Source organism: Stenotrophomonas sp. 10L48, from assembly GCF_056395105.1.
On the sequence record NZ_JBFTIX010000001.1, the window covers coordinates 615,732 to 671,487 of the forward strand.

Sequence of the window (55,756 nt, forward strand, 5' to 3'; positions counted from 1 at the left end):
CACCCAACTGGGCGCGCGTTCGCCGGTGGCAATCAGGCGGGCTTTCATCAACATTCCTCCAAAACGTCGACGGCGCCATCGGCGCCGTCGAAAACTGCATCAACGAATGGCTCAGGCCACTTCGTCGTCGTCGTAGGACGGCGGCTGGTCGCCAACGGTCCACAGGCGCTCGAGCGCGTAGAACTCGCGCACGCGCGGCAGCATCACGTGCACGATGACGTCGCCCAGGTCGACCAGCACCCATTCGGCTTCACGCTCGCCTTCAACACCCAGCGGCATGACGTCGATGTTCTTGGCGAAGCGCACGACTTCGTCGGCGATGGACTTCACATGGCGGGTCGAAGTACCCGATACGACCACCATGTAGTCGGCGACGCTGGACTTGCCGCGTACGTCGATCTCGACCGGGTCCTTGGCCTTCAGGTCTTCGGTGGCTTGACGGACGCTGGCCAGCAGTTCCGGCACGGAGGGCGGCGGGCTGGGCAGATCGACCTTGATGGTCTGGGGCTGGGTCTGGTTGCTCAAAGCGGGTCGACTCGATAAACGTGGGGGCGATTATACGGGCACAGCGCGGCAACCGTATTCACGAGGCGGCGGGGCGGTACAGGCCGTGGCCAGAAACGTAGTCGGCCACCGCCGGTGCCAGCATGGCCCGCCAGGGGCCGCCCGCGGCGATCTGGGCGCGCACGGCACTGGCCGATTCCACCCGCAGCGGGTGGTGCAGGCGCAGGATGCGGCCGGCCGGGCTGGTGAACAGGGCCTGCTCGTTGTCGGCCCAGCGCCCCTCGGTGGCCTGGCCCAGCGCGCCGTCGACACTGGCCCGCAGCGGGCTGCCGGGCCGCTCGGCAACGATGAAATGGGCCAGACCGAACAGCGCCTGCCACTCGTGCCAGCTGGGCAGGCCCAGCAGGCTGTCGGCCCCCACCAGCCACGCCAGCGGGCGGCTGGGGCCAAGTTCGGCCCGCAGTTCGCGCAGGGTATCGACGGTATAGGAAGGTCGGCCAGGGAAGCGCTCGGCCCGATCCAGCTCATGCCGGTCCAGCAGCAGGCCCGGCTCATCGCCGATGGCCAGGCCGAGCATGGTGCAGCGTTGCTCGGCGGTCGCGCCCGGTGCCGCGCGATGCGGCGGGTCGGCGGCAGGCAGCATGCGCACCGCCACCTGCAGTTCATCGCGCGCGGCGCGCGCGATCGCCAGATGGCCCAGATGCACCGGGTCGAAGGTGCCCCCGTAATAGATCCGCAGGCTCATGGATCAGGCCCGGGCGAGCAGCCGCACCGCACGCGCTTCGGCCACCGCCACCAGCAGGCGCTCAAGTGCAAGCCAGGCATCGCCGTCTGCGCGGCCCTTGGCGATGCGGTCAACCAGCCCTGCTTCGGCCACGAAACGCTCCCAGCGCTTGCCTTCCGGGTGCCGCTGCAGCGCGCGCTTGTAGGGCGCCTGCCGCGATTCCCAGATACCGCGGGATTTCATCTCCGCCGCCAGATTGCCGCCACGTGCCTGTACCCGTGCCAGGCCGGCACCGGCCAACAGCTCGCGGATCACGATCGGCATCAGCGCGGCCACGGCCTCGCCTTCGCCGCGCAACCCGGCCAGCATCCTCAGTACCGCCTGGGGCTGGCCGGAGAAGGTGGCTTCCACCAGCCGGAACACGTCGTAGCGGGCAGCATCGGCCACCAGCGATTCCATCCGTTCCACGTCCAGGGTCTGGCCGTCGGCCAGCAATACGAGCTTGTCGATCTCCTGCGCAGCCGCCAGCAGGTTGCCTTCAACGCGTTCGGCCAAGCGCTGCACGGCCGCCGGTTCGGCGCGCAGGCCCCTGCTGCGCAGGCGCCGTTCGATCCAGTCCGACAGCTCATGCGGCTTGATGGCCCAGGCCACCGACAGCACGCCGACGCGGTTCACCGCCTCGGCCCATTTGCCCTGGTGGGCCTTGCTCCATTCGTTGGCGGTGATCATCAGGATCACGTCCGGCGCCGGGTTGGCGCAGAACCGGCTGATCACCTCACCGCCGTCCTTGCCCGGCTTGCCGCTGGGCAGGCGCACTTCCACCAGGCGGCGGGCACTGAACAGGCTGGGGGCATTGAAGCTGGCGTCGAGCTGGTTCCAGTCGAAATCACGGCCATCGGCATCGAACACTTCGCGCTCGTCGATGCCGGCCGCACGTGCACGGGCACGCACGGCATCAGCTGCCTCCAGCACACGCAGCGTTTCCGGACCGGCGATCAGGTAGACCGGCGCCAGCGCCGTGTCAGCGCCCTGCCCGGCCAGCTGTTCCGGTCGCAGTTCCATCAGGCGCCCGGCTCAGTGCTGGACGGCGGGTGCGGGCTCGACCGGATCGTGCTCGACCGGCTTCGGCGCCGACAGGCTGCCGCCCTTTTCCAGTTCGGCGCGGACCACGCTGTCGATGCGGCGGATGATCGAGGCCGACATTTCCCGGCGCAGTTCATCGGCCAGGATCTCGCGTTCGGTGGTGGTACCGGTGGCGTCGGTCGGCGGCGACACGTAGTCGCGCGACAGTTCGATCACCTGCTGCGGCACCAGCTCGCTGCCGTCTTCGCGGCGGAAGATGAAGATCACCGCATAGCGCAGGCTGTATTCCTGCGCGCGGCCCTGCGAGTCGATCGCGATGGGCAGGTCGCCCCAGCGTTCGGACAGCACCTGCAGCTGGGCATTGGGGCCCTCGCTGTCCTCATCGGCCAAGCGCGCACCGGATGCCAGCAGGCTGCGGTTCAACAGCTTGACCAACTCGCTGTAGGGCGCGGTGGAGACCACCTTCACCGGCGCCGTGTCGGTCGGCAGCATCAGCTTGTTGCGCAGGTGGAAACCGCAGCCGGCGAGGCCGAGGACGAGAACGAGGGCAAGCAGGATTCGGGTCATGGAGACAGTCTGGCGGAGCCGGGCGATCACGGCAACAGACAGGGTGCCCGAGGCCGCGTGAACGCAGGGCCATCGGCCGGGCGTGCCCGGCGTGGCGACAACGCACCGACCGCCACGATGGCGGCCGGTGCCAGGTACATCAGGCAGCGACGATGTTCACGATCTTGCCGGGGACGATGATGATCTTGCGCACCGTCAGGCCTTCCAGGAACTTGGCCGCGTTCGGCTCGGCCAGCGCCAGCGCTTCAACCTGTTCGCGCGCGGCATCGGCGGCGACCTCGATCGTGCCGCGCAGCTTGCCATTGACCTGTACGGCCAGGGTCAGCGCGTCGCGAACCAGCGCACTGCTGTCGGCCTGCGGGAACGGCTGGTCTTCCAGCAGCGTTTCGCCATGGCCCAGCACCTGCCACAGGGCATGGCTGGCGTGCGGGGTGATCGGGTTGAGCAGCAGCACGATGGCCTGCAGCGCTTCCTGGCGCACGGCGCGCCCCTGCTCGCTGCCGTCCTCGAACTTGGCCAGCGCGTTCATCAGCTCCATCACCGCGGCAATGGCGGTGTTGAAGCTGTGACGACGGCCGTAGTCGTCACCGACCTTGCCGATGGTCTCGTGGGTCTTGCGGCGCAGGGCCTTCTGGCTGGCATCCAGTGCAGCCGCGTCGAGCGCCGGTGCGGCACCGTCGGCAGCGTGCTTCTGCACCTGTGCCCACAGGCGGCGCAGGAAACGGGCCATGCCGTCCACGCCGGCTTCGTTCCATTCCAGCGACTGTTCCGGCGGTGCCGCGAACATCGAGAACAGACGCACGGTGTCGGCACCGTACTTGCCGACCATCGCCTGCGGGTCCACGCCGTTGTTCTTCGACTTGGACATCTTCTCGGTACCACCGACCACCACCGGCTGACCGTCGGCGATCAGGGTGGCGCCGGTGATGCGGCCGCGCTCGTCGCGCTGCACTTCCACATCGGCCGGGTTGATCCAGTCCTTCGAGCCGTCCGGGTTCGGGCGATAGTAGGTCTCGGCGATCACCATGCCCTGGCACAGCAGGTTCCGCGCCGGCTCGTTGCTGTCCACCATCCGCGCGTCGCGCAGCAGCTTGTGGTAGAAGCGGAAATACATCAGGTGCAGGATCGCGTGCTCGATGCCACCGATGTACTGGTCCACCGGCAGCCAGTAGTTGCCACGCTTGTCGACCGCATCGCGGGCGCCCGGCGAGGTGTAGCGGGCGTAGTACCAGCTCGACTCCATGAAGGTGTCGAAGGTGTCGGTCTCACGCTCGGCCGCGCCGCCGCAGTCCGGGCAGGTGGTCTTGCGCCATTCCGGATCGGCCTTGATCGGCGAACCGGTGCCGACGAAGTTGACGTCTTCAGGCAGCACCACCGGCAGCTGGTCTTCCGGCACCGGCACCGCGCCACACTTGTCGCAGTAGATCACCGGGATCGGGCAACCCCAGTAGCGCTGGCGGCTCACGCCCCAGTCGCGCAGACGGTAGTTCACCCGGCGCTGGCCCTGGGCCTTGCGCTCGAAACGCTCGGCCAGCGCTTCGAAGGCGCCCTGGAAGTCCAGGCCGTCGAACTCGTCGGAGTTGACCAGTTCGGTCTCGCGGGTCTTGTCGCCGTACCAGTCCTGCCAGCGCGTCGCGTCGTAGGCGCTCTCGTCCTTGCGCAGCGACTTCAGCGCGATGACCTGGCGGATCGGCAGGTTGTACTTGTTGGCGAATTCATTGTCGCGCTGGTCGTGGCCCGGTACGGCCATCACCGCGCCGGTGCCATAGCCCATCAGCACGAAGTTGGCGACCCACACCGGCACCTGGGCACCAGTAACCGGATGCACGGCGCGCAGGCCGGTATCCATGCCGCGCTTTTCCTGGGTCTCCAGCTCGGCCTCGGACACGCCGCCCTGCTTCATCTCCGACAGCAGCGCAGCCAGTTCCGGATTGTTCTTCGCGGCATGCAGCGCCAGCGGGTGTTCGCCGGCGATCGACACGAAGGTCACGCCCATCACGGTATCCGGGCGGGTGGTGAACACGCGCAGCGGATCCAGTGCGGCGCCATCGACGTCGCGCACATCGAACTGGATTTCCAGGCCTTCGGAACGACCGATCCAGTTGCGCTGCATGGTCTTGACCGAGTCCGGCCAGCCGTCCAGTTCATCCAGGCCGTCCAGCAGTTCCTGGGCGTAGTCGGTGATGCGCAGGAACCACTGCGGGATCTCACGCTTTTCCACCAACGCGCCGGAGCGCCAGCCACGGCCGTCGATGACCTGTTCGTTGGCCAGCACGGTCTGGTCGACCGGGTCCCAGTTCACCACCGCGTTGCGGCGGTAGGCCAGGCCCTTGCGCATCAGGCGGGTGAACATGCGCTGCTCGTGGACGTAATAGTCCGGGCGGCAGGTGGCGAACTCGCGCGACCAGTCGATGGCATAGCCCAGCGACTTCAGCTGGCTGCGCATGTGGTCGATGTTCTTGTAAGTCCAGGCGGCCGGCGCGGTCTTGTTCTTGATCGCGGCGTTTTCCGCTGGCAGGCCGAACGCGTCCCAGCCCATCGGCTGCAGGACGTTGTGGCCGGTCATGCGCTTGTAGCGGCTGATCACGTCGCCGATCGTGTAGTTGCGCACGTGGCCCATGTGCAGCGCACCGGACGGATACGGAAGCATCGACAGGCAGTAGTACTTCGGCTTGTCCGAGGCTTCATCGACCTCGAAGGCACGGGTAGCATCCCAGTACTGCTGGGCGGCGGATTCAACCTGCTGCGGATCGTAAACGTTGGGTTCGACGCTGGTCATGTAACACGCGGTTGCGGCGGCAAAGCGGTACAGCGTACCGCAGTGCGGCAAATGGCTCCAATCCTGCCTGCCGCACCGGCGCGCGGCGTGGCTGCGGGAAGCGTCTCAGCGCCCGCGCGACAGAGGCAGGGCCAGGGCCAGCCAGAGCGCCCAGCAGGCAAAGGCCAACCGCTGCGCCAGCGCCGCCGGCAGTACCCCCGGCAGGCCGAACGCCAGCAGACCGGCACCGATTCCGCAGGCCAGCGTCAGCAGTCCCAGCCTGCGCCCGCCGGAATGCCGCAGCCGCGCCGCGCCCAGCATCACGCTGCCGGCGACAAAGGCCAGTGCCCAGACCATCCACACGCTGGCGTGCAGCTTGCTGGCAGGGCCCTGCATGCCCATCTGGTCTTCGAAATCCAGCGGCAGCAGGCCCATCGCGATGAAGGCGAGACCGGCCAGTAGCAGCATCTGGCTGCCCACGCGTGCCGTCCAGGCGGCGTCCACCGACAGCTGCCGGCGCAGGCGCTCGGCCACGACCACCGCCAGTGCACCCGGCAGCACCAGGCCCAGCAGGTTGAAGCCCAGCGCATGGGGGATGCCGTGCGCGCCCAGCCAGGTCACCGGATGCATCGCCTGCGAATAGTCCGGCAGGGCCGCACCGAAGCCGGCCACCGACAGCACGAACAGGGCTGCGGCGAGCATGCCTACCCAACGATCCAGCCGAACCACGGACATTGCAGCCACTCTTCAGGAGAACATCAGGCCATTGTCACGGCAGCCGGCACCTGCGCCAAGCCGTCCGCGATTTCATGGGGGGCGTGACCGCAGGGTTGAGACCGGCAAGGTTCGTCACCATAGAATCGGTCTCCAGATGCCGAACGATGCCCCATGACCGAGACGACCTACGTATTCGATGCCACCACTGCCACCTTCGAGGCGGAAGTGCTGCAGAAGTCGCTGCAGACGCCGGTCCTGGTGGATTTCTGGGCGACCTGGTGCGAGCCGTGCAAGACCCTCGGCCCGATGCTGGAGAAGCTGGCCGGCGAATACAACGGCGCGTTCGAGCTGGCCAAGGTCGACGTGGACAAGGAACAGCAGATCGCGGCGGCCTTTCAGATCCGTTCGGTGCCCACCGTGTTCCTGGTCAAGGGTGGACAGCTGGTGGACGGCTTCCCCGGCGCCCTGCCGGAAGGCCAGCTGCGTGAATTCCTGGCCCAGCACGGCGTTGTGCCGGCTGACGTCGGCGACACCATCGCCGAAGACGAAGCGCCGCTGGACCCGCAGGCGCAGGTCGACGTGCTGCGCGCGCAGATCGCCGCCGAGCCGGACAAGGATGAGCTGAAGCTCGACCTGGCCCTGGCGCTGCTGCAGGTCGGCGGCGTGGACGAGGCCGCTACCCTGATCGATGCACTGCCCGCCAACCTGGCCACCGACGACCGCGCCGTGCGTGGCCGCGCCCGGCTCTCCTTCGCCGCCGCGCTGAAGGATGCCCCGCCCGCCGAGGAGCTGGATGCGCGCATCGCCGCCGACGGCAAGGATCTGCAGGCACGCCACCTGCGGGGTGTGCAGCAGCTGCTGGCCGGCGAGGACGAAGCTGCGCTGGAACAGTTCCTGGAGATGCTGCGGATCGACCGCAGTTTCCAGGAAGGACTGCCGCGCAAGGCCCTGATCGATGCGTTCAACGTCATCGCCGATGAAGACCTGGTCGGCCGTTCGCGGCGCCGGATGGCCTCCCTGCTGTTCTGAACGGCACCGGCATCGTTCAGAATCCCTGCACTGAACGCGGGCAATAATGCCCGCGATGGTGGCCCCCAGGGTCGCCACGATCCGTTCGGGGGGATGAGGTCGGGGCCATGGGGTCTTGCTGCTGCGCCCCCGCTTTGCCGGGACAGCTATCCGTGACCGTTGGCCGCTCGTCGTCTTTCATCAAGTATTTCCTGCGCACACTGCTGTGCGCCCTCTGCCTGTGGCCGGCGCTTGCCGGCGCGCAGGACTGGAACTACCGGGTCCGCCCCGGCGATACCCTGTGGGATCTCGGCGCGGCCTACCTCAAGCCCAGCATCGGCTGGCAGCAGCTGCAGCAGCACAACCGCATCGACAACCCGTACCGGCTGCCGCCGGGTGAACTGCTGCGCTTCCCGATCGGCTGGCTGCGCGTTGAGCCCGCCCCGGCGCGGGTACTGGCCGTGCGTGGGCAGGTTGAACTGAGCGCGGCCGATGGCAGCAGCAGCCGCGCCGTGCGCGCAGGCGAACAGCTGCACATCGGTGACGCGATCCAGACCAAGGCCGATTCCAGCATCACCCTTGAGTTCGCCGATGCGTCGCGCTTGCAGCTGCGCGAATACTCACGCCTGCGCCTGGACCAGCTCAGCCGCTATGGCCGCACCGGCATGGTCGATACCCGCCTGCGCCTGCAGCAGGGGCGCGCCAGCAACCGGGTAACCCCTGCGCGCGGGCCGGCCTCGCGCTACATCATCGATGCCCCCACGGCCACCAGCAGCGTGCGCGGCACCGTGTTCCGGGTCAGCGCCGGCGATGATGCCCATGCCGGTGCCACCGAAGTACTGGAAGGCAAAGTGCAGGTCGGCAACCCGCATGGCCAGCATCTGGTGCACCCCGGCCAGGCCAGCCGCAGCGCGGGCAGCGGAACGGCGCCCGAAACGGTTTCCGGTTTGCTGCCGGCACCGCGCCTGCGTGCCGATGCGACCCGCCTGGGAGCCCTGCCGGCCCAGCTCGCGTGGGAGCCGGTGACCGGCGCCGGTCACTACCGGGTCGAAGTGGTGCAGGCCGCCACCCCGGAAATCCTGTTGTTTGCCGCCGACACCGCCGACACCCGGCTGCTGATCGGCGAGCTGCCGCCAGGAACGCTGCGCCTGCTGCTGCGCGCAGTGGATGCACAGGGTGTGGAAGGCCTGGATGCCAGCGAGGATTTCGTCCTCGACGACCAGCCGCCACCGCCGCTGACCATTTCTCCGCTGCAGGGACAGTCGGTCAACAGCGACCGTCCCCGCTTCCACTGGAGCCAGGCGCCCGGTGCCAGCAGCAGCGTGCTGCAGGTGGCTGACGAGCCGCAGTTCCTGCAGCCGCTGCGCGAGCAGAGCACCGGCGGCACCGACCTGCGCCTGGGCCAGCCGCTGCCTCCCGGCCAGTACTACTGGCGAGTCGCTTCGCGTGATGACCAGGGCCACCAGGGTCGCTACGGCCAGGCACTGACGCTGCAACTGACCGATGAACCGGTGAACCCGGCACTACAACCGCCTGAAGCCACCGATGGCGAGCTGACCCTGCGCTGGCAGGCGGGAAGCGACGGGCAGCGCTACCGCGTGCAGGTCGATCGCCGCGGCGACTTCAGCGCGCCGCTGCTCGATACCACCGTCGACCAACCGCAGGTCAGTTTCAAGCGCCCGTGGCGCGGCACGCTGCACATCCGCGTGCAGTACATCGATGACGACGGCCATGCTGGCCCGTTCTCGCCCGCCCAGCAGGTCAAGCTGCCGTGTCGCCTGTGCTACGGCGCCAGCGGTGGTGCCCTGCTGCTGTGGCTGTTGCTGTGAGGCGCTCGCCGCTGCCGTGGTCGCGACGGATCCTGCTGGCCCTGCTGGCGGGTGTAGCGACGGCGGTGGTCAGCCATGGCCAGTGGCTGTGGCGGCAGGACGAAAGCGCGTACGACCTGATGGTCGGCAGCTGGGATTACCGCCCCGACCCCAGCGTGCTGATCGTGGCCATCGACGAAGGCAGCCTGCAGCAGCTGGGCCAGTGGCCGTGGCCGCGCTCGATGCATGCCCGCCTGCTGGACCGCTTGACCGACGCCGGTGCCGAGCGCGTCGCGCTGGACCTCATGCTGTCCGAGCCCGATCGTCGCGATGCGCGCCAGGATGCCGAGCTGGCAGCGGCGATCCGTCGCAACGGCCACGTGGTGCTGCCGGTGCTGGCCGCGCCTGCCGCTGGCGACCGCATGGCCGAGGAAATGCTGCCGATCCCGCTGATTGCCGCCAGCGCCGCCGCCCTCGGCCACAGTGACGTTGAAGTCGACGGCGATGGTGTCGCCCGTGGGGCCTACCTGCACGCCGGCATCGGCCAGGCGCACTGGCCGGCACTCGGCCTGGCGTTGACCGGCCTGCCGCCGCAACGCGCACAGGGCCTGCCCGACCCCGACCCGGCGCTGGACTCGCCCTATCAATGGCGCCGCAATGATTACGTGCGCGTGCGTTATGCCGGGCCACCGGAACGCTTGCCGCAGGTGTCCTACGCCGATGTGCTGGAAGGGCGCGTGGATGCCTCGATGCTGCGTGGCAGGCGCATCGTGGTGGGCATGACGGCCAGCGGCATCGCCCTCCGCCTGTTGACACCCACCACCCGCGAATACTGGATGAGCGGCAGCGAGTACCAGGCCAACATCGCCTCGATGCTGCTGCAGGACAAGCAGATCAACGTGCTGCCCCGCGCCTGGCAGGACGCCCTGGCCGGCCTGCTGGTGGCCATGTGCGTGCTGCTGCTCGGGCTGCGCCTGCCCTGGGTGGTTGCGCTGTGCTCGCTGCCGGCCGCGCCGCTGCTGAGCTGGCTGCTGCTGCGCACCGGCAGCCTCTGGTGGGCGCCGGCCAGCGCCCTGCTCGGCGTCGTGCTGGTGCTGACGGCGTGGGCGACCTGGCGCATCGCCTCCTGGCACCGCCAGGCCAACCGTGATGCGCTGACCGGACTGGGCAACCGCCTGCGCTTCGAACAGTCGCTGCAACAGGAATGCGATGCGGCACGCCGCAGTGGCAAGCCACTGACCCTGGCCCTGATCGACGTCGACCACTTCAAGCACCACAACGATCGTCATGGCCACCAGGTCGGCGATCGCGTGCTGTGCGAAGTGGCCCGCCTGATCCAGGCGCATGCCCGGCGCCCCCGTGACATGGCTGCCCGCTACGGCGGCGACGAGTTCGCACTGGTGTTGCCCGACACCCCGGTTGAAGGCGCGCGGCAGGTGATCGAAGACCTGATCTCCTGCATCCGCGCCCTGCCGCCGCCCGGCGATGGCAGCGACACAGGCGTCACCCTGACCATCGGCGTCTACACCCGTGTGCCTGACGGCGACCTGCAACCGCATCATTTCGTCGAAGGCGCCGACAACGCGCTGTACCGGGCCAAGGACAATGGCCGCGACGGCTACGTGATCGACGGCGGCACGCCCGAGCCATAGCGCCGGGCAGGCCTGTCGGGGCGCTGCGGGCTACAACATACGCATGCGAATGGTTAGACTGGGCGCCCCGTCCCCTGCCCGGTTCCCGCATGAAAGCCAGCACGTTCCGCTTCGGCATCAACCTGTGGCCACCGTTCCTGTTCACCGGCATCCATGTCACCCGGATCACCCCGGACTACCGGCAGATCGACGTGGAACTGCGCCTGCGCCCCTGGAACCGCAACTACGTCGGCACCCACTTCGGTGGCAGCCTGTTTGCGATGACCGATCCGTTCTGGATGCTGGGCCTGATGCACACCCTTGGCCGCGACTATTACGTCTGGGATCGCGCCGGTGCGATCGATTTCCTCAAGCCCGGTCGTGGAACGGTGCGCACGTCTTTCCGCATCGACGATGCACTGCTGGATGAACTGCGCACGGCGGCGGCTGGTGGCGAAAAAGTGCTGCGCTGGTTCAGCAACGACGTGGTCGACGAAGCTGGCGAGGTGGTCGCGCAGGTACGCAAGCAGGTCTATGTGCGCCTGAAGCCACACGCACGGTAAAGCGGGCCGGCGCACGCCCGGCTATCCTCTGCAGCCCTGCCATGGAGGCTGCAATGCGCCTTTTCTTCCTTGCTGCGGCACTGACCGCCCTGCCCTTCGCCGCCACTGCACTGGACGTGCCGCCGGTGCGCTATCCCGCCGTGCCCGCGCACGCCGCCACGGCCGAGGGTTTCGTACCTGCCGGCTGGACGCTGGAATACAGGATCGAAGGCGACCTCGACCAGGACGGGCGCGCAGACCTCGCGCTGGTGCTGCGCCAGCAGGACCCGCGCAACATCATCGAACACGATGGGTTTGGCCCTTCGCCGTATGACAGCAACCCGCGCATCCTCGCCATCGCCTTCGCGCGACCGTCCGGTTACGTGCTGGCCGCGCAGAACCACACGCTCATTCCACGGCCGGACTCGCCCGTGCTCAGCGATGCGCTGGCCGAAGGCACCGGCGTGTCGATCCAGCGCGGCGCCCTGCGGGTTGGGTTGTACTCGTTCTCCAGCGCGGGCAGCTGGTCGATGGGCACCACCACGTTCACGTTCCGCTGGCAGGAAGGCAACTTCGCGCTGATCGGCTACGACCGCGACACGATGATGCGCAATTCCGGGCAGACCGAGGGCCTCAGCGTGAACTACTCCACCGGCAAGGTGAAGCTGACCGAAGGCAGCATGCAGGACGACAAGGAACAGGTGCACTGGCAGACCCTGCGTGACCGCAAGCACTGGACGCTGGACAGCGTCGGTGATGGCTGGGCGTTCAATCCGCTCGGCGACGGCAGCTGAGTGCGGGTCAATCCACCCGCAACGGCATCGACAGATGCGGGCCTTCCCCTTCGCGCGCAGGTCCGCGCCGCAGCAGCTGCAGGTAGCGGCCATCGGCAGACACCTCGGGCGTGCGGGCGTCCGAACGCCATTGCGCCGGCAACCGCGCCAGCGACTCGTCGGCGGGCCCGGGCTGCAGCCGCAGCCAGCGCTGCGCGCCGAGCAGGCGGATCATCGCCGCCGTATCCTGGCTGCGCGCCGCGTACGGCGCATAGGACGGCCCGGCGATGGCACTCAATGTGCATCCCAGCGGATTGGCCATGCAGCGCACATCCCATCCCAGCGGTGGCGACACAGGGAGCGGGACGTCGGCCGCCAGCGCCGTGGCTACAGCAGGCCGGCATGCCCAGCCGAAATTGCCGGCGATCCGGGCCAGGGTGTGGTCGCGATCCAGCAGCAGACGGCTGCCTGCTGTCTGCGTGGACGCTTCCACCGCCGCCTTGTTCATCGCAAATTCGCCCTGCATTGCCTGGCACAGGCTCTGTTCGTTCGCGTCCAGTGGCTGCAGCGCCGCCTCGCAGGGGACGGGCAGCGCGTAATCCGGCGATTGCTCGACCAGCATCTCGCCAAGCAGTGCGGCATGGGTCCGCACCACGGCGGCGCCCATCATGCTGTCCACCAGCGTGCTGCCGGTCCGCATCATCCGCCGACCAAACCGCACCGCGCTGCAGCTGCCCTCGATGGCACCGGCAACATCGCCCTGCAGATAGGCCAATGCCTGTGCACTTGCCCCATCCAGCAGCGGCGCGTAGGCCGGCAGAGGCAGCAGCTCGCTTCCGCTGGGCCTGAACGGGGAATCGAAACGATCATAGTCCGCCATCCGGGCCAGTCGCTCATGCAGGCCGGCATGCCCCGCGTGGGCGTCAGCGAAGCGCTGCGGATCAGCGCGTACCTGTGCCAGGCAGCCGACCGGCCCGACTGCACAACGACCTGAGCGGCCCGGATTCAATGGTGCGTGCCTGGCGGCCAGCACCGACGCTTGCGACGCCTGCGCGGGCGCCGTCTGCCAGCGCTGCAGATCTTCGGCCAATGCCGCCTCACGCTGGGCCAGGTCCAGCCCATCGAAGGGCAGCGTCCACAGTAGGGCGAAGCCGTTCCTGCCCTCGCTGCGATGCGCGGCTTCAAGCAGGCGGACATCCTCCCGCTGGGCGGCCGACAACGGCCAGAACCTCGACAGCAGCCATGCCGCGATGGCGATCACCAGCAGACCCAGCATTGCCCAACCCAACCACCGCAGCATCCTCAACACAGCATCCCTTCCCTGCATGGCCAGCGCCGCCAACGGGCAGCGTAAACGAGCGGCCGCGACCGCTACAATGCGCGCATGTCGCTCGATGCCCCCGCCCTGGTTCCCCGTCCCTCCCTGCAGCGCCTGTTCCTGACCGGCCTGCTGACCCTGTTGCCGATCTGGCTGACCTGGGTGGTGGTCAAATTCGTGTTCGTGCTGCTGTCGGGCATCTCCAGCCCGCTGGTGGTGCCGCTGTCCGAACAGATCGCTACCAGCTTCCCGCATTACCTCGGCTGGGTCCGCGCCGAATGGATCCAGAACACCATTGCCCTGCTGGCCACCCTGCTGGTGATCCTGGCGGTGGGCGTGGCCAGCCGCCGCGTGGTCGGCCAGCGCCTGCTGCGCTGGGTCGGCGCGGTCATCAAGCGCATTCCGCTGGCCAGCATCATCTATGACAGCGCCAAGAAGCTGCTGGACATGCTGCAGACCGAACCGGGCAGTACCCAGCGCGTGGTGTTGATCGACTTCCCGCACCGCGACATGAAGTCGGTGGGCCTGGTCACCCGGGTCATCAAGGAACAGGGCACCGACCGCGAACTGGCGGCCGTCTATGTGCCGACCACGCCGAACCCGACCTCCGGCTATCTGGAGATCGTGCCTGTCGAACTGCTCACCCCGACCGACTGGACGGTGGACCAGGCGATGAGCTTCATCATTTCCGGCGGTGCAGTGGCACCAGCCAGCGTTCCGTTCACCCGCGCCGGCGATCGTTCCGAATGAGCGAGGCGTCGCACGCGCGCCCGCTGCAGGACCGCGCGGTCCTGCTGTTCATCGTGCTGGCTGCGTTCTTCTGCGGCAACGCGGTGCTGGCCGAACTGATCGGGGTGAAGATCTTCGCCCTGGAAGACACCCTCGGCATCGACCCGCTGAACTGGAACCTGTTCGGCCAGACCGGCTCGTTGAGCTTCACCGCCGGCACGCTGCTGTGGCCGGTGGTGTTCATCATGACCGACACCATCAACGAATTCTTCGGCAAGCGCGGGGTGCGTTTCATCTCGTGGCTGGCGGTGGTGCTGATCGCCTACGGTTTCCTGTTCGCCTTCGCGGCGATCTCGCTGGCACCGGCCAGCTGGTGGGTAACCTCGATGGATGCCCACGGCGTGCCCGATTACCAGGCCGCGTTCGCGGCGGTGTTCGGACAGGGCATGTGGACCATCGCCGGTTCGCTGGTGGCGTTCCTGTTCGGCCAGTTGATCGACGTGGCGGTGTTCCACCGCATCCGCCAGGCAACCGGCGAGCGCCATGTATGGCTGCGTGCCACGGGTTCCACTGCGGTCTCGCAGCTGGTGGACAGCTTCGTGGTGATCTGGATCGCCTTCGTGCTCGGCCCGCAGCACTGGCCGACATCGCTGTTCCTGGCAGTGAGCAGCGTCAACTATGCCTACAAGATGGGCTTTGCGATCGCCCTGATTCCGTTGCTGTACCTGATGCGGCGTGCAATCACCCGCTATCTGGGCGAACACCGCGCCGCCGACCTGCGCGCTGCGGCCGCGGCTGACTGAAGCCCCAGCGACGCGCAAGCTGACTGCGCCCCCACGCTGGCCGTACGCGCGCGGATCGTGCAAGCTCCACGGTCTGTGTTCCACGGAAGCTTCTTGATGCCGTATTCCCCCCGCGTCCTGGCCGCCGCCATCGCCGCGTTGTTCCTGTTCAGCGCCGTTCCGCCGGCCGAAGCAGCGAAGAAGAAGGGCAGCCGCCCCGCCGCCGCGCAGACCCGCCAGGCGGCCAAGCCGAAGGCCCGCGCCGGCACACGTGCCACCACGCCCGCCCGCGGCAGTTCGGCGCGCCGCGCCGCGCCGCGCCCGGTCGCCCCTGCCCGTGCGGTGCCCAAGCAGGTGCAGCTGGAGCGGCTGTACGACGAATACTGGGATGCCTCCATGCGGTTGAACCCGCTGCAGGCCACCTTCCAGGGCGAGCCGCGCTACAACGACCAGCTGCCCAACATCCTTTCTGCCGCGTGGCGCCAGCAATCGCACGACTTCACCACCGAATGGCTGGGCAAGGTCGAGAAGATCGGCAGCGACGGCCTGCAGGGGCAGGACCTGCTCAGCTACGAGATCTTCGTGCGTGATGCCCGCGCTTCGCTGGCCGCCGAACGTTATCCGAGCTGGATGATGCCGATCAGCCAGTACTACAACGTCGGCAGCATCATGGCCATCCTCGGCGCCGGTGCTGGCGCACAGCCGTTCAATACGGCCAAGGACTACGACACCTGGTCGCGACGCTCGCTGGGCATCCCCGACCTGTTCGAGCAGGCCATCGACAACATGCGCCAGGGCATGAAGGCCGGCGTGGTGCAGCCGCGCGACCTGATGGAAAAGGTACTGCCGCAGCTGGACGCGGTGATCAAGCCGACCGCCGAAGAGAGCATCTTCTGGTCGCCGATCCGGACCATGCCCGAGTCCATCTCCGCCGAGGACAAGGCGCGCATCAGCGCCGAGTACAAGCGCATGATCGAACTGCGCATCATGCCGGCCTACCGTGCCCTGCGTGGCTTCATCGCCACCGAATACCTGCCTGCCACGCGCAGCAGCAGCGGCCTTGGCGCACTTCCCGACGGCCAGGCCTGGTACGCCAACCTGATCGTGCAGACCACCGCCAGCCAGCAGACCGCCGCGCAGCTGCATGCGCTGGGCGAGCAGCGTGTGCAGGAGCTGCAGGCGCAGATCACCACGGTGATGCGCGACGGCAAGCTGCGCAGTTCGCAGGCCAAGCTGCTGCGCAGCATGCGCAACGACCGCCAGTTCCAGTACAGCGATGCCAACGCGCTGCTCAACCGTTACCGGCAGGTGCAGCAGCAGGTCGATGCACGCCTGCCGCAGGTACTGGACACCCTGCCGAAGGCGCCGCTGCAGATCCGTGCAGTGGAACCGGAGCGTGCCATGACCGCCGCCGCAGCCTCCTACCAGCCGTCGCCGCCGGGACAACCCGGCGTGCTGTTCGTCAACACCCGCGACCTGCCCAGCCGCAAGCGCTGGAACGTGCCGGTGCAGTACCTGCACGAAGCCATTCCCGGCCACCATGTGCAGCTGGGGCTGCAGCAGGAACTGACCAAGCTGCCGCGCTTCCGCCGCCTCGGCGGTGACCTCGCCTTCGTCGAAGGCTGGGGCCTGTACGCGGAAACCCTGGGCGATGAGCTCGGCGCGTACACCGATCCGTACGACCGCATCGGCTATCTGTATTCGCGCCTGCTGCGCGCCGCGCGCGTGGTCGCCGATACCGGCGTGCATGCGCAGGGCTGGAGCAAGCAGCAGGCCGTGACCTATCTGCAGAAAACCGTGGACATGAGCGCTGACGATGCCAACGCGGAAGTGGAACGGATCATGGCCCAGCCTGGCCAGGCGCTGTCCAACGTCGCCGGCCTGACCACGATCATCGCCCTGCGCGACAAGGCCAAGGCACGCCAGGGCGCTGCGTTCGACCTGCGCCGCTTCCATGCCGAAGTGCTGAAGGACGGTTCGATGCCGCTGGATGTACTGGACCACAAGATCGAACGCTGGCTGGCGCAGCCGGCCGCTGCAACGCCTGCGCCCGCGCCCTGACCGCCACGGAGCTGCGATGCGCCCTGCCGCCCTGCTGTGTGCCACGGTTCTCGCTCTGCTGCCGTCGATAGCGTTGGCGGCTGCACCGCTGGCACCGCCGGATGCAGGCATCGATGGACTGATGCAGACCTACGACGGCCAGGTGCCGGGCGCAGCGGTGCTGGTGCTGCACGACGGGCAGCCGGTGTTCCGTCGCGGCTACGGCCTGGCCGTGGTTGAAGATGGCAGCCCAGTGACGCCGGCCAGCAACTTCCGCCTGGCCTCGGTCAGCAAGCAGTTCACCGCTGCGGCGGTGCTGTTGCTGGTCGAGGACGGCCGCCTGGCGCTGGACCAGCCCGCGCGGCGCTGGCTGCCGGAGCTGCCGCCCGCTGCTTTCGGCATCACCCTGCGCCAGCTGCTGTCGCACACCAGCGGCCTGCTGGACTACGAAGACCTGATCGACCCTGCCGACACCCGGCAGGTGCACGACACCGATGTGCTGGCGCTGTTGGCCCGCGAAGATCGACTCGCCTTCGCACCCGGCAGCCAGTACCGCTACAGCAACAGCGGCTACGCACTGCTGGCGCTGATCGTCGGCCGCGCCGCCGGCAGCGACTTTGCCAGCTTCCTGCAGCAGCGCATTTTCCAGCCGCTGGGCATGGCGCACACCGTGGCCCACCAGGACGGGATCGACCAGGTCGCGCAGCGTGCCTATGGCTACAGCGAAGTTGACGGACGTTGGCAACGTACTGACCAGAGCACCACCAGCGCCGTGCTCGGCGATGGTGGCATCTACTCCTCGCTGGACGACCTCGCCCGCTGGGACGCGGCCCTGTACGACGACCGCCTGCTGTCGGCCGCATCACGCAAGGCCATGTTCAGCCCGGCCACCGCCACCACCGAAGCGGACGTACCGCACTACGGCTTCGGCTGGCGCCTGAACGGCCGCATGCACTGGCACAGCGGCGAGAGCATCGGCTTCCGCAACGTGATCCTGCGCTATCCGGACAAGCACCTGACAGTCATCGTGCTGAGCAACCGCAACGCCACCGAACCCTATCCGCTGGCGCTGAAGATCGCCCAGCGCTGGCTGGACACCCTGCAATGACCACCACGACCACCGGCCTGCTGGGCATCCACCATGCCGCACTGATCTGCAGCGACTACGCCCGCTCGAAAGACTTCTACGTGCGCGTGCTGGGCCTGCGCATACTGGCCGAGAACCACCGCGCGGCACGCGACTCGTGGAAACTGGACCTGGCCCTGCCCGATGGCGGCCAGCTGGAGCTGTTCTCCTTCCCCTCGCCCCCCGCACGGCCCAGCCGCCCCGAAGCCCAGGGCCTGCGCCATCTCGCGTTCCGGGTAGCCGCGCTGGAACCCTTCGTCGAACGCCTGGCCCGCCACGGCGTGGAATGCGAACCGATCCGCGTGGACGAATACACCGGCCGCCGCTTCACCTTCTTCGCCGACCCCGACGACCTGCCGCTGGAACTGTACGAGACCGGTTGAGCGATTTTCAATCGCGGAAATTCATCCACGCATGGCATGGATCTGCGTGTCGACCAAGGTCGACACCCACCAAGAGCAGGCAATGCCATTCCGGCAGATCGCGAAAATCTGTCGAAGGCGGGGTGGGTCCGGTTGCGGGGGTGTCCGCGGCATGGATGCCGCGGCCAAGCCCCCATGGATGGGTTTACGGCGTCCCCCGCAACCCATGCGCAAGACCTTCAAGACCCTGCTGCTGGCGCTGCCGCTGTGCCTGGCCGCGCTCTCCGCGCAGGCCGCCGACAGTGCCGCCGGCCGCTGGAAGACCATCGACGACAAGACCGGCAAGGTGAAGTCGATCGTCGAGATCAGCCAGGCCGCCAACGGCACGCTGTCCGGCAAGGTGGTCGAGATCCTGCACTCGGACAAGGGCCCGAACCCGGTCTGCGATGGTTGCGAGGGCGCCAACAAGAACAAGCCGGTGAAGGGCATGACCATCCTCTGGAACCTGAGCCAGGACAAGGGCACCACCAGCAAGTGGTCCGGTGGCACCATCCTCGACCCGGCCAACGGCAAGACCTATCGCTCGAAGATCGAGCTGCAGCCGGGTGGCGGCAAGCTGGACGTGTCCGGCTGCATCGCCTTCATCTGCCGCGCGCAGACCTGGGTCCGCGAGTAAGCGTCACGGCCCCGGCAATGCCCTGGTGACCCGGCTCCGGCCGGGTCACCGCGTTGCGGGCATGCGATAATCCCCGGTTCCCCCTGGCTGCACCCCGTGACCATGACCCGTACCGCGCTCGTCACCACCGCCCTGCCCTACGCCAACGGCCCGCTGCACCTGGGCCACCTGGTCGGCTACATCCAGGCTGACATCTGGGTGCGGGCGCGTCGAATGAGTGGCGGCAAGGCCTGGTTCGTGTGCGCCGACGACACCCACGGCACGCCGATCATGCTGGCTGCGGAAAAGGCCGGGGTCACCCCGGAAACCTTCATCGCCAACATCCAGGCCAGCCACGAGCGCGATTTCGCCGCTTTCGGCGTCGCCTTCGACCATTACGACTCGACCAATTCCGCCGCCAACAAGGCGCTGACCGAAGCGTTCTACCTGAAGCTGGAAGCGGCCGGCCACATCAGCCGCCGTTCGGTGGCGCAGTTCTACGACCCGGCCAAGGGCATGTTCCTGCCCGACCGCTACGTCAAGGGCATCTGCCCGAACTGCGGCAGCGCCGACCAGTACGGCGACAACTGCGAGGTCTGCGGCGCCACCTATGCGCCGACCGACCTGAAGGAGCCGCGCTCGGTGATCTCCGGGGCAACCCCGGAAATGCGCGATTCGGAGCACTTCTTCTTCGAGGTCGGCCACTTCGACGGCTTCCTGCGCGACTGGCTGGCCGGCGATGTCGCCCTGCCGGGCGTGAAGGCCAAGCTGGGTGAATGGCTCAACGCCGAAGGCGGCCTGCGTGCGTGGGACATCTCGCGCGATGCGCCGTACTTCGGTTTCGAGATTCCCGGCCAGCCGGGCAAGTACTTCTACGTCTGGCTGGACGCGCCGATCGGCTACCTGTCCAGCTTCCAGACCCTGTGCAGCAGGATCGGCGAGGACTTCGAAGCGCACCTGCGCGCCGGCACCAGCACCGAGCTGCATCATTTCCTCGGCAAGGACATCGTCAATTTCCATGGCCTGTTCTGGCCGGCGGTGCTGCACGGCACCGGCCACCGCGCGCCGACCCGCCTGCACGTCAACGGCTACCTGACCGTCGATGGCGCGAAGATGAGCAAGTCGCGCGGCACCTTCGTGATGGCGCGCACGTTCCTCGATGCCGGCCTGGAGCCGGAGGCACTGCGTTACTACTTCGCCGCCAAGTCCGGTGGTGGCGTCGACGACCTCGACCTGAACCTGGGCGACTTCATCGCGCGCGTCAACGCCGATCTGGTCGGCAAGTTCGTCAACCTCGCCAGCCGCTGCGCCGGTTTCATCAGCAAGCGCTTCGATGGCCAGTTGGCCGCGCAGCTGCCCGACGCGGCGCAGTACCAGCGCTTCGTCGATGGCCTGGCGCCGATCCGTGAGGCATACGAGCGCAACGACCCGGCCGCGGCGATCCGCCTGACCATGACCCTGGCCGATGAAGCCAACCGCTACATCGACGACGTCAAGCCGTGGGTGATCGCCAAGCAGGAAGGCGCCGACGCGCAGCTGCAGGCGGTCTGCAGCCAGGGCCTGAACCTGTTCCGCGTACTGGTCACCGCCCTGAAGCCGGTGCTGCCAGCCACCGCGGCGCAGGCCGAGGCCTTCCTGGCCGCGCCGGTGAATGACTGGACCGAGCTGGCGCAGCCGCTGCTGGGCCACCGCATCACCGACTACACCCCGCTGTTCACCCGTATCGACCCGAAGAAGATTGACGCCATGATCGACGCCTCCAAGGACACCCTGACCACCGCCGCCCCCGCTGCCAAGGTTGAAGCAAGCAAGCCTGCCGCACCGGTGGTGGCCAAGGACGAAGCAAAGAGCGCCGACGCGCCGGCCTACATCGGCATCGACGACTTCGCCAAGCTCGACCTGCGCATCGGCAAGGTGCTGGTGTGCGAGTTCGTGGAAGGCTCGGACAAGCTGCTGCGTTTCGAACTGGATGCCGGCGACCTCGGCAAGCGCCAGATCTTCTCCGGCATCCGCGCCAGCTACGGCGAGCCGGAAGCGCTGGTCGGCCGCAGCGTGGTGTTCATCGCCAACCTGGCACCGCGCAAGATGCGCTTCGGCCTGAGCGAAGGCATGATCCTGTCGGCCGGTTTCGATGGCGGCGCGCTGGCGCTGCTGGACGCCGACAGCGGCGCGCAGCCGGGCATGCCGGTTCGTTGATGCAGTACGGGCGCGGCCCTGGCCGCGCCCGGTCATGAGCACCGCGAAGGGAGGTACCGTGATGGGAGATGCTGCGTTGGAACTGGCGCTGTTCGACTTCGACCACACTGTCACCACCTGCGACACCTATGGCCGCTTCCTGCGCCGGGTCGCCACCGCCGAACAGCTGGCACAGGCCTGGTGGAAAGTCGGCCCGTGGCTGCTGGCCTACAAGCTGAAACTGATCTCCGCCGAGCGCATCCGCGCACGGGTGACCCGGTTGACCTTCAGCGAGCGCCACGCCGATGACATCGAGACGCTGGCTGCGGGCTTCTCCCGCGAGTTCCTGCCCGATGTCGTGCGCCCGGAAATGCTGGAGCAGATCCGCTGGCACAAGGAGCAGCAGCACACCGTGGTGGTGGTGTCCGGTTCACTGGACCTGTACCTGCGGCCGTGGTGCGAACAACTGGGCCTGCAGCTGATCTGCAATCGGCTGGAAAGCGAAAGCGGACGCCTGACCGGCCGCTACGCCGGTGGCGATTGTGGTCCGCGCAAGGTTGAGCACATCCGCCGCCAGTTCGACCTGTCACGTTACACACGCATCCATGCCTACGGTGACAGCGCGGAGGATCGCCCGATGCTGGCCCTGGCGCACGAGCGCTGGTACCGCGGCAAACCCCTGAAGTAACCCAACGCGCAGCCTTCGCCACGCATGAGCCTGATTCCGCCCCTGACCGAACGCCTGGACCGCTTGCTGCCGCAGACCCAATGCGGGCAATGCGGTTACGACGGCTGTCGCCCGTACGCGCAGGCGATGGCACGTGGGGAGGCTGGCGTGGATCGTTGTCCGCCCGGCGGCGATGCCGGTGCGCGGGCGTTGGCGCAGGTGCTGGGTGTGCCGGCGTTGCCGTTCGATCGCAGCCGGGGCGAGCACAAGCCGCCGCAGGTGGCGTTGATCGTGGAGGCTGACTGCATCGGTTGCACCAAGTGCATACAGGCGTGCCCGGTGGATGCGATCGTCGGCGGGGCAAAGTACATGCACACGGTGATTGCCGATCTGTGCACGGGGTGCGAGTTGTGTATTCCACCGTGCCCGGTGGATTGCATCGAGCTGGTGTTGGTGTAGGTTTTTTTTTGCGACGCCGCGGCGTCGCGTTGCGCTGAGAGCAACAGCAACAGCAACAGCAACAGCAACGGCAACGGCAACGGCAACGGCAACGGCTGGGAGCGTCGGCTGCCTGGGTTTGATGATCTGGGCTGGTGGGCGGGGGCAAGCGGGACACGCCGTGAACCCATCCATGGGGGCTCGATGACGCCTTGCTCGTGTGCGCTATCCTGCGCACACGGCAAGACCTGGGTTGGGCGTCCTGCCCAACCCGCCAGGCGCATGCGCCTGGCCCATGGCGCCAACGGTCCCGCTTGCCCCCGCCCACCAGCCCCCGACAGATATCCGCTGCGGACGGGCGAGCAACTGCAATGCCATGGCTGGGGTGTTGGTGGGTGCGGACCTTGGTCCGCACTATCTGTCCAATGTCATGAACCGTCGTCGCAATCGACCTTGCCTGCGCACGCTGGCGACTATCGAATCACGATGCATGTCGCAGATTGCTCGGTCTATCGCGACCGTGGCGCCACCTGCGTTCGAGGCGGCTTAACAGCATGCAAAAATGCCGGAAACCTCCTGACGTTGCGGGCATTGCAACTTGTCTGATTGGCATTCCGCTACGACGGGTTTACAGATGGTGAGCCGCCGAAAAAGGGTGGCCGGGTGTCGAAAACCCGCGACGCAAGATGTTGTTTACGCTTGCCAGCCGGCGTCACCTTGCGTGGCGCCGGCTGGCAATCCGTCTGCCGGTCATGGCGGGCGGAGCGTGGGGGCTTTCGGGTCCACCGGTTTCGTCTTGCGTCCCGGTTTTCGAGCCACGTCTCCGTCCGCCACCTTTGAGTGGCGGCTACCGTCTGTCCTGCACGGAGCCTTGCCATGAACGCATCGGATTTCCCCCATCTGCACGCCTACCTCGGCCCGGCAGACGCCGACGAGGACACGGAACCGTCGCCAGCGCTTGATCCCACCACGTTGGTTGCGACCCTGCGGCGCATCGGTACCGGCGCCGCCGCTGACGGTCAGCCGTGGCCGGAGCGGCATCAACTTCCCAGCCGGTGCATGGCGCTGGCCGATGCCGATTGCGCGCTGGCCGGGCTGCGCGTGGTGCAGGAGGTCCTGCTGGCCGCCGAACGCACCCGGCAGAACGGCGCGCCGGAGGAGTACGTCGGCGACCGGGTCATGGAAGGCCTGATGCTGGCCTGCCTTGCCTTGTGCACGCAGGCAAGCACACGACTGCAGCCGCAGCTGTAACGGATGTTGCAGCGTCAGCTTCCCCGGCAAACGGGGTCAGATCCCTTTTCCGGAGGAAAAGGGGTCTGACCCCTGTCCGCTCATTACGGCACTGCCGCCGTAACGATGATCTCAACCTTCCATTCGGCGTGCGCAAGCTTGGCTTCAACCGTGGCGCGGGCCGGGGTCGCGCCCTCCACCACCCACTCGTCCCACGCCTTGTTCATGCCCTCGAAATCGGCCATGTCGGCCAGGAAGATCTCCGCACGCAGCACGTGCTGGCGGTCACTGGCCACCAGCGCCAGCAGCTTGTCGATCTCGGCCAGCACCTGCCGGGTCTGGCCGGTGATGTCCTGGCTGGTGTCTTCCGGAATCTGGCCGGAAAGGTAGGCGACCTTGTTGTACACGGTCATCTCGGACATGCGCGGTCCGACGTCGTAACGCTCCATCATGGGCGTGGCTCCTGCGGGTGGTCTGGACTGCATTCTCACCCAGCCGGCGTTGGAAGTGTGTGCCCGGTGCGGCCACTGGATACCGCCACCACCAGCACAGCGGCAGTGCTGGTCAAACGGCGTGGACAGGCGCACGATGCGCCACGCCTGCGTTGACACCGCCCTCGCCCTTTCTGACGCACCCTTGCGCCGATGACCGCACCCACCGATTCCACTGCCTCCCCTTCCACACCGACCTGGAAGCGGGTCGTCACCATCGTCGTCCCGCTGCTGATCCTCGCGCTGGCCCTGCATGGGCTGGCCGGCGAATTCGACGAGCATGGCTACCGCGCCATCCGCCAGGCCTTCCGCGAGCTCAGCGCTGCGCAGATCGCGCTGACCGTGCTGCTCGGCCTGGCCAGCTACGCCTGCCTGATCGGCTTCGATGCGATCGGCCTGCGCCGCAGTGGCATCCGCGTGCACCCGGCACGGATCGGCATCACCGCCTTCCTCGCCCACACCCTGGGCCAGACCGTGGGCTTTGCCGCCCTCACCGGCGGCGCAGTGCGCCTGCGCGGCTACCGCAGTGCCGGCCTGGATCTGGCGCAGATCGGCCAGGTGGTGCTGATGAGCACGCTCGGCTTCATCTTCGGCGCGTGGCTGCTGATCGGCGTTGCGCTGTGCATGGAGCCGGCCGCTGCCGCGCTTGCGCTGCCGCTGGACCCCGGCGCGGTGCGCGTGGTCGGCATCGTCGCGCTGCTCGCCTATGCGGCCACCTTCGTCCTGGTCGGCCGCAACGGTCGCCAGTTCCGCATCTTCAGCCATGGCCTGTGGCTGCCCGACCGGCGCACCATGCTCGGGGTCACCGTGTTGAGCGTGGTTGAACTGGTCCTGGCCAGTGCCGCGTTCTATGTGCTGCTGCCCGATTCCACGCCGACCGGCCTGCCCGGTTTCGTCGGCCTGTATCTGGTCGCCGTGCTGGCCGGCCTGGTGTCGACGGTACCGGCCGGCCTTGGCGTGTTCGAGTGGAGCCTGCTGAAGCTGCTGCCGCAGGTGGCGCCGGCTGCAGTACTGGCGGCGGCATTGATCTACCGCGTCAGCTACTACGTGCTGCCGCTGCTGCTGGCGACTGTGCTGGCCCTGGCGCCCGCGCTGCGGCAGCCGCTGCAGGCCAGCGCAGGTGCCACCCGCGCCGGCTGGTACGCGCTGCGTCCGTGGTTGCCGCAGATCATCGCGCTGGCCGCCTTCAGTGTCGGCGCCGCGCTGGTCATCGACGGCACCCTGCCCACACCGCGACGGCACCTGATCAATGCCTCGCTGCCGATCCTGGAAACCTCGCACCTGATCGGCAGCCTGGCCGGCGTCGCCCTGTTGCTGATCGGCCAAGGCCTGGCCCGCCGCAGCCACGCGGCCTGGATGCTGGCGATGGCGATCTGCGTGATCGCACCGCTGCCGATCTGGCTGCGCGGTGGCCAACCGCTGATCGCCTTGTCGGCGTTGCTGGTGGCGATGGCGCTGTGGGCAGCACGTCGCGAGTTCTATCGCCAGGGCGCGCTGCTGGACGAAGCCTGGTCGTGGCCATGGCTGCGCAACCTCGGCCTGGTGCTGGTGGCGGTGACGTGGCTGCTGTTCTTCACTTACAGCCACGTCGAATACCAGAACGAGCTGTGGTGGCAGTTCGCCGTGTCCGGCAATGCGCCGCGCGCGCTGCGTGCACTGCTGCTGGTGGCGATGGCGCTGGTGATGTTCGGCCTGGCGCGGCTGCTGCACAGCACGCGCAGCCCGCTGCCGCCTGCCGACGACGCAACCCTGCAGGCGCTGGCACCCGTGCTGGCTGGTGCCACCGACACCCAGGCCTGCCTGGTGCTGACTGCCGACAAGGCGGTGCTGCGCGATGAGCAGCACAAGGGCTTTGTGATGATGCAGCGCTACGGCGGCTCGCTGATCGCGATGGGCGATCCGGTCGGGCCACCGGAGGTGGCGCGCGCACTGATCTGGCGCTTCCGCGAAGAAGCCGACCGGCTCGGACTGCGCCCGGTGTTCTACCAGGTGGGTGAGGCGTATTGGCAGACCTATCTCGATCTCGGCCTGGGCCTGGTCAAGCTGGGCGAAGAGGCCATGGTGCCGCTGCACGACTTCGGTCTGGAAGGCCGCGAGCGTGCCGACCTGCGGCAAGCCTGGAACCGCGGCAAGCGCGGCGGGCTGTCGTTCCGCGTAGCACCGGCGGAAGAGATCCCTGCCCTGCTGCCACGCCTGCATGCGATTTCCAACGCCTGGCTGGAGGACAAGTCAGGCGACGAGAAAGGCTTCTCGCTGGGCAGCTACGACCCGGACTATCTCGTGCGTTTCCCGATCGCCCTGGTCGAAGCTGAAGGTCGGATCGTGGCCTTTGCCAACCTGTGGCAGGCACCGGCAGGCGCCGAACTGTCGGTGGATCTGATGCGTCATGTCAGCGATGCGCCGAAGGGCACGATGGATTTCCTGTTCATCGAGCTGTTCCTGTGGGGCCGCGCGCAGGGCTATGCGCGGTTCTCGCTGGGCATGGCACCGCTGTCCGGCCTGGCCCAGCACCGCCTGGCCGGTCGCTGGAACCGCCTGGCCGGCCTGCTCGCACGACACGGCGAGCGCTTCTATGGCTTCAGCGGCCTGCGCAGGTTCAAGTCGAAGTTCGATCCGCAGTGGCGACCGCGCTACCTGGCCGCGCCCGGCGGCATGCACCTGCCGGCTGCACTGCTGGATGCCACGCGGCTGATCTCGCTGGACCCGCGGCGCAACTGACGCCCCGATCCGCCGGGCATGGCCCGGCGCTACCTGATGGATCGTCCGCACGGGTAGCGCCGGGCCATGCCCGGCGGTGGTCCCATGAGACCGATTACGCGCCGCCCTTGAGGATCACCTCGGCCAGGCGATCGTAGTCACCGCCGAAGTGATGGTCACCCGGCAACTTGACCTTGTGCACGCCGTCGTTGCCCGGCAGATCGGGGCACAGCGCATCCTCGTCCTTGTCGCCGTACACGCACAGGGTCCTGGCCGCCGGCAGCTTCGCCACTTCCGGCGCGATCGGCAGGCCGCCGCCACCGCCGCCCAGCCAGTTGCTGACATGGAATTCAAAGTCGGCATTCCTGCCCACCGACAGCAGCACGATGCGTTCGAGGCCGGCGCGGGTGCCTGCATCAAGCTGGTTGATGGTGGCCGGCAGCACGTCGGCACCCTGCGAGAAACCGATCAGCATCACCTTGTCGCGCTGCCATTGCTGGCGGTAGTGGCCGATGATCTTCTGCAGATCGACAGCGAATCCCTGCGGCGTGCGTTCGCTCCAGAAATAACGCAGCGAATCGATGCCAACCACCGCCACGCCATGTTCGGCCAGGGCGCCGGCCACGTCCTTGTCCAGGCCGGCCCAGCCGCCATCGCCGGAAACGAACACCGCCAAGGTGTCACCGCTGCCCTGCGCCGGCACTTCCACTACCGGCAGCCCCTTCAGGGCATCCGGCGGCGGTGCCAGCGCGACCCCGGCCTGTGCGCCGATCACCCGCGCGGCGGCCACCAGCCCCGGTGTCGCATCGCCAGCGGCGGTGCGCTTGAATTCACGCGCCATTGCAACCTGCTGCACGAACGGGCCAGCGCTGTTGGTCGAACACCCCGACGCGCCGGCCGCGTTCAACCACGGGAAATTCAGTTCGCTGGGCTGCAGGCGGTCGTGCTTCACGCCATCACCGCAGACCATGCGCTCGTGCACATGTGCCGGGCAGAATCCCGAGGTCAGCAGGCCGGCAAAGACCTGGGTGTCGGCCTGCGCTGCCAGTGCATAGGCCAGTTCGGCGCCCTCGCCGCTGCCGCCGACCAACGGCAGGTGATACCCCGGCAGATGCAGGAACGCCTGTACCCAACGCGAGAAATTCTCGACATCGCCCGCGCCGAACGCGCAGCTGCTGTTGCCTTCGCGCTTGAGCACGCCACGCAGGTGGGCCACATCCACCGATGCGACCAGTGCACCATCGGCGCGCAGCGCTTCAATCGGCATGCGGCTGTCATCGGCATCGGCGCCGTCATGGAACCAGATCACCACCCGTTGCGGTGCCCCGGCCGGAACATGCACCGGCACCTGATCGAAACGTCCATGGCTGACCTGCTGCACTGACGCCACCGCTGGCACCGCCGCCAGCGCCAACACCAGTCCCATCGCCCTGCCCAGCCCTGCACGCATCGTTTCGCATCCCGTTGGAATGCGCACACGATACGCCGCTGCTGCGTGCACGGCACGTACCGGTACAGGCGCCCTGCAATCGGGCAGGTGGTTGATTCAGCGGGTGCCGGCGGCACGCCCGCGGCGATACAGCGCCAGCGCCAACCACAGCAGCCAGCCGACGATCACCGCGATCACCAGTTTCTGCCCCAGCCCACGCGGTGGGCCACCGCGCCACAGCACGTGTACCCACAGCAGCACGAAGGCCAGCCAGGCCCAGCCCCACAACAGCGCCGCACTGCCTCGCCAGCCCGGCTCGCGGCGCAGGTACCAGGCCTGCAGCAGCATGCCGACGCTGGCGCACAGGAAGGCGGTATTGGCGGCCAGGCCGTGGATCAACGGCGCCAGCAACGGCGTTGCCGCGGGTAGCCAGCTGTCACCGATGGCGACGGTGGCCAGGCCAACGGCAGCCACGCAGAACAACAGCGGTGCCGCTGCGCTGCGCCGCGGCCCCACGCTGTGCCGATACAACGCGATGCCGAGCACGGCGATGGCCAGTGCCAGCAGGCAGTAGGCGCTGCGTAGCGCCAGGCCCCACGGCCCATGCAGGTACAGGCTCAAGGTGGCCTTCACCCAATCCAGATCGGCCCGCGCGAACTGCGTCCACAACGCGGTCGCCACGAACAACAGCAGTGCCACCAGCGCCAGCGTCGCGGCCGGACGCGCCCGCGTCATGGGCCAGCGTCCGGATGCCGTGCCAGCCACTCAGCCAGCGCCTTGCGGTAACGCTGCAGCTCCTCGGCATACAGGTCGAGCACGCACAACGGGCAGCCACTGCCGCAGCACTCGTTGGGACCGGGTTCTTCCGGGGGCAGTGGACGGGGATCGGCAGGAGTATCGGAGACGGTCACGGCTGCAAACAACACCACGCAATGGCAGGTGGGTAGTGTAGCGGCGCGCTCAGGCGCCCAGTTGGCGGCGCAGGTTGGCTCGTGCGGCGGCATCAAGCTGTTGGTCGAAAAAGTCGCTGAGGAAGATCCGCGGCGCGCGCAGCAGCCCCTGCAGGAAGCGGCGGCGTCCGGCGCGGTACAGGAAGCCCGGCACCACGCCTTTGTACTCTTCGGCCACGCCGCGGTCATACGCGGCAAACACCTCCTCGGGTGCCGCCAGGATCGCCATGTCGCAGTCGAGGAACAGCGCCGCTTCGGCATCGACATCGGCCGGGCCCAGCTCGCCATGGCGGGCGGTGAGCAGGATCAACTGCTCGACCCGGCCGGCATCGACCGATGCCAGCTCGGGCCAGTCCGCGATCGCCTGCAGGGCCAGCGCGGCCGACCTGGCCTCGTTGTCCTTGCGGCCGGCCTGGTAGATCGCATCGTGGTACAGCACTGCCAGATAAACCTCGGCCAGCTGCTGCCAGCCCGGACCTGCAGCCACCTCCTGGCAATGCTGCAGCACCGCGCGCACATGGCCGAAGTGGTGGTAGGCGCGCGGTGGCGTCGCATAGGCATCCTGCAGTGCCTGCCAATGCGCGGGAGCGAGAGTCAGCGGGGCGAAGTCCATGCAGGGATGATCCCGCCCTTGGCACCGCCGGGCAAGCTGGCTGTTTTTTCACCAGCCACTCACATCCCGTGCCGGGCAAGGGCGCAGGGCAGTTGTCCACAGGTTTGTCGCGTGCTGGTCCACACCGGCTGTGGACGAAGCGCAGCGCTGACCGCCGGTGGATGCGGACCGCCACGCGCGGGTCTACACTGGCCGCAGGCGGGAGCGCCCGCCGCTGCCGGAAACCGTCATGCGCCGTCTTGCCGCCCGATGCTTTCTCCTTCCACTGCTCGCGCTCGGCGCGCCAGCCCTGTCCGCGCAGGATGCTCCAGCCGCTGCGCCCGCCATCCCGACCATCTCCACCGTAAAGGTCACCGCCGCCAGCGTGCCGACACCCGAACAGGTGCTCGCGATCCCGCCGGCGATGCGCGAGATGCTGCAGAAGCAGGTGATCAGCCGCAGCTACTCGCGCGACCAGCGCCTGCAGGCGCTGGTGGAGATGATCTTCAGCCAGCACGGCCTGGACCTGCAGTACGACGCCGATGCGACCTACACCGTCAGCGAGATCTGGCAGCACCAGCGCGCCAACTGCCTCGCCTTCACCCTGCTGTTCGTCACCCTCGCCCGTGAGGCCGGTATCCAGGCGCGGGTGCAGGAAGTCGGCCAGGTGGTGTCGTGGTACCAGGACCAGGACCAGGGCGTGGTCTACAACGTCGGGCACGTCAACGCCGGCGTGGATGTCGGTGGCCGCTACGGTACGGTCGACCTGGACCGCAACGTGCTGTACGACCGCCACGGGCCGCAACCGATTGGCCGTGAACGGGCGCTGGCGCACTACTACAACAACCGGGGCGCGGAGCAGCTGGCCGATGGCGACCTGAGCGGAGCACGTGCCTTCTTCGATGCCGCGCTGGGGCAGGACCCGGAGTTCGCCTCGACATGGAACAACATCGGCGTGCTCGACAACCGCCTGGGCGATGACCAGGCGGCCCGCACGGCGCTGGACACGGCGTTGCGCCTGGACGGACGCCAGAGTGCAGCGCTGAACAACGCCAGTGCGCTCTATCGCAAGCTGGGCATGACGGCGCAGGCGGAAGCCATGCAGAAGAAGCTGCAGTCGGTGCAGCGCGAGGACCCGTTCGCGCAGTACATGCAGGGTGCCCAGGCCGAACGCGCTGGCGACCTGGACAAGGCGATCACGTACTACCGGCGGGCGGTGCGCCTGTACGACACCGCGCACCAGTTCCACTTCGGCCTGGCGCGGGTGTATTTCCTGACGGGCCGGCTGCAGCGTGCGGACCGCGAACTGCTGCGGGCGCAGGAACTGGGCGGATCAACGCAGCAGGCACGCTACCAGGCCAAGCTGGACAGCCTGGCCCGCTGGCGGGCGCAGCAGGCCAAGCGCTGAGGCGCGATCAGGCCTTCTTGAGGAAGCAGGTCTTCAGCACAAGGCCCTTGATCTTGTCCGAGTTGCCCTCGATGTGCTCGGCATCGTCTTCGACCAGGCGGATGTTGCGGATCACGGTGCCCTGCTTGAGCGGGATTGAGGAGCCCTTGACCTTCAGGTCCTTGATCACGGTGACGGTGTCGCCGGTCTGCAGGGTATTGCCGTTGCTGTCACGCACGACCAGGGTCGAACCGGTACCTTCTTCGGCCGTCCACTCGAAGCCGCAGTCGGCGCAGATCCACAGCGCGCCATCGGCATAGGTGTTTTCCAGGGTGCACTGCGGGCAGGCGGGAACAGAAGACATTGCAAGTACCTCAAAATGAATCAACAGCGGCCATTGTAACCGCCCTGCCTTTTCGTTCATTTTCCGACGTCGGTCCGGACCGGACCTCGCCCCACCCCGCCCGAGGCAGGCACCGGAACTTGCAGCGCGCGGCAAACTCCAGCAGAGTGCGCGGCCCCTGATCGTCCCCGGACCTCCCCATGCGCCTCGGCATCGACTTCGGTACCAGCAACTCCGCCGCCGCCATCGTGCGTGATGGGAAGCTGCTGCCGATCCGCTTCGGCGAGGCCGAGCAGTTCCGCACCAGCGTGTACTTCCCCGGCGTGGTGCCCGACCCGGACGATTTTCAGCTCGACGCCGGGCAGGAACACGAACTGCAGCAGCTGATCGACAGCGCCGCCCGTGCAGCCCGCGCCGCTGGCCAGGAGCGCACGCCACAGGCCCTGCGCCGCGAGGCACTGCGCGCCCTGCGCCGGGAATGGATGGAGGCTCGCGCCGGAAAGGAACGCAGCGCCAGCGACCTGCTGCAGAACGCCGTCTATGGCGACGACGCGCTGGAAGCGTATTTCGAGGAGCACGAAGGCAACCTCGTGCAGAGCCCGAAGTCCATGCTCGGCTACAACCTGCACCCACGCGCGCGGCAGACCATCACCGGCATTGCCGCGCACATCCTCGAACACATCCGCTTGACCGCCAGCGCCCAGCTCGGCCAGCCGCTGCGCAGCGCCCTGCTCGGCCGCCCGGTGCAGTTCCGCAGCTCGATCGGCGAGGCCGGCAACGACCAGGCCCTGGACATCCTGCGCGAAGCAGCCGGCCAGGCTGGTTTCGACCACATCGATTTCCTCGAAGAGCCTGCCGCCGCAGCAATGCATTACCACGCTGAAAGCCGCGATCGCCATCAGGCGGTGATCGTCGATATCGGCGGCGGCACCACCGATATCGCCCACGCCGAAGTGGGCGGCAGCCAGGCCCCGCGCATCCACCGTGCCTGGGGTATTGCCCGCGGCGGCACCGATATCGACCTGGCCCTGAGCCTTTCCGGCTACATGCCGCTGTTCGGCCGCGGCATCACCCGCGTGCCCACCCACCACTACGTGGAAGCGGCCACCGTGCAGGACATGACCCGCCAGCGCGAGTTCCGCCAGCACAACTACGACAACGTCGACGCGCCGTGGGGCGCGCGCCTGCAGGCGCTGCAGGACACCGGCAACACCGCCCGCCTGTACCGCGATGTCGAGCGCGCCAAGATCGCCCTCAGCGGTGCCAGCGAACACCGCAGCACGCTGGATTACATCGCCCGCGACCTGCACGTGGACAACAGCGCCGACGGCCTGGCCGCCGCCGCCCATGGCTACCTGAGCCAGATCCGCGAACTGCTGGCCCAGGTCCGCAGCGACATCGGCGGCGACCCTGACGCGGTGTTCCTGACCGGCGGCATCTCCCGCGCCGGCTACCTGCGGCAGGCCGCTGCCGAGGCGTTCCCGGGCGCCCGGATGGTGCACGGCGAGCCCTCGCTGGGGGTCGTCCAGGGCCTCGCGCTGGCGGCAGCCAGCCGGGATTAACAAAACGTTACGCGGTCTGAGCTACCCTTGGCCGGCTAGAAAACCGCTGCACCTTCCGCTGGCCTCGCCGGTGTGTGTACCCATGGTGCAGCCTGACCCGCCCAGCGGGTCTGGCGACCATGCCCTCTGGCTCGATCATGGTCCGCGTATTACCCGAGCCGCCATCGAGACCCGCTTTGGGCACCCGCCAGGCCCCTGTGGCCGTACAACCTGACGCTGAACCAGCACCCATCGACTGCCGCCGTTGTGACGCGGTCTGTTGCCGGTTGCCGGTCCTGCTGCAGCCCGGCGACCACGTGCCCGGCCAGTTCCTGTCGCGCGACGCTCACGGCCGTGCCGTGATGGCGCGCAACGAGGAAGGCTGGTGCGCGGCGATCGATCCGTATCACCTGCGCTGCACGATCTATTCGCAGCGCCCGGCGATCTGCCGCCAGTTTTCGATGGGCGGCGACGACTGCCGCCGCGAGCGGCAGGACTACCTGCGCCAGGCTGAATCCTGCGCGCTTTCCTCCCCTTCCACCTGACAGGAGCAACCATGCCCCGCAAGGCAAAGACCCCCGCGAAGGCCAGCAACAGCATCCGCAGCGAACGCAAGGGCGCATCCGCCAGCACCGTGGTCAACAGCGACTCGATCGCCTCCGACCTGGCCGCGTTCCGCAAGAGCGGTGGCAAGATTGAAGTTCTCGGTACCACCTGGGCGCTGAAGAAAGCCAGCTGACCCTCCCCCGACCGCGGCGGCGCTGCCGCCGCGGCCTGCCGGGCCGCGCTCAGCGGTCCAGGCGCACCTGCACACTACCCGAGTGCGACTGCACGCGGATATCGCCGTCGCCGCTGCCCAGCCGCGCATCCAGGCTGCTGCCCGGCCCATAGCGCGGCCGCTCCACCTTGCCGGCGTCGCTGTTGATCGACCCGCTGAAGCTGTTCACTGACAGCTGCGCCGACACCGTGCGCGGCAGGCGCAGGCTGACCGAGGCACTGACCGACTCGACGTTGATGCGCCCGCCTGGTGCCAAGGCGGTCGCCGACAGGTCGATGCCTCCGGATACCGTCTCCACCACCAGGCGCTGGATGCGACCGGCATCGACGCCTACCCGGCCAGACACCGTCTGCGCCCCGATCTCCCCGGAAACGCCCCCGCCAGCCTCGATCCGGCCGCTGACCGTGTTGACGTCCAGCCGCGGGGTCTGCAACCGCGCAGTGACATTGCCGCTGACCGTATTGAGCACGCTGTCGCCACTACGACCGGCGGCGGCAAGGTTGCCGCTGACGGTATCTGCCTGCAGCCGCCGCACGTCCACGCCACTGATGTCCTGGTCGGCACTGACCGTGCTCAGCAGCAGCTCCACCGAGCGGGGCACGTTGAGGGTCAAGGTGGCGCCGCCATTGTTGCCGCGTCGCGGATACTCGATTTCCCAGCGCACCCGGTTGGCACTCTTTTCCTGGCGCAGCTGCAGGCCGTCGCTGAGCGTGCCGGTGAGCTGCACGTCATTGCGGTCCCAGCCGCGTACAGTCACCTTGCCAGCGACGTTGCTCAGTTCAATGCGGCCGCCTGCAGCAACATTGTGGCGTTCATCGACGCGTGTATCGGCCAGCGCCATGGCGGGCACCAGCAGCAGGGCCGCGCAGAGAGGGAAAAGGGTTCGCATCGGGGGGTCTCCTCAGGTTGTCAGACCGGAGGCGGCCTGGGCCGCCTGCCGGGTCAGTTCGAGCCGCAGCGCATAGGTCCGCTTGAGCTGTCCAAGCAGGTGCGGCGCACGCGGGTCCTGCGCCATCGCGGCGCGGATCTGTTCCGCGCTGCGATCCAGTTCATGCAGCGCGGGCTGCCACTCCGGCGCAGTGCCATCAGGCAGCGACGCCACTGCCTGCCGGTACTGTTCGGTCATCGCATCGGCCTGCAGCTGCAGGCCGCTGGGTGCAGGCAGCGACTCGGGCGCGTGCCGCCACGGCGCCACCGCGTAGAGCGCGAGGCTGGCTGCCAACGCCGCGCCAACCGGCAGCCACCAGCGTCGACGGGTGCGCAGTGGCAAGGCCACCACGTTGTCCACCGGCGCCTGCACGGCAACCGGTTCGCGGGGTGGCAACCGCGCCGACAGGCGTTCCCAGCCATCGGCCGGTGCGCTGCGTTCCGCGGGAAGGGCGCGCAGGCGCGCCAGCAGGTCGTGATCGGGGTCGTGCGTACTCATGTCATGTCTCCCAGGCGCGCGCGCAGCAGGCCACGCGCGCGATGCAGCTGTGCTTTGGAACTGCCGACCGCCATCTGCAGCTGGCCGGCGATTTCATGGTGTTTCCAGCCTTCGATATCGTGCAGCACCAAGACCGCACGCGCGCGCGGCGGCAGGGTCGCCAACGCGCGTTCCAGGTCGCGTTCGGTGCCGGCGCAGCCGTCATGCACCGCCATCTCCGGCAGCCCACCGTCCACGTCGTCCAGGCTGTCGTGGTCATGCCCGGCGGCACGACCGCGCAGTTCCATCAGCGCGGCGTTCACTCCCAACCGATGCAGCCAGGTCGACAGGCTGCTCTCGAAACGGAAGCCGGGCAGTGCCTTCCATGCCTGCAGGAACGCTTCCTGCAGTGCATCCTCGGCACGCGCCTGCTGCCCGCCACACAGCCGCCACAGGGTGGCAAACACCCGCGGCGCATGCTGCCGATACAGCTGTTCATAGGCAGCGGTATCGCCGGCCGCCGCTGCACGTACCAAGGCGGTTTCGTCGACGACGTCGTTGGCGGCAGGCGGCGCGGGCATGGTGGTGTCGAGCATATCCGTTGGATGCGGCCTGCCGGAAAAAGGTTTAGATCTTCCGGAGCGCTTTTCGGTTGCAACCTTTTCGCGCCTGGCTGCATCCATCACAGGTCCCCCGCAGGCCTGCCCGGCCAGGAGCATCCCATGTCCAGCCCTTCCTGCGCCGCCCTGCTGGCGATCGCGACCTGCATGCTGCTGCAGGCGTTCGACGTTTCCCTGCACTGGCGTGCCGAAAGCGGCCGCGCCTGCCTGCAGCAGCACAAACAGGACCTTGTCTGCCTTGCCTGGGCACAGGCGGTCGAAACGTCGACACGCGCCGGGTAACATCAAGCCCCGTTTCCGTCACACGTTGTCGCCCCATGATGTTGTCGCTGAAGGACCACCTGCCCGCCTGGACCCACCCCTGGCTGCATGACATCGGGATCGCCCTGCAGATCCTGATCACCCTGCTCGCCGCCTGGCTGGTGCGGGTGCTGGCGCGGCGCCTGATCCGCCGCTTCGCCGACCACTACACGCTGCCGCCGGAAATGGTGATGGGCGCGCGCCGGATCACCAGCTTCGTGGTCTATTTCAGCGCGGTGCTGTACATCCTCAGCCTGCTCGGTGCATCGCCCTCGGTGCTGTGGACGGCCTTCACCGGTTTCGCTGCGGTGGGCGCGGTGGCGTTCTTCGCGGCCTGGAGCGTGCTGTCCAACATCTTCTGCACGCTGCTGATCTTCACCACGCGACCGTTCCGCCTGCATGACTACATCGAAGTGCTGGAGAACGGCGAAAAGCCCGGGCTGAAGGGCCGGGTGATCGACGTGAACCTGATCTACACCACGCTGCAGGAAACCGGCAACGGCCACGAGGGCACGGTGCTGCAGTTGCCGAACAACCTGTTCTTCCAGCGCACGGTGCGGCGCTGGCGGGACCCGACGCAGGCGCCCGGCGGCATCCAGGGCGACGGCTGAGGGGGTGTTCGGCAGGGCGGCGCCCTGCACCCGCAGAGGCCTTCAAACCAAGGCAACGTCAGCGTCAACGTCAACGTCAAAAGCCGGCATTCCGTGGGATGGCGGGGCACTGTGGGTGTGCGGGGACGCCGTGAATCCATCCCTGGAGGCTTGGTCGCGGCATCCATGCCGCTCACACCCCGCAAACCCACAGTGCCCCGCCTTCGACAATTCCCGGCTGCTGTTGGTAGGTGTCGACCTTGGTCGACACGTAGATCCACGCCACGCGTGGATGCTCTTCGATCCAATATCGAAATATTCGATTTCCATCGGAATTCATCCACGCATGGCGTGGATCCATGACAGATCGCGGGAACCTGTCGAAGGCGGGGTGGGTCCGGTTGCGGGAGTGTCCGCGGCATGGATGCCGCGGCCAAGCCCCCATGGATGGGTTTACGGCGTCTCCCGCAACCGGGCCCACCCCGCCATCCCACGGAATGCCGCTCTTGCTGTTGCTGTTGCTATTGCTCTCAAGGTTGCCGGCCAGCGGCCGGCACTACCGCGGGTGCAGGGCGCCGCCCTGCCGACCACCCTTACCGCAGTTGGCTGTCCTTGCTGCCCCGGCGGTTGTAGCCACTCTGCGCCTGTTCCTCTTCGTCATGCGCCTGCTGACAGTTCACGCACAGCCGTACGCCAGGCACTGCCTGACGCCGCGCCAAAGGAATCGGCGCGTCGCATTCCTCACAGTGTTCCAGACCCGGGCCCTGGCGCAGCTGGCGCCGCGCGTGGGCAATCGCATCGTCGACGGTGGCGTCGATCTGGTCCTGGACCGCGCCATCTCCGGCCCAACCGGTAGCCATGGCCATCCTCCGCAGGTGTGTCGCCTGATATGGGGACAATACACCCCGCCGCAATCGGTAGCGCCGGGCCATGCCCGGCGGACGCTGCGACCGGTTCAGCGTCGCCTTACCAGACCAGGTCGTCGGGGACCTGGAACTGTGCGTAGTAGGCGTCGTCCTCGGCGTTGCCTGTGGAGATCTCGGCGCTGGAGCCGGGCGTGCCATGGTCGACGATGATGGCTTCCGGGGCGCGTTCACGCACCTTCTCCGCTGCCGCGCGTGGCAGCACCGCGTAGCCATCGCCATGGGCCACAATGACCAGCACGCCCACCGACAATGCCTTGCGCAGCTTGGTATCGATCAACAGGGTGCGGATCACTGCGCCATCGCTGAAGCGGTACTCGTCCTCGCCTTTGTGCGGCACGGCGTGGGCGCTGATGATCTGCTTGGCCTGCGCCTTGCGCTCAGCCTGCCGGGCCTGCGCGTTGCGCTCGGCAGCCAGCGCACGGTCACGCTCGATCTTCTCGGCCCGGGCACGTTCAGCTTCACGCTGGACCTCCGCCGACGTCGACTCGGCCTTGCCCTGGCGGGCCTTGGCCTGTTCACGCGCGGCGGCACTGGCCTGCGACTTCTTGGCCAGGCCGGCCTTGAGCAATTGTTCCTGCAGCGCGTTGGGCTTTGCCATGGTCGATACGTACCGCGTGTAATCTGGATGCCCCATTCTACCGACGCGCCGACGCCCCTGCATGGCTGTCCTGAAGTACCTCACCGGCTACCCCGAACCCCTGGTCGCCCAGGTCAGCGATCTGCTGGCACAGGGCAAGCTCGGCCCCTGGCTGCAGCAGCGCTACCCCGACCCGCATGAGGTGCGCAGCGACCGCCAGCTGTACGACTACACCCAGGACATGAAGGACCGCTACCTGCGCAAGTCGGTGCCGCTCAACAAGGTCTGCTATGACAACACGCTGGAGGTCATCAAGCATGCCCTGGGCACCCACACCGCCATTTCCCGTGTACACGGCGGCCGGCTCAAGGCCAGCCGCGAGATCCGCATCGCCACCGTGTTCCGGCAGGCGCCAGCTGCCTTCCTGCGCATGATCGTGGTGCACGAGCTGGCCCATCTGAGGGAGGCCGACCACAACAAGGCCTTCTACCAGCTGTGCCAGCACATGGAGCCGGATTACCTGCAGCTGGAGTTCGATACCCGCCTGTACCTGACCGAGCTGGCCAACCGCGGCCAGCGCTGAGCCGGCGTAGCGGCTACACTGCGCGCCCCCTGCCCGACCTTTCGCCATGGAACCGACCCGACTCGACAAACGCCTGTCCGCCCTGCTCGGCATCCCGCGTGGTGAAGCGCGGCGCTATATCGAGGGCGGCTGGGTCAGCGTCGATGGCGAAGTGGTGGAACAGCCGCAGCGCCCGGTGGACGAGAGCGCCAGCATCGTGGTGGCCGAGCAGGCCAGCGACAGCAAGGCCGAGCGCGCCAGCATGCTGCTGCACAAACCGGCGGGCGTGCCAGCCGATGCCCTGTGCGCGCTGATCCGCACCGAGACCCGCAGCGAACTGGATGCCAGTGACATCCGCCCGCTGCAACGGCATTTCCACGGCCTGCAGCTGGCATCCTCGCTGCCGGCCGACGACAACGGGCTGGTGGTGGTCAGCCAGGATCCGGCGGTGCTCGCGCACCTGCAGCGCAACCTGGGCCGCACCGAACAGGAGTACCTGGTCGAAGTGGCTGAAGGCGGCCCGGAACGTGGCCCGTGGCTGATGGCCCGGCTGCAGCATGAAGCAGGCGGCCCGAAGGTCAGCTGGCAGAGCGAGCAGCGCCTGCGTTTTGCAGGCAAGGGACTGACCGCGAAGGGACTGAGGACTGCGGTGACGGCTGCCGGCCTGCAGGTGGTGGCCGTACGCCGCCTGCGCATCGGCCGGGTGGCGCTGGGCCCGCTGGCCGTGGGCCAGTGGCGCTATCTGGGCAGCGACGAGCGGTTCTGAGTCACGGCGCTTCATCCACGCATGGCGTGGATCTACCGGTGGCAGTTCTTCCACGCATGGCGTGGATCTACCGGTGGCAGCTCATCCATGCGTGGCGTGGATCTACCGGGGTGACAGTTCATCCACGCGTGGCGTGGATCTACCGGTGACAGTTCATTCACGCTTGGCGTGGGTCTACCTCCATGCGTAGCCAGGATCTACCATCGGCGTCATGAGTCTGCGCAAACCTTTATGGCGACGCCTGCTGCGCGTGGCCGCGATCATCATCGCCGCCCTGCTTCTGCTGGTGCTGTCCGGCCTGCTGCTGGCCGACCACCTGGCCCCGCAGGCGCGCGGCGAAGCGTCGCAGGTACTGCCGCTGCAACCTGCGCAGACGCCCATTGATCGGCAGATGATGCCCCTGCAGGCCGCCCATCCCGGGCAGTCGGGCGTGGCCTTCCTCAGCGATGGCATGGATGCGTTCGCTGCCCGCGCGATGATCACCGAGCACGCCGGCCGCAGCCTGGACCTGCAGTACTACATCTGGCACGACGACCTGATCGGCCACTTGATGGCCAAGGCGCTGTACGACGCTGCCGAACGTGGCGTGCGCGTGCGCATCCTGCTTGATGACATGAATGCCAAGGACAAGGATGCGCTGATGATGGCGCTCGATGCGCATCCCAACATCGAGCTTCGCCTGTACAACCCGTTCCGCAACCGCAGCGGCATGGCCCGCACGCTGGAGCTGGTGCAACGCGCCTTCAGCGTGAACCACCGCATGCACAACAAGAGCTGGATCGCCGATGGCCGCATTGCGATCGTGGGTGGCCGCAACATCGGCGAGGAATATTTCAGCGCGCGCAGCGACGTGAATTTCCAGGACCTGGACCTGGTGGTGGCCGGCCCGGCCGTGCAGCAGGCCAACCAGATCTTCGACGACTACTGGAACAGCGACGCAGCGATTCCGATCTCGGCGCTGGCAACCTATACCGATGCACAGCTGCGCCAGCTGGTGCGCCAGTCCGATCTGGACGCGCTGCATGCGCAGGCCCAACCATACCTGCAGCGCGTGGCCGAGTCGCGCCAGCGACAGCGTGCCAGCCCGGAGCCGCTGCACTGGAGCAGGCAGGTACGGATCGTGTCCGATCCACCGATGAAGCACCACGACGATGCACACGACGACTGGCTGGTCACCGAGCTGGTCCGGCAGCTGCAGTCGACGCGCTACAAGGCACTGTTGATCTCGCCGTACTTCGTTCCCGGCAGCGAAGGGCTGAACGGACTTTCGGCGATGGCCGGACGCGGCGCCCAGGTCGGCGTGGTGACCAACTCGCTGGCGGCCAACGATGTGGCTGCCGTGCACGGTGGCTACATGGGCTACCGGGTGCCGCTGCTGAAGGCCGGCGTGCAGCTGTACGAACTGAAGGCGAACGGCCAGGCCGGTGACGGCAGCCTGTTCGGCAGCAGCGGCGCCAGCCTGCACACCAAGGCATTGCTGGTCGACGACCGGCGCGGGTTCGTCGGATCGTTCAACCTCGATCCGCGTTCGGCCTATCTCAACACCGAGATGGGCGTGCTGTTCGACGACCCGGTGCTGGGCGCACAGCTGCGCTCGGAATACCTGCGCCTGGCCAGCCCGGAACACGCCTGGTGGCTGGCACTGGGCGCTGATGACGAACTGCGCTGGCTGCAGCGCGAGCCGCCGCCGCACTGGGTCGATGCCGAGCCCGGCAGCAGTCTTGGCAAACGCTGGACGGCACGGGTGATCAGCTGGTTGCCGCTGGAATCCCAGCTGTAACGATCAGGGGGCGGCCCCCTCGCCATCGCCGTGCAGGCTTTCGTCCAGGGTTTCCACATTGCGCCCATGCAGGCGCCGCCAGATCCAGCGCAGCGCGTGTGGCGGCGCTGCCGGCAATTGTTCCAGCAAGGCCAGCATGCGGCCCTGGCTGGCATGCCCGTGCCGGCACAGCAGGCTGGCCGCCGCGGCGGCGCTGGCCAGGCGCAGGCTGTCGGCCAGCGGACCGTCTGCATCAGGCGCCAGGGCCTGATGCACCGGTTCGGGCAATTCCCACGCTGCTGCCACCCGCTGCGCCAACGGCAGTGACCACTGCTGCAGCAACTGCAGGGCCAGCGCCGGCTCCACCTCTTCGCCACGAGCCTGTGCTTCCTGCAGCAGTTGACGCATGACCAGCGCCGCCCCCAGGCCCTGCACCAGGCCCAGCCATTGCGCAGCGAAGGCATCGCCGAAGGTGACCGTGCGCGCATGGTCAGCGGCCGCGCGCGACGCCAGCAGGGCGTGCTCCCAGATGATCGAACTGAACTGCGGGAACACCTCGCACTGCACCTGCATCACCGGCTGCACCAGCACTGCACTGATGATCTGCCGCACACCTTCGGTGCCGACCAGGGTCACCGCCCGCTGCAGGCTTTCCACAGGCCGCTCGTGCACCTTGTAGGCCGGGCTGTTGGCGATCCGGAGCAGGTTGCCGGTCAGCACCGGATCCTGGCCGATGATCGCCGCCATCACCCGCGCCGATGCAACGTCGTCATTGACCGTCTGGATCAGCTGCGGCAGCAGTTGCGGGCGCCGCGGCAGCTGCCGGGTAGCCCAGTCGCGGTCCTGCAGCGCGCGGTCCACCGCTTCGGCCAGACCCGATGCGCTGACCGCCGCCGGTTCGCCTGCCAAGCGCGGATACAGGGCCAGCGCGTGCAGTCCGCGCTGCAGGTGGGCGGCGACCTCGGCCGCCGGCAAGGCGTCGCCCTGCAGGCTGGCCGCCGCGGCCGCCACGGCCTGGCGGGGGGCTGCGGCCAGGCGTGCCGGGGCCTGCCCGGTCAGCTGCGACAGCCAACGGAGCACAGATCGCCACCACGCTGCGGTCATCGCCGCCCATCCTGTCGTTGTCCTGCTGCCACTGCCTGCCCCTGCGCCTTCATCACATCCGGCGACCTGCCGTCGTCGCAGCATCGGCCGCACTTTCATCTTCTTTAACCCGGGCGCGTCCGGCGTCGACGGCATATCCCGGGCGAATGGACTAGAATGGCGCCGCGCGACCCGTCCCCCTGTACCGACGACGTCGCTTTTTTTGTTTTCGGACCCTACCGTTCATTGGCAGTTCGCCGCAGTTCACCGCAGATCGCGCCATCGGAGACCCCATGCTATTCGAAACCCTCGCAACCACCGGCCACGAACAGGTGGTGTTCTGCCACAACCAGGATGCCGGCCTGCGGGCAATCATCGCCATCCACAACACCACCCTGGGCCCTGCCCTGGGCGGGGTGCGCATGCGCCCTTACGCCAGCACCGACGATGCGCTGGCCGATGTGCTGCGGTTGAGCCGCACGATGACCTACAAGAATGCACTGGCCGGTCTCAATGTCGGTGGCGGCAAGGCGGTGATCATCGGCGACCCCAAGGTCGACAAGACCGAAGTGCTGTTCCGCGCGTTCGGCCGCTATGTCGATTCGCTGGGTGGTCGCTACATCACGGCCGAGGACGTCGGCACCGACGTCAACGACATGGAGAACATCTACCTGGAGAGCCAGTTCGTCACCGGCGTGCACCAGGTCCATGGCGGCTCGGGAGATCCGGCGCCGTTCACCGCCTATGGCGCGCTGCAGGCGTTGATGGCCTCGATGCGCTTCAAGTTCGGCCATGAGGAAGTGGGCAAGACCAGCATCGCGGTGCAGGGCCTGGGCCATATCGGCATGGAACTGGTGAAGCTGCTGCGCGACCGTGGCGCCAAGCTGTACGTGACCGATCTGGACAGCGCGCTGGTGGATCGTGCAGTCAACGATTTCGGCGCCGAGGCAGTCAAGCCGGACGAGATCCACGAAGTGAACGCCGATGTGTTCGCGCCGTGCGCGCTGGAAGGCGCGATCAACGCCGACACGCTGCCGCGGATCAAGGCGAAGATCATCTGTGGCACCGCCAACAACCAGCTGTCCAGCCTGGAGATCGGCGACGAGCTGCATGCGCGCGGCATCCTGTATGCGCCTGACTACGCGGTCAACGCTGGTGGCGTGATGAACGTGTCGCTGGAAATCGACGGTTACAACCGCGAGCGCGCGATGCGGCTGATCCGCAGCATCTACCACAACCTGACGCGCATCTTCGAACTGTCGCAGCGCGAGAACATTGCCCCGCAGCGCGCGGCTGACCGGATCGCAGAAGCGCGCATCCTGTCGATCGGCAAGCTGAAGATGCCGCTGGGCCGCAGCACACCGCGCCTGGGCGACCTGCGCGGCGGCTGAGCGCCGCCCCCGGCAACCGGACGCGTGCCGACCGTGGGTCGGCACCGCCGGATGAACGCGCCGGGCAGCACGCCCGGCGCCATGATCAGAAACCAGTGCTGTAGCGCAGCGCCGCCTGACGTGCATCATCGCCACCCACGCGCTGGTCGATACCCAGGCTCAGGCGGCCATTGCGGCCCCACCACGATTCCAGCGCCAGGCCGAACAAGGCACTGCCACGCGGTGCGTCAACACCGGCCAACGGCGCCCAGGCGTCAATGCCAACGAAACTTGCCTGCCAGTCCTGCTCACCGCCATCCAGCCGTTGCTGCCATTCGGCATGGCCGCGCAGGGTCCAACGACCCCACTGCCGCTCACCCCGCAGGCCCGCCAGCATCTGGCTGCGCTGTGCACGCGACGCCTCACCGCGCAGGCCGAAGCCGAAGCCGCCCTGCTCGCTGAAGCCATCGGTGTCCAGGCGGGTGCTGCTTGCCCCCAGGTACGGTGTCAACGATGCACCGATGCGCCCGAAACGATAGCCGCCTTCAACGCTGGCACTGCTGAAACGTCCGCCGTAGCGCGCGGACACACCGTAGGCACCGGCACCCAGCAGCAACTGGCGATCCAGTTCCCGGGTGAACTGGCCGGTGCCGAACTGGGCCAGCGCATAGCCACGCCCCAGGTTCCAGCCGGCATACAACTGCGCCTGCGCCTGGCGGTCACGCCCACGATCACCACTGAAGTTGCTGCCGCCGTTGCTGCGGGTTTCGCCAAAGGCCATGCCCAGCAGGCCGTTGCTGCCCAGTGCCACGTCCTGGCCGGCCATCCAGCCCTGGCTGTCGGCGGCGTTGCCGGCAAAGCTGCCCTGCCCGGCTTCACCCAGCGCGCTCTGCCAGGCGCCACGCAGTTTCGGCGCAGCCTGCACGCGGTCGAAGCGCTCGGCAACCGCGCGGCGCGACATGTCCACGCTGTCGAAGGTCGACGCTTCAGCGCGCGCATGTGCTTGTCCGGACAGGCTCTCCAGGCTCGCCGACAGGCCATCGGTTCCGCCAGACGTACGCTGCAGCGCGCCTGCGGCCACGCCGAACGCCGAGCCCTGCAGATCCGCATTGCGGTCCAGCGCGGTGAATGCCGACTGCACCCGCAGTGCCGATGCCTGTGCATTGGCGCCCAGGCCCGATGCGGCTGCCGAAACGTTGACCTGGGTCAGGTCCATCCACGCGTCGTTGCTGCCATAGCCGTACTGCGCCTGCAGCAGGGTCAGGCCGTTGGCGCCGGTGTTGGCCACCGGCGTGGTGAACGTGCCGTTGATACCGCCGTTGGCATGGACCAGATCCTGGCGGCTGCCGACCTGCGGCACGTAACCGGACACGATGCCATCGACCACCACGCCGCCGGCCAGGCGTGCGGTGCCGGTCACCTGCAGCGCGTTCACCCCCAGCGCGACGATCAGCTGCGCATCCGGCCGCTGGCTGTAATTGCCTTCGATGGTCGCGGTGGTGTTGGCGTTGACCAGCACCACGCTGGCGCCGTTGTCGACGTTGCCGATCACCCGCGGCGTGCCGGGCATGAACTGCAGGCCGGCCATCGAGGCACCACCGGAACCGGAGACGCTCACGTTGGAACGGATCACGGCGCCACCGCGCAGGGCCAGGGTGCCGCGCTCGATGCGGGTCGCACCGCTGTAGCTGTTGTTGCCGCTCAGCTCCAGCCGGCCATCGCCGCGCTTGATCAGGCCGCCAGCGCCGGCGATGTCGTTGCTCCAGATCGAGCCCGAAGAGGCCGCGTCGACATTGACCGTGGCATCGCCCCAGTCGAAGCGGCCGGGACCGTTCACCGCCTTGCCGACGTTGAGCATGCCGTAGCCGTAGATGGGATCGACGCCCGGCGCCCCGATGTCGGTGGCGGTGCCGAGCAGGGTCTGCCGCACCAGGTCGTTGTCGAAGTAGGGATAGCGCTGCCAGACCAGCGCCGCAGCACCGGAGATCAGCGGCGCGGCGAAGGACGTACCGTAGTTCCACAGGTACTTGCCGGTACCCGGCTCCGGGAACACCGCGCTGCCGGGAGCGGTCAGGCAATAGCGCGCGGCGTCGCCACAGGCATTGGCCCACGGCGCACGTTCACCGGGCTTGTTCGGATCGATTGCAGTAGCTACCAGCCAGCCTTTTTCCAGATCCGCTGCCGGCAGCGATCCGCCGAAGCCACGCTGGCTGGGCAGCGCGGCCACGCTGCTGGGCTGGTCGCGCCCTTCGTTGCCTGCGGCGAACACCACCAGGCCACCGTGATTGATGATGAAGGGGCGGTATTCGCCCGCGACCTGCGCTGTGGTGCCGAGGTCGGTCCAGTACAGGCCGCCCCATGAATTGTTCATCACCTTCACGCCGTAGTTGATCAGGTCCTGGTGAACCCCGGCCACGCCCAGCGTGCCGCTGAAGGAGTTGCCCTTGCCACTGCCGTCATCCTTGGGCGTGGTGTCGGAAATGATGCGTGCCGAGACGATCTCCGCCCCCTGTGCGATGCCGCCGGGCCAGACCCCCACCGGTACACCGGCCGCCAGGCTGGCGACGGCCGTGCCATGGCCAAGCACGTCATCGACGTTGAGATTGTTGCGGCTCGGGTCGATGTAGTTGAGGTTGGCCACCACCCGTCCGTTCAGCGCCTCGGCACTGCGCAGCACGCCCGAATCGACGATGCCGATGCGCACGCCCCGGCCGGTCGCGCCGGTGGCCTGTGCGGCACGCGCGTTGGTCTGTGCCAGATGCGCATCCACGACCGGCTCAAGCGGTCTGGCAGCGGGAGGCGGGGTGACCGGGGGCGTGACCGGAGGCGTGGTCGGGGGCGGGTCGATGCGCACGTTGCTGCCGCCGCCTCCACCGCCACACGCCGTCAGCGCCACCGCCAGCGCCGATGCCAGGACCGACCTTCCCATCGTCTTACGTTCCATCGTTTCCTTCCCATGAACGTTGGCCTGCCGCCATCCGGGCAGGCATCCAGTACTGCCCAGCGGCAGTCTTCGCCGACCCTCTATACTGGGCCGACCCCCACGCAGTCTGCCGGGAAACGGCGCCGTATCCAACGCCCGTCGTCTCCTTTCCGAACATTGCTCACGCATCAACGAGATTGCCATGTCCAACATCGTCATCGCCGCCGCCAAGCGCACCGCCATCGGCTCCTTCCTCGGCCAGTTCAACGGCGTTCCGACCCCGACCCTCGGCGCGGCCGCCATCGCCGCCGCGCTGGAACAGTCGGGCGTGCCTGCCAGCGACGTCTCCGAAGTCCTGATGGGCTGCGTGCTGCCGGCCAATCTCGGCCAGGCCCCTGCCCGCCAGGCAGCGATCGCCGCCGGTATTCCGCTGTCGGTCGGCGCCACCACCCTCAACAAGGTCTGCGGTTCGGGCATGAAGGCCATCATGCTCGGGCATGACCTGATCAAGGCCGGTTCGGCCAAGGTCGTGGTCGCCGGCGGCATGGAGTCGATGTCCAACGCGCCGCACCTGTTGCCCAATTCGCGCACCGGCAACCGTTTCGGCAACTTCCAGGCGGTGGACCACATGGCCCACGACGGCCTGGTCAATGCCTATGACGGCAAGGCCATGGGCGAGTTCGCCGAATGCGCCGTGGACAAGTACCAGTTCACCCGCGAAGAGCAGGACGCCTACTCCATCGAATCGGTCAAGCGCGCACAGGCAGCCCAGGCCAACGGCGCCTTCGCCGACGAGATCGTTGCGGTGAAGGTCGCCACCCGCAAGGGTGAAGTCGAGGTCGCCAGCGACGAACAGCCTGGTCGTTCGGACATTGCCAAGATCCCGACCCTGCGCCCGGCCTTCAAGAAGGACGGCAGCGTGACCGCCGCCAGTTCCTCCAGCATCTCCGACGGCGCTGCCGCCGTGGTCCTGCTGACCGAAGAAGATGCTGCCGCACGCGGCCTGCAGCCGCTGGCGCGCATCGTCGGCCATGCCACCCATTCGCAGGAGCCGGAGTGGTTCACCACCGCCCCGATCGGTGCCATCCACACCCTGCTGGCGAAGACCGGCTGGTCGCTGGACCAGGTCGATCTGTTCGAAGTCAACGAGGCCTTCGCCGTGGTGGCGATGGCACCGATGCGCGAACTGGGCATCCCGCACGACAAGCTCAACGTGAATGGCGGTGCCTGCGCGCTGGGCCATCCGATCGGCGCCTCCGGCGCACGCCTGGTGGTCACCCTGGTCAACGCATTGCGCACGCGCGGCGGCAAGCGCGGCATTGCCACCCTGTGCATCGGCGGCGGCGAAGCGACGGCTATCGCCATCGAGTTGATCTGAAAGGGTTTAACGTCTATTTCGCAAAAATGAATGCGGGATCGCTTGACACCCAATCTTGGCTTGTCATCATGTTGTCGGCGCGCAGCATGCGCGTTGCCTAATTCTAACGACGAGGATTTACACAATGAGCATCAACAAGCTGCTGGTCGCGATGTCCCTGGCTCTGGCCCTGGCCGCCTGCTCGAAGCAGGAAGCTGCCCAGGACGCCGCTGCTTCGGCCAACCAGGCCGCCACCGAAGCCCAGGCTGCTGCCGACCAGGCCGCCGCTGCTGGCGCCCAGACCGCCGACGCTGCCCAGCAGGCCGCTGACACCGCCGCCACCGCTGCTGACGCTTCGGTCGACGCCGCTGCCCAGGCTGCTGGCGCTGCCACCGACGCCGCTGCTGGCGAAGCCAAGGACGCCGCCAAGGCTGCCGAAGCTACCGCTGAGCAGGCCAAGGACGCTGCTGAAGAAGCCAAGAAGTAATAACTTCTTTCTTCAAGCTGTTCTGAAGAAGCCGCTGGTTCGCCAGCGGCTTTTTCTTTGCGCGCAGTTCCGTTCGCAGGTCACCACCAGGTCTTCACAACGGTATGAATAGGCTGGCGTCCCCATCCATTGCAGTACCGGAGACCGCCATGAAGATTCGTCCGCTGACCACTACCCTGCTGGCCGCCTCCCTGCTGCTCGCACTGGCTGCCTGCAAGGGCCCGGAAGCCGAACAGGCCAAGCAGGATGCCGCGCAGGCCGCCGACAGCGCCGGCGTCGCCGCACGCGATGCCGTTGACAAGGCCGCCGCCGCCACCCGCGACGCTGCCGACAAGACCGCTGCCGCCTCTGAACAGGCTGCCGCCGATACCCAGCAGGCGCTGGACAGCGCCGCAGCCGCGACCGCCACCGCCGCCGACAAGGCCAAGGTCGCAGCCACCGATGCCGCCGCCCACGCCAGCGACGCCACGGCCGATGCCGCGCAGAAGGTTGCCGACAAGGCCCGCGATGTTGCTGACGACGCCAAGGCCACTGCCGCCAAGGAAGAAGCCAAGCACTAAGGCCTTCGCGTTCGTCGGGCATCGCCCGGCGCTACCGGAAAAGCCGCGGCATCGCCGCGGCTTTTCTGCTTTTCGCTTCTTCTGTTGATTCCGTGCTGGGCGCGCACGGAAACCGTCCAGGGCCGCGCGGGTGGGCTGCGCAGGGGCGTAAGCGCCATGAATGGCGCGCCCGAGCCTACCTGGTCGTATTTACGGCGCCCCCTGCGCAGCCCACCCGCGCGGCCCTGCCCACGCTCCTGCGCCGCCCACCATGAGGGGCTTCGCCGTTGGCCGTCACCTACGGCAGCGCACGCGCCAGCATCGCCGCCACATCCAACCCCGCCGGCAGCGTGCCGAATGCCAACCCATGCTCGCCGTGCAGCCGGCTGCGGATGAACGCTTCGGCCATTGGACTGCGTGCACGCAGCAACAGCGCGGCCTGCAGCAGCAAGGCAGTGCGTTCGCAGAACACCCGTGCCTGTGCCTCCTCCGGCGCCGCCGCATCGCGCCACTGCTGCAGTGCCGACGCATAACGCGCATCACGATCGGCCACCGCCTCCAGTTCACCGTGCAGCGCCGCCAGCACCTCCGGCTCGCGCGCCAGCGCGCGCAGCACATCCAGACACTGGATGTTGCCGCTGCCTTCCCAGATCGAATTCAACGGTGCCTGCCGGTACAGCCGCGGCAACATCGATTCCTCCACGTAGCCGGCACCGCCCAGGCATTCCTGCGCTTCGTTGACGAACGCAGGTGCGCGCTTGCATATCCAGTACTTGCCCAAGGCCGTACCCAGCCGCGCGAGCGCGGCCTCGGCCGGATCGCTGCCAGCGCGATCGACCGCGCGTGCGATGCGCATCGCCAGCACCGTGGCCGCTTCCGATTCCAGCGCCAGATCGGCCAGCACGTTGCCCATCAGCGGATGGTCCATCAGTGGCTTGCCGAAGGTGCGCCGATGCCGCGCGTGATGCAGCGCCTGCGCCAGCGCCATGCGCATTTCCGCCGCAGCGCCCAGCATGCAGTCCAGCCGGGTCATCATCACCATGCCGATGATGGTGGCCACCCCGCGTCCCTCCTCGCCCACACGCCAGGCCTGTGCGCCACAGAACTCCACTTCGCTGGATGCGTTGGCCCAGTCGCCCAGCTTGTCCTTCAAGCGCATCAGGCGGAATGCATTGCGATCGCCGTCGGCCAGGCGCCGTGGCATCAGCAGGCAGGTCAATCCGGCCGGCGCCTGCGCCAGTACCAGGAAGCCATCGCACATGGGTGCGGAGAAAAACCATTTGTGGCCGATCAGCCGATAGCGCTCGCCGTCGATGGGTTCGGCGCGGGTGGTGTTGGCGCGCACATCCGAACCACCCTGCTTCTCGGTCATGCCCATGCCCAGGGTGATGCCGGCCTTGTCGGCCACTGGCACATCGCGCGGGTCGTATACCGGTGCGGCGGCCTTGCGCGACCACTCGGCCAGATGCGGCTGCCCGCGCAGCACGGCTACCGCGGCGTGGGTCATGGTCAACGGGCAGCTGGTGCCGGCCTCGGCCTGGTGGTGCAGGTAGCTCAGCGCAGCGCGCGCGACATGCGCGCCGGGCTGCGGCTCGTGCCAGGACAACCCTGCCACGCCATGTTCCTTGGCCGTCTGCATCAACTGGTGATACGCCGGATGGAATTCCACGGTATCGATGCGATGGCCCTGCGCATCATGGGTACGCAGGCGTGGGCGATCTCGGTTGGCGTCGAAGCCGATGCGGTACAGCGCGTCGCCGGCCAGTCCTCCGTACGCCGCCAACCGCGGTGCGAACGCCGCCGCGCCCTCGCGCTGCACGGCCTCCATCAATGCGATGTCGTCGGTCCACAGCTGCCGGCCGGCGAACGGCGGCGGCTGGTTGAGCACCACATGGGTTTCGTAGGGGGCGCTGCTGTTGAAGCTCGGTCCACTCATCGGTTCCTTCCCCGCCGGCAAGAGGTGTGCGGTCCGATTGTGCCGTATCGCCCGGCAACCCCGCGTTCAGGCCGATTCTCGCCACGTGCACGACCGGACCGCCACAGTGACGGCATGGCAGGCAAAGACGATCTGGTAGTACTGCGGCCGGAAGGGCTGTACTGCGCGGCAGGCGATTTCCATATCGATCCCTGGCGGCCGGTACCGCGCGCGGTCATCACCCATGGCCATGGCGACCATGCGCGTCCGGGCATGGGCGAGTACCACTGCAGCACCGGCAGCGTGCCGATCCTGCGCTGGCGCCTGGGCGATGTGCCGCTGCACGCGCATGCCGAGGGCGTGCCGTTCGCGCTGGGCCGGGTGCAGGTATCGCTGCATCCCGCCGGCCACGTGCTCGGCTCGTCGCAGGTGCGCATCGACGATGGTGAGCAGGTCTGGGTGGCGTCGGGCGACTACAAGCGCCAGCCCGACCCCACCTGCACTGCATTCGAAGTGGTGCCCTGCGATACCTTCATCACCGAGGCGACCTTTGCGCTGCCGATCTACCGCTGGCCCGATACCCGTGCCGTGGCGGCCGAGATCGCCGCCTGGCGCCGCGAGTGCGCGCAGCGGGGCGAAGCGGCAGTGCTGCTCTGCTATGCGCTGGGCAAGGCGCAACGCGTGCTTGCCGAGCTGCGTGCGGTGGATGACCAGCCTGCCTGGCTGCATGGCGCCATCGCCAACGGCGTGGCCGTCTATCGCCAGGCCGGTGTGCCCATGCTCGACACGCTCACCGTTGCCGAACAGGGGCGTCAGCCCGATGCGGCCGGCCAGCTGATCCTGGCCCCGCCCTCGGCCGCCGGTACGCCGTGGCTGCGCCGGTTCGGCCGTCACCAGCTCGGTTTCGCCTCGGGCTGGATGCAGTTGCGCGGCAACCGCCGCCGGCGCAACGTCGACCGTGGCTTTGTGATCTCCGACCATGCCGATTGGCCAGCGCTGCTGCAGACCATCACCCAGACCGGCGCGCAGCGGGTCATTGCCACCCACGGCAACACCGATGCGTTGATTCCGTACCTGCGCGAACGCGGCGTTGCGGCCGAAGCGTTCCGCACCGATTTCGGAGGCGAGGAATGAAGGCCTTCGCCGCGCTCTACCAGCGGCTGGATCGCAGCACGGCGACGCTGGACAAGCGCGCGGCGTTGATCGATTACTTCCAGCACGCACGCCCGCATGACGCAGCATGGGCGCTGTACCTGCTCAGCGGCGGCAAAGTGGGCGGCGCGCGGCGGAAGATTGCCGGCAGCGGCGAATTGCGGGCGTGGATCGCCGACGAATCCGGCCTGCCCCCCTGGCTGGTCGAAGACAGCTACGCGCAGGTCGGCGACCTTGCTGAAACGCTTACCCTGCTGCTGGATGATCCGGCCACCGAAGCCGAGGATCGGCCTCTGGCCGACTGGATCGAACACCACCTGCTTGCCGTTGCCAACCAGCCGGAGCCGGTGCGTCGTGCCGCCGTAGTCGACGGCTGGCGACAGCTGGCATCGGCCGAACGCCTGGTCTTCAACAAGCTGCTGACCGGCGCGCTGCGCGTTGGCGTATCGCAGCGCGTGGTGCAGCAGGCGTTGGCCGAGTGGTCCGGGCTGGATATCGCCCGCATCGCCCAGCGCATGCTCGGCGACTGGGTGCCCTCCCCCGGCCTGCTTACCACCTTGCTGTCTGCCGAAGAACTGCCGACCGATCGTCAGCAGCCCTACCCGTTCTTCCTCGCTTCGCCGCTGGAAGGCGAGCCTACCGAGCGGCTGGGCGACATCAGCCACTGGCTGCTGGAATGGAAGTGGGATGGCATCCGCCTGCAGCTGCTGCGGCGCCAGGGTGAGGTGGCGTTGTGGTCGCGCGGCGAAGAGCGGCTGGACGGTCGCTTCCCGGAGATCGAGCAGGCGGCAGCGTCTCTGCCCGATGGCTGCGTACTCGATGGCGAGCTGCTGGCATGGGACGACGCCGACAATCTGCCGCGTGCATTCACCGCCCTGCAGACCCGCATCCAGCGCCGCAAACCCGGCGCCGCCACCCTGCGCAACACGCCGGTACGCGTGCTCGCCTACGATCTGCTTGAACGCGACGGCGAGGACCTGCGTGCACTGCCGCTGCAGCAGCGACGCGTGCAGTTGGCCGAGGTGGTCGGCGCGCTCGGCGATCCGCGCATCCAGCTCTCGCCCGAGGTAGACGCCGACGATTGGCAGCATGCCGCGCAGCTGCGCGAAGCATCGCGCGAGCGTGGCGTGGAAGGGCTGATGCTCAAGCGTCGTGATTCGGTCTACCAGTCCGGGCGTCGCCGTGGCGACTGGTGGAAGTGGAAGGTCGAACCGCTCACGATCGATGCGGTGTTGCTGTACGCGCAGGCAGGCCATGGTCGGCGCAGCACGCTGTATACCGACTACACCTTCGGCGTCTGGGACGGCGAGACACTGGTTCCAGTAGCCAAGGCCTATTCCGGTCTGGACGACAAGGAAATCCTCGCCCTCGACCGCTGGATCCGCGCGCACACGCGTGAACGCTTCGGCCCGGTGCGCAGCGTAAGTGCTGAACAGGTGTTCGAACTTGGTTTCGAAGCAGTCAACCGCAGCGCGCGCCACAAGTCCGGCATCGCCGTACGCTTTCCACGCATCCTGCGCTGGCGCCACGACAAGCCGGCTGCCGAAGCCGACCACCTGGCCCAGTTGCAGGCGCTGGCGCGATGAAGCGCAGCGATGCGCTGCAGCGCCTGCACGCATGGTTCGGCAGCCGCGGCTGGCGCCCCCTGCCCTTCCAGCACGCCATGTGGCGTCATTACCTGGCGGGCGAATCTGGCCTGCTGCACACGCCCACCGGCAGCGGCAAGACCCTTGCCATGTTCGGCGGCCCCTTGTTGCAGGCGATGCTCGACCCGCCCCCCGCACCGCGTCGCGCCAGCGCGGTACGCCCGCTGCAGGTGCTGTGGGTAACGCCGCTGCGTGCGCTGGCCAGCGATACCGCACGTGCGCTGCAGGCACCGATCGACGGCCTTGGCCTGAGCTGGCGCGTGGGGCTGCGCAGCGGCGATGCCAGCAACCGCGACCGGCGCCTGGCCCGCGAAGGTCGCATCGACGTGCTGGTCACCACGCCGGAGTCGCTGGCGCTGCTGCTCAGCTATCCCGACACCCTTGAGCGCATGCGCCAACTGCGCTGCGTGGTGGTGGACGAATGGCACGAACTGCTGGGCAACAAGCGCGGCGTGCTGCTGCAGTTGAATCTGGCGCTGCTGCGTGAGGCAGCCCCGGCGATGCAGCTGTGGGGGCTGTCGGCCACATTGGGCAACCTGCCACAGGCACGCGACGTACTGCTGCCACACCGTCCACAGGCAACGATCGTGGAAGGTGCACGGCAGCGGCCGGTGACGATCCGCAGCCTGCTGCCCGAACCCGGCGAACGCTTTCCATGGGCCGGGCATCTTGGCCTTTCCCAGCTTCCGCGCGTGCTCGACGCGCTGTTCCGTGCACGCAGCAGCCTGCTCTTCACCAATACCCGTGCGCAGGCGGAACTGTGGCACCAGGCCCTCGCAGCCGTGTGGCCGGAAGATGCCGGCACGCTCGCCCTGCACCATGGATCATTGGATCCCACGCTGCGACAGCAGGTCGAGGACGGACTGCGTGCGGGCACGCTGCGCTGCGTGGTGGCCACCTCCAGCCTGGATCTGGGCGTGGACTTTCCGGAAGTGGACCAGGTGCTGCAGCTGGGCAGCCCGAAGGGCGTGGCGCGCCTGCGCCAGCGCGCTGGGCGTGCACGTCATCGGCCCGGTGCCAGCGGCCAGATACTGTGCATTCCCAGCCATGCGCTGGAACTGGCCGAGTACGCGGCGGCCCGGCACGCGTTGCATGACGGGGTGATCGAAGCGCGACGTCCTCCCACGTTGTCGCTGGACGTATTGGCCCAGCACGCCGTCAGCCGCGCGCTGGCGGGCGGCTTCAACGCCGATGCACTGCTGGAACAGGTCCGTGGCACGCATGCCTTCGCCGCGCTGGAGGACGCACAGTGGAATGCGGTGATCGATTTCATCGTGCAGGGCGGACGTGCATTGTCCCGGTACCCGGAGTTCCACAAGGTGGTACGCGATGCCGACGGCGTGTACCGCATGCCCGATCGCCGCCAGGCGCTGCGCCATCGGCTGTCGATCGGCACCATCAGCAGCGACGGCAGCGTGCGCGTACAGTTCCTGCGTGGCGGCAGCCTGGGCGCGGTGGAAGAGCAGTTCGCCAGCCGCCTGCGCCGCGGCGACCGTTTCCAGTTTGCGGGGCGGCTGCTGGAGCTGGTGCAGCTTCGCGACATGACCGCGTTCGTGCGCGTGGCGCGCGGTGGTGGTGATGGCGTGGTACCGCGCTGGCAGGGCGGTCAACTGCCACTGTCGATGCCCTTGGGCCGCGAACTGGAAAAGGTGCTGTCAGGCGCCGACCAGAGCGCGGAGTCGCGGTGGCTTGCACCGCTGCTGGCATTGCAGTCGCAGCTGTCTGCGGCGCCATCGCCCGACCACCTGCTGGTGGAAAACGTGCGCCGACGCGAAGGCCAGTTCCTGTTCGTCTATCCCTTTGCGGGCCGCCATGTGCACGAAGCGCTGGCCGCGCTGCTGGCCCTTCGCTGCACCCGTCGGCAACGCAACAGCATCGGCTATGCAGTGAATGACCATGGCCTGGTGCTCGCTCCGGCCACGCCGGTGGATCTG

54 protein-coding genes (2 of these 54 only partly in view) are annotated in these 55,756 nt (G+C 67.9%); 32 read left to right on the forward strand and 22 right to left on the reverse strand.

The annotated features are described in order from the left end of the window. The 7 genes from rlmH to AC1DCU_RS03040 all read right to left on the reverse strand — a co-directional run. Window positions 1–48: the 5' end (the start) of a 23S rRNA (pseudouridine(1915)-N(3))-methyltransferase RlmH gene (rlmH, locus tag AC1DCU_RS03010; RefSeq protein WP_025879294.1), read on the reverse strand. 423 nt of this gene lie to the left of the window's left edge; 48 of the gene's 471 nt are visible here — the first part of the coding sequence; the start codon lies at window positions 46–48; its stop codon lies off the left edge, out of view. Window positions 49–111: 63 nt separating this feature from the next. Then, window positions 112–525, reverse strand: a complete 414-nt coding sequence (gene rsfS, locus AC1DCU_RS03015; RefSeq protein ID WP_025879295.1) for a ribosome silencing factor — start codon at window positions 523–525, stop codon at window positions 112–114. Window positions 526–583: 58 nt separating this feature from the next. Further along, window positions 584–1,249 carry a nicotinate-nucleotide adenylyltransferase gene (nadD, locus tag AC1DCU_RS03020; RefSeq protein ID WP_442251871.1) on the reverse strand — a complete coding sequence of 222 codons (666 nt, stop codon included), beginning with the start codon at window positions 1,247–1,249 and terminating at the stop codon, window positions 584–586. Window positions 1,250–1,252: 3 nt separating this feature from the next. Next, window positions 1,253–2,290, reverse strand: coding sequence for a DNA polymerase III subunit delta (gene holA, locus AC1DCU_RS03025; protein ID WP_059064761.1), 1,038 nt, complete (start codon window positions 2,288–2,290; stop codon window positions 1,253–1,255). Window positions 2,291–2,302: 12 nt separating this feature from the next. Further along, a complete protein-coding gene (locus AC1DCU_RS03030) occupies window positions 2,303–2,878 on the reverse strand; it encodes an LPS-assembly lipoprotein LptE (RefSeq protein ID WP_033831702.1) in 576 nt (191 codons plus the stop codon). A gap of 139 nt (window positions 2,879–3,017) precedes the next feature. Continuing rightward, window positions 3,018–5,657, reverse strand: a complete 2,640-nt coding sequence (gene leuS / locus AC1DCU_RS03035) for a leucine--tRNA ligase (protein WP_025879299.1) — start codon at window positions 5,655–5,657, stop codon at window positions 3,018–3,020. Between the two features lie 105 nt (window positions 5,658–5,762). Further along, window positions 5,763–6,371 carry a DUF998 domain-containing protein gene (locus AC1DCU_RS03040; protein WP_180830873.1) on the reverse strand — a complete coding sequence of 203 codons (609 nt, stop codon included), beginning with the start codon at window positions 6,369–6,371 and terminating at the stop codon, window positions 5,763–5,765. A 153-nt stretch (window positions 6,372–6,524) separates the two neighbouring features. Here AC1DCU_RS03040 and trxA point away from each other — a divergent pair, with 153 nt between their 5' ends. The 5 genes from trxA (at window position 6,525) to AC1DCU_RS03065 (ending at window position 12,136) form a co-directional block, all read left to right on the forward strand. Then, window positions 6,525–7,382, forward strand: coding sequence for a thioredoxin (trxA, locus tag AC1DCU_RS03045; RefSeq protein WP_442251873.1), 858 nt, complete (start codon window positions 6,525–6,527; stop codon window positions 7,380–7,382). A gap of 107 nt (window positions 7,383–7,489) precedes the next feature. Next, a complete protein-coding gene (locus AC1DCU_RS03050) occupies window positions 7,490–9,190 on the forward strand; it encodes a FecR family protein (protein ID WP_478013538.1) in 1,701 nt (566 codons plus the stop codon). After that, window positions 9,187–10,821, forward strand: coding sequence for a CHASE2 domain-containing protein (locus AC1DCU_RS03055; protein ID WP_032975062.1), 1,635 nt, complete (start codon window positions 9,187–9,189; stop codon window positions 10,819–10,821). The genes AC1DCU_RS03050 and AC1DCU_RS03055 overlap by 4 nt, the downstream gene beginning before the upstream one ends. Before the next feature lie 89 nt (window positions 10,822–10,910). Beyond that, complete coding sequence (locus tag AC1DCU_RS03060; RefSeq protein WP_032975063.1) at window positions 10,911–11,363, forward strand: DUF4442 domain-containing protein; 453 nt, start codon at window positions 10,911–10,913, stop codon at window positions 11,361–11,363. 53 nt (window positions 11,364–11,416) lie between these two features. Next, the gene (locus AC1DCU_RS03065) at window positions 11,417–12,136 is read left to right on the forward strand and encodes a hypothetical protein (RefSeq protein WP_442251875.1); all 720 of its coding nucleotides are present in this window, start codon (window positions 11,417–11,419) and stop codon (window positions 12,134–12,136) included. 7 nt (window positions 12,137–12,143) lie between these two features. Here the strand turns inward: AC1DCU_RS03065 and AC1DCU_RS03070 are convergent, their stop codons facing one another. Continuing rightward, window positions 12,144–13,415, reverse strand: coding sequence for a hypothetical protein (locus tag AC1DCU_RS03070; protein WP_442251876.1), 1,272 nt, complete (start codon window positions 13,413–13,415; stop codon window positions 12,144–12,146). A gap of 84 nt (window positions 13,416–13,499) precedes the next feature. On the opposite strand from AC1DCU_RS03070, the gene AC1DCU_RS03075 reads away from it, so the two are divergent. The 10 genes from AC1DCU_RS03075 (at window position 13,500) to AC1DCU_RS03120 (ending at window position 23,658) form a co-directional block, all read left to right on the forward strand. Continuing rightward, on the forward strand, window positions 13,500–14,183 hold the full coding sequence (locus AC1DCU_RS03075) for a DUF502 domain-containing protein (RefSeq protein WP_032975065.1): 684 nt from the start codon (window positions 13,500–13,502) through the stop codon (window positions 14,181–14,183). Further along, complete coding sequence (locus AC1DCU_RS03080) at window positions 14,180–14,965, forward strand: queuosine precursor transporter (protein WP_442251877.1); 786 nt, start codon at window positions 14,180–14,182, stop codon at window positions 14,963–14,965. Before AC1DCU_RS03075 ends, AC1DCU_RS03080 begins: the two co-directional genes overlap by 4 nt. A gap of 96 nt (window positions 14,966–15,061) precedes the next feature. Continuing rightward, window positions 15,062–17,005, forward strand: coding sequence for a DUF885 domain-containing protein (locus AC1DCU_RS03085; protein WP_032975066.1), 1,944 nt, complete (start codon window positions 15,062–15,064; stop codon window positions 17,003–17,005). Window positions 17,006–17,021: 16 nt separating this feature from the next. Next, a complete protein-coding gene (locus AC1DCU_RS03090) occupies window positions 17,022–18,092 on the forward strand; it encodes a serine hydrolase domain-containing protein (RefSeq protein ID WP_442251878.1) in 1,071 nt (356 codons plus the stop codon). Continuing rightward, on the forward strand, window positions 18,089–18,493 hold the full coding sequence (gene gloA2, locus AC1DCU_RS03095) for an SMU1112c/YaeR family gloxylase I-like metalloprotein (protein WP_032975068.1): 405 nt from the start codon (window positions 18,089–18,091) through the stop codon (window positions 18,491–18,493). Before AC1DCU_RS03090 ends, gloA2 begins: the two co-directional genes overlap by 4 nt. A 205-nt stretch (window positions 18,494–18,698) precedes the next feature. Then, a complete protein-coding gene (locus tag AC1DCU_RS03100; RefSeq protein ID WP_025879086.1) occupies window positions 18,699–19,148 on the forward strand; it encodes a DUF2147 domain-containing protein in 450 nt (149 codons plus the stop codon). A gap of 102 nt (window positions 19,149–19,250) precedes the next feature. After that, on the forward strand, window positions 19,251–21,323 hold the full coding sequence (gene metG, locus AC1DCU_RS03105) for a methionine--tRNA ligase (protein WP_032975075.1): 2,073 nt from the start codon (window positions 19,251–19,253) through the stop codon (window positions 21,321–21,323). Between the two features lie 76 nt (window positions 21,324–21,399). Beyond that, window positions 21,400–21,990, forward strand: a complete 591-nt coding sequence (locus AC1DCU_RS03110) for an HAD family hydrolase (RefSeq protein ID WP_025879084.1) — start codon at window positions 21,400–21,402, stop codon at window positions 21,988–21,990. Between the two features lie 24 nt (window positions 21,991–22,014). Beyond that, on the forward strand, window positions 22,015–22,428 hold the full coding sequence (gene rnfB / locus AC1DCU_RS03115; protein WP_032952130.1) for an Rnf electron transport complex subunit RnfB: 414 nt from the start codon (window positions 22,015–22,017) through the stop codon (window positions 22,426–22,428). A gap of 855 nt (window positions 22,429–23,283) precedes the next feature. Next, on the forward strand, window positions 23,284–23,658 hold the full coding sequence (locus AC1DCU_RS03120; RefSeq protein ID WP_025879082.1) for a hypothetical protein: 375 nt from the start codon (window positions 23,284–23,286) through the stop codon (window positions 23,656–23,658). 83 nt (window positions 23,659–23,741) lie between these two features. On the opposite strand, the gene AC1DCU_RS03125 is transcribed toward AC1DCU_RS03120, so the two are convergent. Next, a complete protein-coding gene (locus tag AC1DCU_RS03125) occupies window positions 23,742–24,089 on the reverse strand; it encodes a RidA family protein (RefSeq protein ID WP_025879081.1) in 348 nt (115 codons plus the stop codon). A 192-nt stretch (window positions 24,090–24,281) separates the two neighbouring features. Between AC1DCU_RS03125 and mprF the strand changes: the two genes are divergently transcribed. Beyond that, complete coding sequence (mprF, locus tag AC1DCU_RS03130; protein ID WP_282280586.1) at window positions 24,282–26,846, forward strand: bifunctional lysylphosphatidylglycerol flippase/synthetase MprF; 2,565 nt, start codon at window positions 24,282–24,284, stop codon at window positions 26,844–26,846. A 94-nt stretch (window positions 26,847–26,940) separates the two neighbouring features. Here the strand turns inward: mprF and AC1DCU_RS03135 are convergent, their stop codons facing one another. The 4 genes from AC1DCU_RS03135 to AC1DCU_RS03150 all read right to left on the reverse strand — a co-directional run bounded on the left by AC1DCU_RS03135 (window position 26,941) and on the right by AC1DCU_RS03150 (window position 29,817). Beyond that, window positions 26,941–28,275: a virulence factor family protein gene (locus AC1DCU_RS03135; protein WP_279575230.1), complete on the reverse strand. Its 1,335-nt coding sequence runs from the start codon at window positions 28,273–28,275 to the stop codon at window positions 26,941–26,943. 96 nt (window positions 28,276–28,371) lie between these two features. Continuing rightward, window positions 28,372–28,989, reverse strand: coding sequence for a DUF998 domain-containing protein (locus AC1DCU_RS03140; RefSeq protein ID WP_049467943.1), 618 nt, complete (start codon window positions 28,987–28,989; stop codon window positions 28,372–28,374). Further along, the gene (locus AC1DCU_RS03145) at window positions 28,986–29,165 is read right to left on the reverse strand and encodes an oxidoreductase-like domain-containing protein (protein WP_033832209.1); all 180 of its coding nucleotides are present in this window, start codon (window positions 29,163–29,165) and stop codon (window positions 28,986–28,988) included. The genes AC1DCU_RS03140 and AC1DCU_RS03145 overlap by 4 nt, the downstream gene beginning before the upstream one ends. A gap of 49 nt (window positions 29,166–29,214) precedes the next feature. Continuing rightward, entirely contained in the window at window positions 29,215–29,817 is a 603-nt protein-coding gene (locus AC1DCU_RS03150; protein WP_282280591.1) for an HD domain-containing protein, read from the reverse strand. Between the two features lie 229 nt (window positions 29,818–30,046). On the opposite strand from AC1DCU_RS03150, the gene AC1DCU_RS03155 reads away from it, so the two are divergent. After that, window positions 30,047–31,204 (forward strand): tetratricopeptide repeat protein, encoded by a 1,158-nt coding sequence (locus AC1DCU_RS03155; protein ID WP_442252108.1) that lies wholly within the window; start codon window positions 30,047–30,049, stop codon window positions 31,202–31,204. A gap of 7 nt (window positions 31,205–31,211) precedes the next feature. On the opposite strand, the gene AC1DCU_RS03160 is transcribed toward AC1DCU_RS03155, so the two are convergent. Further along, window positions 31,212–31,547, reverse strand: a complete 336-nt coding sequence (locus AC1DCU_RS03160; RefSeq protein ID WP_025879075.1) for a zinc ribbon domain-containing protein YjdM — start codon at window positions 31,545–31,547, stop codon at window positions 31,212–31,214. A gap of 179 nt (window positions 31,548–31,726) precedes the next feature. Between AC1DCU_RS03160 and AC1DCU_RS03165 the strand changes: the two genes are divergently transcribed. The 3 genes from AC1DCU_RS03165 to AC1DCU_RS03175 all read left to right on the forward strand — a co-directional run bounded on the left by AC1DCU_RS03165 (window position 31,727) and on the right by AC1DCU_RS03175 (window position 33,806). Further along, window positions 31,727–33,088, forward strand: a complete 1,362-nt coding sequence (locus AC1DCU_RS03165; RefSeq protein ID WP_442252109.1) for an Hsp70 family protein — start codon at window positions 31,727–31,729, stop codon at window positions 33,086–33,088. Window positions 33,089–33,318: 230 nt separating this feature from the next. Further along, the gene (locus AC1DCU_RS03170) at window positions 33,319–33,612 is read left to right on the forward strand and encodes a YkgJ family cysteine cluster protein (RefSeq protein WP_051501656.1); all 294 of its coding nucleotides are present in this window, start codon (window positions 33,319–33,321) and stop codon (window positions 33,610–33,612) included. A gap of 11 nt (window positions 33,613–33,623) precedes the next feature. Next, window positions 33,624–33,806: a hypothetical protein gene (locus AC1DCU_RS03175; protein WP_025879072.1), complete on the forward strand. Its 183-nt coding sequence runs from the start codon at window positions 33,624–33,626 to the stop codon at window positions 33,804–33,806. A gap of 49 nt (window positions 33,807–33,855) precedes the next feature. Here the strand turns inward: AC1DCU_RS03175 and AC1DCU_RS03180 are convergent, their stop codons facing one another. The 3 genes from AC1DCU_RS03180 to AC1DCU_RS03190 are packed head-to-tail and all read right to left on the reverse strand — an operon-like array spanning window position 33,856 to window position 35,846. Continuing rightward, window positions 33,856–34,734, reverse strand: a complete 879-nt coding sequence (locus AC1DCU_RS03180) for a DUF4097 family beta strand repeat-containing protein (RefSeq protein WP_032977119.1) — start codon at window positions 34,732–34,734, stop codon at window positions 33,856–33,858. Between the two features lie 12 nt (window positions 34,735–34,746). Further along, on the reverse strand, window positions 34,747–35,271 hold the full coding sequence (locus AC1DCU_RS03185; protein WP_032977117.1) for a hypothetical protein: 525 nt from the start codon (window positions 35,269–35,271) through the stop codon (window positions 34,747–34,749). Beyond that, window positions 35,268–35,846 carry an RNA polymerase sigma factor gene (locus AC1DCU_RS03190; protein WP_032977116.1) on the reverse strand — a complete coding sequence of 193 codons (579 nt, stop codon included), beginning with the start codon at window positions 35,844–35,846 and terminating at the stop codon, window positions 35,268–35,270. The genes AC1DCU_RS03185 and AC1DCU_RS03190 overlap by 4 nt, the downstream gene beginning before the upstream one ends. Window positions 35,847–35,972: 126 nt before the next feature. Here AC1DCU_RS03190 and AC1DCU_RS03195 point away from each other — a divergent pair, with 126 nt between their 5' ends. Both AC1DCU_RS03195 and AC1DCU_RS03200 read left to right on the forward strand, forming a co-directional pair. Beyond that, window positions 35,973–36,152 (forward strand): hypothetical protein, encoded by a 180-nt coding sequence (locus AC1DCU_RS03195; RefSeq protein ID WP_282280596.1) that lies wholly within the window; start codon window positions 35,973–35,975, stop codon window positions 36,150–36,152. A gap of 35 nt (window positions 36,153–36,187) precedes the next feature. Further along, a complete protein-coding gene (locus tag AC1DCU_RS03200; RefSeq protein WP_282280597.1) occupies window positions 36,188–36,781 on the forward strand; it encodes a mechanosensitive ion channel family protein in 594 nt (197 codons plus the stop codon). Between the two features lie 572 nt (window positions 36,782–37,353). On the opposite strand, the gene AC1DCU_RS03205 is transcribed toward AC1DCU_RS03200, so the two are convergent. Continuing rightward, window positions 37,354–37,620 (reverse strand): DksA/TraR family C4-type zinc finger protein, encoded by a 267-nt coding sequence (locus AC1DCU_RS03205; RefSeq protein WP_442252110.1) that lies wholly within the window; start codon window positions 37,618–37,620, stop codon window positions 37,354–37,356. 106 nt (window positions 37,621–37,726) lie between these two features. Continuing rightward, a complete protein-coding gene (locus AC1DCU_RS03210; RefSeq protein WP_105165037.1) occupies window positions 37,727–38,284 on the reverse strand; it encodes a DUF2058 domain-containing protein in 558 nt (185 codons plus the stop codon). A 61-nt stretch (window positions 38,285–38,345) separates the two neighbouring features. Here AC1DCU_RS03210 and AC1DCU_RS03215 point away from each other — a divergent pair, with 61 nt between their 5' ends. From AC1DCU_RS03215 to AC1DCU_RS03225, 3 genes are all read left to right on the forward strand, one after another. Continuing rightward, window positions 38,346–38,846, forward strand: coding sequence for a M48 family metallopeptidase (locus AC1DCU_RS03215; protein ID WP_025879163.1), 501 nt, complete (start codon window positions 38,346–38,348; stop codon window positions 38,844–38,846). Window positions 38,847–38,892: 46 nt separating this feature from the next. Continuing rightward, window positions 38,893–39,591 carry an RNA pseudouridine synthase gene (locus AC1DCU_RS03220; protein ID WP_025879164.1) on the forward strand — a complete coding sequence of 233 codons (699 nt, stop codon included), beginning with the start codon at window positions 38,893–38,895 and terminating at the stop codon, window positions 39,589–39,591. A gap of 211 nt (window positions 39,592–39,802) precedes the next feature. After that, entirely contained in the window at window positions 39,803–41,371 is a 1,569-nt protein-coding gene (locus tag AC1DCU_RS03225) for a phospholipase D family protein (protein ID WP_442252111.1), read from the forward strand. 3 nt (window positions 41,372–41,374) lie between these two features. Here AC1DCU_RS03225 and AC1DCU_RS03230 read toward each other — a convergent pair whose 3' ends face one another. Next, window positions 41,375–42,454: an HDOD domain-containing protein gene (locus AC1DCU_RS03230; RefSeq protein WP_313116724.1), complete on the reverse strand. Its 1,080-nt coding sequence runs from the start codon at window positions 42,452–42,454 to the stop codon at window positions 41,375–41,377. A 272-nt stretch (window positions 42,455–42,726) separates the two neighbouring features. Between AC1DCU_RS03230 and AC1DCU_RS03235 the strand changes: the two genes are divergently transcribed. Further along, window positions 42,727–43,824, forward strand: a complete 1,098-nt coding sequence (locus AC1DCU_RS03235; RefSeq protein WP_025879167.1) for a Glu/Leu/Phe/Val dehydrogenase dimerization domain-containing protein — start codon at window positions 42,727–42,729, stop codon at window positions 43,822–43,824. A gap of 85 nt (window positions 43,825–43,909) precedes the next feature. On the opposite strand, the gene AC1DCU_RS03240 is transcribed toward AC1DCU_RS03235, so the two are convergent. Next, window positions 43,910–46,747 (reverse strand): S8 family serine peptidase, encoded by a 2,838-nt coding sequence (locus AC1DCU_RS03240; protein WP_478013539.1) that lies wholly within the window; start codon window positions 46,745–46,747, stop codon window positions 43,910–43,912. A 181-nt stretch (window positions 46,748–46,928) separates the two neighbouring features. Between AC1DCU_RS03240 and AC1DCU_RS03245 the strand changes: the two genes are divergently transcribed. From AC1DCU_RS03245 to AC1DCU_RS03255, 3 genes are all read left to right on the forward strand, one after another. After that, window positions 46,929–48,104, forward strand: a complete 1,176-nt coding sequence (locus AC1DCU_RS03245) for a thiolase family protein (RefSeq protein WP_025879169.1) — start codon at window positions 46,929–46,931, stop codon at window positions 48,102–48,104. Between the two features lie 124 nt (window positions 48,105–48,228). After that, window positions 48,229–48,570, forward strand: a complete 342-nt coding sequence (locus AC1DCU_RS03250; RefSeq protein WP_025879170.1) for a hypothetical protein — start codon at window positions 48,229–48,231, stop codon at window positions 48,568–48,570. Between the two features lie 149 nt (window positions 48,571–48,719). Next, window positions 48,720–49,130, forward strand: coding sequence for a hypothetical protein (locus AC1DCU_RS03255; protein ID WP_025879171.1), 411 nt, complete (start codon window positions 48,720–48,722; stop codon window positions 49,128–49,130). A gap of 277 nt (window positions 49,131–49,407) precedes the next feature. Here the strand turns inward: AC1DCU_RS03255 and AC1DCU_RS03260 are convergent, their stop codons facing one another. Next, a complete protein-coding gene (locus AC1DCU_RS03260) occupies window positions 49,408–51,045 on the reverse strand; it encodes an acyl-CoA dehydrogenase family protein (protein WP_180830857.1) in 1,638 nt (545 codons plus the stop codon). A gap of 114 nt (window positions 51,046–51,159) precedes the next feature. Here AC1DCU_RS03260 and AC1DCU_RS03265 point away from each other — a divergent pair, with 114 nt between their 5' ends. The 3 genes in view from AC1DCU_RS03265 to AC1DCU_RS03275 are tightly spaced (each overlapping or abutting the next) and all read left to right on the forward strand, a layout consistent with a single transcriptional unit that may run on beyond the window. Next, window positions 51,160–52,158, forward strand: a complete 999-nt coding sequence (locus AC1DCU_RS03265) for a ligase-associated DNA damage response exonuclease (RefSeq protein WP_032977105.1) — start codon at window positions 51,160–51,162, stop codon at window positions 52,156–52,158. After that, entirely contained in the window at window positions 52,155–53,762 is a 1,608-nt protein-coding gene (locus AC1DCU_RS03270; protein ID WP_025879174.1) for an ATP-dependent DNA ligase, read from the forward strand. Before AC1DCU_RS03265 ends, AC1DCU_RS03270 begins: the two co-directional genes overlap by 4 nt. Beyond that, on the forward strand, window positions 53,759–55,756 hold the 5' portion of the coding sequence (locus tag AC1DCU_RS03275; protein WP_442252215.1) for a ligase-associated DNA damage response DEXH box helicase. 462 nt of this gene lie beyond the right edge of the window; 1,998 of the gene's 2,460 nt are visible here — the first part of the coding sequence; the start codon lies at window positions 53,759–53,761; the stop codon falls past the right edge of the window. Before AC1DCU_RS03270 ends, AC1DCU_RS03275 begins: the two co-directional genes overlap by 4 nt.

Bases quoted from the DNA above. Each gene is read 5' to 3' on its own strand.
- AC1DCU_RS03135 (WP_279575230.1), bottom strand. From the start codon at position 28,275: ATGCGTGCAGGGCTGGGCAGGGCGATGGGACTGGTGTTGGCGCTGGCG.
- AC1DCU_RS03030 (WP_033831702.1), bottom strand. From the start codon at position 2,878: ATGACCCGAATCCTGCTTGCCCTCGTTCTCGTCCTCGGCCTCGCCGGC.
- AC1DCU_RS03175 (WP_025879072.1), top strand. From the start codon at position 33,624: ATGCCCCGCAAGGCAAAGACCCCCGCGAAGGCCAGCAACAGCATCCGC.
- gloA2 (WP_032975068.1), top strand. From the start codon at position 18,089: ATGACCACCACGACCACCGGCCTGCTGGGCATCCACCATGCCGCACTG.
- mprF (WP_282280586.1), top strand. From the start codon at position 24,282: ATGACCGCACCCACCGATTCCACTGCCTCCCCTTCCACACCGACCTGG.
- leuS (WP_025879299.1), bottom strand. From the start codon at position 5,657: ATGACCAGCGTCGAACCCAACGTTTACGATCCGCAGCAGGTTGAATCC.
- AC1DCU_RS03225 (WP_442252111.1), top strand. From the start codon at position 39,803: ATGAGTCTGCGCAAACCTTTATGGCGACGCCTGCTGCGCGTGGCCGCG.
- AC1DCU_RS03255 (WP_025879171.1), top strand. From the start codon at position 48,720: ATGAAGATTCGTCCGCTGACCACTACCCTGCTGGCCGCCTCCCTGCTG.
- AC1DCU_RS03180 (WP_032977119.1), bottom strand. From the start codon at position 34,734: ATGCGAACCCTTTTCCCTCTCTGCGCGGCCCTGCTGCTGGTGCCCGCC.
- AC1DCU_RS03070 (WP_442251876.1), bottom strand. From the start codon at position 13,415: ATGCTGCGGTGGTTGGGTTGGGCAATGCTGGGTCTGCTGGTGATCGCC.
- AC1DCU_RS03100 (WP_025879086.1), top strand. From the start codon at position 18,699: ATGCGCAAGACCTTCAAGACCCTGCTGCTGGCGCTGCCGCTGTGCCTG.
- AC1DCU_RS03090 (WP_442251878.1), top strand. From the start codon at position 17,022: ATGCGCCCTGCCGCCCTGCTGTGTGCCACGGTTCTCGCTCTGCTGCCG.
- AC1DCU_RS03140 (WP_049467943.1), bottom strand. From the start codon at position 28,989: ATGACGCGGGCGCGTCCGGCCGCGACGCTGGCGCTGGTGGCACTGCTG.
- AC1DCU_RS03205 (WP_442252110.1), bottom strand. From the start codon at position 37,620: ATGGCTACCGGTTGGGCCGGAGATGGCGCGGTCCAGGACCAGATCGAC.
- AC1DCU_RS03270 (WP_025879174.1), top strand. From the start codon at position 52,155: ATGAAGGCCTTCGCCGCGCTCTACCAGCGGCTGGATCGCAGCACGGCG.
- AC1DCU_RS03040 (WP_180830873.1), bottom strand. From the start codon at position 6,371: ATGTCCGTGGTTCGGCTGGATCGTTGGGTAGGCATGCTCGCCGCAGCC.
- AC1DCU_RS03075 (WP_032975065.1), top strand. From the start codon at position 13,500: ATGTCGCTCGATGCCCCCGCCCTGGTTCCCCGTCCCTCCCTGCAGCGC.
- trxA (WP_442251873.1), top strand. From the start codon at position 6,525: ATGACCGAGACGACCTACGTATTCGATGCCACCACTGCCACCTTCGAG.
- AC1DCU_RS03185 (WP_032977117.1), bottom strand. From the start codon at position 35,271: ATGAGTACGCACGACCCCGATCACGACCTGCTGGCGCGCCTGCGCGCC.
- AC1DCU_RS03065 (WP_442251875.1), top strand. From the start codon at position 11,417: ATGCGCCTTTTCTTCCTTGCTGCGGCACTGACCGCCCTGCCCTTCGCC.
- AC1DCU_RS03155 (WP_442252108.1), top strand. From the start codon at position 30,047: ATGCGCCGTCTTGCCGCCCGATGCTTTCTCCTTCCACTGCTCGCGCTC.
- AC1DCU_RS03260 (WP_180830857.1), bottom strand. From the start codon at position 51,045: ATGAGTGGACCGAGCTTCAACAGCAGCGCCCCCTACGAAACCCATGTG.
- AC1DCU_RS03165 (WP_442252109.1), top strand. From the start codon at position 31,727: ATGCGCCTCGGCATCGACTTCGGTACCAGCAACTCCGCCGCCGCCATC.
- AC1DCU_RS03235 (WP_025879167.1), top strand. From the start codon at position 42,727: ATGCTATTCGAAACCCTCGCAACCACCGGCCACGAACAGGTGGTGTTC.
- AC1DCU_RS03245 (WP_025879169.1), top strand. From the start codon at position 46,929: ATGTCCAACATCGTCATCGCCGCCGCCAAGCGCACCGCCATCGGCTCC.
- metG (WP_032975075.1), top strand. From the start codon at position 19,251: ATGACCCGTACCGCGCTCGTCACCACCGCCCTGCCCTACGCCAACGGC.
- nadD (WP_442251871.1), bottom strand. From the start codon at position 1,249: ATGAGCCTGCGGATCTATTACGGGGGCACCTTCGACCCGGTGCATCTG.
- AC1DCU_RS03050 (WP_478013538.1), top strand. From the start codon at position 7,490: ATGGGGTCTTGCTGCTGCGCCCCCGCTTTGCCGGGACAGCTATCCGTG.
- AC1DCU_RS03230 (WP_313116724.1), bottom strand. From the start codon at position 42,454: ATGACCGCAGCGTGGTGGCGATCTGTGCTCCGTTGGCTGTCGCAGCTG.
- AC1DCU_RS03160 (WP_025879075.1), bottom strand. From the start codon at position 31,547: ATGTCTTCTGTTCCCGCCTGCCCGCAGTGCACCCTGGAAAACACCTAT.
- AC1DCU_RS03150 (WP_282280591.1), bottom strand. From the start codon at position 29,817: ATGGACTTCGCCCCGCTGACTCTCGCTCCCGCGCATTGGCAGGCACTG.
- AC1DCU_RS03195 (WP_282280596.1), top strand. From the start codon at position 35,973: ATGTCCAGCCCTTCCTGCGCCGCCCTGCTGGCGATCGCGACCTGCATG.
- rnfB (WP_032952130.1), top strand. From the start codon at position 22,015: ATGAGCCTGATTCCGCCCCTGACCGAACGCCTGGACCGCTTGCTGCCG.
- AC1DCU_RS03210 (WP_105165037.1), bottom strand. From the start codon at position 38,284: ATGGCAAAGCCCAACGCGCTGCAGGAACAATTGCTCAAGGCCGGCCTG.
- AC1DCU_RS03080 (WP_442251877.1), top strand. From the start codon at position 14,180: ATGAGCGAGGCGTCGCACGCGCGCCCGCTGCAGGACCGCGCGGTCCTG.
- AC1DCU_RS03215 (WP_025879163.1), top strand. From the start codon at position 38,346: ATGGCTGTCCTGAAGTACCTCACCGGCTACCCCGAACCCCTGGTCGCC.
- AC1DCU_RS03060 (WP_032975063.1), top strand. From the start codon at position 10,911: ATGAAAGCCAGCACGTTCCGCTTCGGCATCAACCTGTGGCCACCGTTC.
- AC1DCU_RS03085 (WP_032975066.1), top strand. From the start codon at position 15,062: ATGCCGTATTCCCCCCGCGTCCTGGCCGCCGCCATCGCCGCGTTGTTC.
- AC1DCU_RS03250 (WP_025879170.1), top strand. From the start codon at position 48,229: ATGAGCATCAACAAGCTGCTGGTCGCGATGTCCCTGGCTCTGGCCCTG.
- AC1DCU_RS03220 (WP_025879164.1), top strand. From the start codon at position 38,893: ATGGAACCGACCCGACTCGACAAACGCCTGTCCGCCCTGCTCGGCATC.
- AC1DCU_RS03200 (WP_282280597.1), top strand. From the start codon at position 36,188: ATGATGTTGTCGCTGAAGGACCACCTGCCCGCCTGGACCCACCCCTGG.
- AC1DCU_RS03265 (WP_032977105.1), top strand. From the start codon at position 51,160: ATGGCAGGCAAAGACGATCTGGTAGTACTGCGGCCGGAAGGGCTGTAC.
- AC1DCU_RS03240 (WP_478013539.1), bottom strand. From the start codon at position 46,747: ATGGAACGTAAGACGATGGGAAGGTCGGTCCTGGCATCGGCGCTGGCG.
- AC1DCU_RS03120 (WP_025879082.1), top strand. From the start codon at position 23,284: ATGAACGCATCGGATTTCCCCCATCTGCACGCCTACCTCGGCCCGGCA.
- AC1DCU_RS03190 (WP_032977116.1), bottom strand. From the start codon at position 35,846: ATGCTCGACACCACCATGCCCGCGCCGCCTGCCGCCAACGACGTCGTC.
- AC1DCU_RS03125 (WP_025879081.1), bottom strand. From the start codon at position 24,089: ATGATGGAGCGTTACGACGTCGGACCGCGCATGTCCGAGATGACCGTG.
- holA (WP_059064761.1), bottom strand. From the start codon at position 2,290: ATGGAACTGCGACCGGAACAGCTGGCCGGGCAGGGCGCTGACACGGCG.